This window comes from Chitinophaga sp. W3I9 (assembly GCF_050434025.1).
GTDB lineage: Bacteria > Bacteroidota > Bacteroidia > Chitinophagales > Chitinophagaceae > Chitinophaga.
In genome coordinates this window covers 253,186-310,476 of record NZ_JBNPWC010000001.1, presented here as the reverse complement: position 1 = coordinate 310,476, position 57,291 = coordinate 253,186, and the positions used below count along the sequence as shown (strand labels likewise).

Sequence of the window (57,291 nt, the reverse complement as noted above, 5' to 3'; positions counted from 1 at the left end):
CGGGAACTTTACCTGGTTCATCAGGGCGGTGGCCCTTTCAATGTCGCCGGCTTCCACGGCTTCCTGTACCATTCTCATGGGACCAAACATCACATGTGTTACCAAGCATACCAGTGCCAGCACCAGCACAATGGTGGCTTCCCACCAGCCAACAGTAAGGCCCAGCGCAATACCACCTGCCAGTAAAATAATACCGATCGGGAGGCGATATAGAATAAAAAAATTAAATGCTTTCATGAAAAAACAGTTCGTAAATCACTAATAGAGGGTGCAAAGATAAATAAAAAAAACACCTCATGGGTTTTCATTTCCGGCGTTTCAGATTCGCCATGGCGATGGCGCTTAATATGATGGCCACCCCCAGTATCTGCAGGGGCGATACGGATTCATGGAGGAAAATGGTGGCGGCCAGCATGGCCACGGGCAACTCGGCAGCGCTGAGAATGGCGCCCAGCGATACCCCCGTTTGCGGCATCCCCTTCGAAAAAAGGAAGGGAGGCAGCACGGTACCAAAAAGTGAAAGGGGAATGCCCCAGATCCACAGGCTGGTGCCGGTAAACCGGCCGTTAAACAGGTACACAGGGGGGAAGATCAGGCTGATGAGTACAAATGCGCCGGTAACGATCCAGGCGCTTTTCAGCACTGGTCCCAGCGATGCCGCTACCCGGCCGCTTACTACTATAAATACCGTGTAACACATGGCCGCCAGCAAACCGAAGCCAATACCTTTCCAGCTCAGCGCGGTTTCAGCGTGGTTAAATACGCCTCCTGCCAGGAGAGTGCCGCCAAGAATAAAAAATACCGCCAGCCATTGTACCGGAGAAGGCCGCTTCTTATAAATGATCCATTCCGCCAGCATACTCATCCAGGTGAACTGCATCAGTAATATGATAGCGATGCTCGCCGGAATATATTGTACACTCTGATAATAAGTAATGCTTACCAATCCTGTGGAACTGCCCAGGATAAAGCAGGTACGGGCATCTCTGTTAGCTAAGCCCACTGTTTTTTTGCCGGAAAATGCCTGGATGATCCATAACGCGAGCATCCCGAAGCCCGCCTGCACGCTGCATAATTCGCCTAGTGTATATCCTTGCTGATAGCCTGATTTAACGATCGTTGATAATATCCCAAAGCTGCATGCGCCAAGCAGCACAAGCAGTATGCCTTTCCACATAAGAATTGTTTTAGTGCTGCGAATGTATGCGAATTTAGCGGGGCCATCGCCTCCGCTAAATGAGGCTATTTCTTTTTTTCAAGATTCGGTAACAAACCGGTCAGGAGCCCTATTAAAGGAAGATAGGCGCAAACCTGGTATACGTAGGAAATACTGGTGGCATCTGCCAGGCGGCCCAGCAGGGCGGAGCCTACGCCGGCCATACCAAAAGCGAGACCAAAAAATAATCCTGCAATCATGCCCACTTTACCTGGTACCAGTTCCTGTGCATAAACAAGGATGGCAGAGAAAGCGGAAGAGAGTATAACGCCAATGAATACACTAAGTACTGCTGTCCAGAACAGGGTGGCATGTGGCAGCAATAATGAAAATGGCGCCACACCCAGGATGGAGATCCAGATCACATATTTACGCCCGATCCGGTCGCCAACAGGGCCGCCGATAAAGGTGCCTGCCGCTACGGCAAACAGGAAGATGAACAGGTACACCTGCGAAGCCTGCGTGGAAATATGGAAGCGGTCCATCAGGTAAAAAGTATAGTAGCTGGTCATACTGGCCATGTAAAAGTATTTGGAGAAGATCAGCACCAGCAGGATGCCCAGTGAAAATATCACAGTGGAATTGGATAGTTTCGGCCTGTTCAGGTCCAGTGCAGCTTTTTTCGGTTTAATACGATGTGTATTGGAAAGATACCATTTGCTGATGTTCAGCATTACCACAATCGCGAGCAAGGCGGCTATGGAAAACCAGATGACATGAAACTGGCCGAAAGGAACAATCACCATTGCTGCGAGTAGCGGTCCAAGCGAACTACCGGCGTTACCGCCCACCTGGAACAGCGATTGCGCCATGCCGTGTTTCCCGCCGGAGGCCATATGCGCCAGCCGGGAGGCTTCGGGGTGAAACACCGCAGAGCCAACGCCTACCAGTCCTACTGATACCAGCACCATCGGGAAGCTGTGCGACAAGGATAAACATACCAGTCCAAGCAGGGAGAAACTCATGCCAATGGCCAGGGAATAGGGCTGTGGCTTTTTATCGGTGTACAGGCCTACCAGCGGCTGCAGCAGTGATGCCGACATCTGGAAGGTGAGGGTAATAAGCCCTACCTGTGTAAAATTTAATTTCAATGAATTTTTGAGTACCGGGTACATCGCAGGAATGAGCGATTGCAGGGTGTCATTCAGGAAGTGGGTAAAACTTAACGCCAATAGGATCGACAGCACCGTTTGTTGTGCTGCCTGTTGAGCGGCCGCCTGGGGCTGTTCTGGTAATGTTGTTTCCATTTCTGTTCTTTTAAGATCAGATCATCTGATGTTTGAGGGGAAAAAATTATTTATTCTGGTCACTGATTTTCGTTGCCCAAACCAGCGCCTTTTTTGGATCTTTATCTATAATGCTTTGCAACAGTGCATCGTGATAATGCTGCGTGTCAACAAAGGAATCCGTGTTGGCATACCGCAGCAGGAACGACTTTTTCAGGTGCTCTGCCACTGTTTTGTACAGGTCCCGCATAATTTCATTTTTACCTGCTTCCGCTATAGCGTTATGAAAGTTGATATCCGCCTGGATACAAAGTTCCAGCTGGTTGCCGGATGCATATTCAAAACGTTTTTTCAGGAAGCCTTTCATCTTTTCAATATCCTTGTTGTTGCGGTGTAGGGCGGCTTTTTCCGCAATCTTTACTTCCAGCAGGAAGCGCACTTCATTCAGGTCTTTGAAATCGGCCCGCTGCAGCCGCTGCGATAGCGCTTCTCCCGTGCCTGATTGTGATAACACAAAGGTACCCAACCCCTGTTGTACCCGCACCAGCCCCCGGTGCGCCAGTATTTTTACTGCTTCCCGGATGCTGGAACGCCCTACGGAAAACTGTAACATCAGCTCAGGTTCTGTAGGCAACTGTTGCCCCACGGTGTATTTACCGGAAGCGATCAGTTCCTGCAGGTGGTCCGCTACCTCTTCAGCCAGGCTGAGTCGTTTTAAAGGAGAAGTATTTGTATTCATCATATCATCTGATGTTTGCAAAGGTAATAGAACTTTTTACTTTTTTCAATTTTTTTGGGAGAAGAGAAGATGGATGGCATGATGAATTGAGCAGCTATTACTTCCCGGATACTTCTTGGTTACTTCTCGGATACTTCTCAGTTACTTAGGAGTAGCGTATGTATCGTACTCCCCCTATAGTCCCCCTATACTCCCCTTATAGTCCCTATACACTCCCCATACACTCCCACCCCGGCTAAGTCCTGAAAAAGGTTTACACGCCTGCCCGTTAATCCTGGTTAAAGTTTACCCTACTTTCATTCATCATTTTCTGCTTTGCAAACTGTGGCAATAAGTTTATTTTGCCCGGATTGCTTATAAACATTATCTGCTATATGAGAAAATTAATACTGTCATTATCCTTATTCATCACCTTCCATGCCTATGCGCAGGATGCGCTGAAGTACCAGACTCCCCCAAAGAGTATACTGGAACTGGCGATGGCAGCTCCTTCGCCATCAACAGACTTTAGCAGCAAAGGAGATGTGATGCTGATCATGGAACGAACCAGTTACCCAACTATTGAAGAATTATCGCAACCGGAATACAAGCTGGCAGGAACACGTATTAACCCTGCTAACTTCGGGCCAAGCCGCGCAGGTTACATTACAGCTATCCGTATTAAAAATATTAAGGGCAACAGCGAATACGCCGTCACCGGCCTGCCTGCCAATGCGCGTATTGGCAATATCAGCTGGTCGCCATCGCAGAAAAGTATTGCCTTCACCATTACAGACAACAACCGCATTACCTTATGGAAAGCGGATGTTGCTACCGGTGCCGCCAAACAGCAAAGTACACGTGCCCTCAACGACATTGCAGGCCCGGCATTTACCTGGATCGATGATAACCGCATCCTGGCACTGGCAGTACCCGCCGCTATTGGCAAAGCACCGGAAAAACCCCTTGCGCCCGCAGGCCCCACCGTACAACAAACTTCCGGTAAAGCAGCGCCGGCAGCCACTTACCAGGACATGCTGAAAAATCCATACGACGAACAGCTGTTCGATTATTACTTTCAATCCGAACCGGTGATTATAGGCGCCGGCGGCGAACAGGTAATCGGTAAACCCGCTATTTACATCACCGCCGCTCCATCGCCGGATAATCAATACCTGCTGATGGAAAGCCTGCACCGCCCATATTCTTACCTGGTAGGCGCCCACCGTTTCCCCACGGAAGTGGAAATATGGAAAATGAATGGCGAACTGGTAAAGAAACTCGCCAGCAACCCGCTGGATGAGGTACGGCCCCCAAAGGTTTTGATGCTACCAGCAATTACCCCCGTTTCTTCTCCTGGCGTAACGACGCACCAGCCATTATCTGGTGGGTACAGGCCCTCGATGGCGGCGATCCTAAAAAGGAAGTGCCTTTCCGCGATGTGGTAAATACCCTGGCTGCCCCGTTCAGCGCAGCACCACAGGAACTGGTGAAAACCGTGAACCGCTTCGCGGGTATCAGCTGGGCAAACGACCAGCTGGCACTGGTGTATGACGCCAACAGCACGCAACAGAAAATAAAGGTAAGCCGCATAAACCCTGCAAGCCCTTCGCAGGCGCCGGTTACGCTGATTGATCGTTCTGAAAACGACCGGTATAACGATCCGGGCACACCTGTAACAATAAAGAACCAATACAACAGGGCTGTTTTATACGTGTCGCCTTCACATGAATTGCTGATGACGGCGCCAGGGGCTTCCCCTGAAGGAGACCGCCCATTCCTGTCTTCCTTTAATTTAAATAACAGCAAACAAAATATCCTGTGGCGCTCCGCTGCACCTTATTACGAACAGGTGGCCGATGTGATTGACCCTGCCAAACTCGTGGTAGTGATAGCACGCGAATCAGTTTCATCTCCAGTAAACTACTACCTGCAAAACCTGAAAAAGAAATCATCCGTGGCGCTTACTGCATTTCCGCATCCACAGCCACAACTGAAAGGCGTGCAGAAACAACTGCTGAAATACAAACGCAAAGATGGGGTGGACCTCACCGCTATGTTATACCTGCCGGAAGGTTACGACCCTGCCAAAGATGGCCGCCTGCCGGTGCTGATGTGGGCTTATCCACGTGAATACAAATCTGCCAGCGATGCCGCCCAGGTACGTGGTTCTGCCTACAGGTTTACCCGCGTAAACTATGGCTCACCTATTTTTTGGGTAACCCGCGGTTTTGCGGTAATGGATGCTACCGAAATGCCTATTGTGGGTGAAGGAGATAAAGAACCAAATGATACTTTTATCGATCAGCTGGTGATGAATGCGGAAGCCGCCGTGAACAAGATCACGGAAATAGGCGTGGGTGATAAGGACCGTATATCAGTAGGTGGCCATTCTTACGGCGCCTTTATGACATCTAACCTGCTCGCACATACGAACCTGTTTAAAGCAGGGATTTCCCGCAGCGGCGCCTATAACCGTACATTAACGCCATTCGGATTCCAGAACGAACAACGCACCTACTGGCAGGCGCCGGAGGTGTATTATAAAATGTCGCCTTTCTCTTATGCAGATAAGCTGAAAACGCCCATCCTCCTGATTCACGGGGAAGCCGATAATAACTCCGGCACATTCCCTATCCAAAGCGAGCGACTGTACAACGCCATTAAAGGCAATGGCGGTACTGCGCGCCTGGTATTCCTGCCACAGGAAAGCCACGGCTATGCTGCTAAAGAAAGTATCCTGCATATGCTGTGGGAAATGGACGAATGGCTGATGAAATATGTAAAATAATAAAGACAGCCCCGTAATTTCTGTGATGATCCGCCCGGATCATCACAGAAATTATTACAATAAGTAAAAAGTACCATTAAAGCCCCTAATACCACAACCCCCGTTCTTACTTCCTTTGTACCTTTGTTGCATCATGTCAAAGGCACTCATTCCAACATACGATATCTGTTCCCTGGCTATGGGAAAGCCGGCATCTGAGGATATACTGGTGGCCAGGTTTTCTGAGTACCTGGCGGCACACCGGGATATTCATTTTCCTCACCGGCATTCATTTTATCACCTGGCATTTTTTACTGCCGGGGGTGGAAGCCATACGATCGACTTTGAAAAATTCCCGGTAAAGCCCGGACAATTATATTTTATGGTGCCCGGCCAGGTACACAGCTGGTTCTTTTCCGGCGGGATAGAAGGTTACGTAATGAATGTATCTGCCGGTTTTTTTAATGCCTTCCTGCAGGATGCTGACTACGTGGAACGGTTCCCTTTTTTCAGCGGGGTAAGTGCAGAAGGAGTAGTACAGCTGCCTAAAGCCGCTATTCCCGTTGTAACCGCGCAGTTTGAAGGCATGCTCAAAGAAATGAAAGGTGATCAGGCTTATAGCCAGGATATGCTGCGGTTGCAGGTACTGGGAATGTTTATAGCCGTAAGCCGCGCCAGCAGGCAGGGGGAAACCCGGCAGGAATTGCCGCATAATTATGTGCTGCTGCGCAATTTCCGCAAGCTGGTGGAACAGCATTATATGCAGTTGCGGTTGCCGAAAGAATATGCCGCCCTCCTGTATGTAACACCTAATTATCTCAATGCCTTTTGCCGGCATATGCTGGGGAAATCGGCGGGGGAAATTATCCGCGACCGCATACTGCTGGAAGCAAAAAGGTTATTGATCAATGCCGATATGAGTATTGCCACTATTGCCTACCAGCTCAATTTTGCGGACAATTCTTACTTCACGAAGTTTTTTAAAAAATACGCAGGAACAACACCGGAAGAGTTCCGGAAACATATTTCCTGATAAATCTTTCATTATATGTGTGCAGATAAAAACAATGTAAAACCCAGCCTGCTGAAAAGCCTGCTGGGAAACAAGTGCGCCCGTTGCAGAAGGGGATCTATCTATACTACCCCAAATCCCTACGACCTTAAAAACTGCTTAAAGATGCCCGATGTTTGCCCGGTATGCGGTCAGCCGGTGGAAGTGGAAGTTGGCTTTTACTACGGTACCGGCTATGTGAGCTATGCACTGTCCATTGCGGTGTGCGTGGCCAGCCTCATTGCCTGGTGGCTGTTCATCGGCTTCTCCATTTACGATAACCGGATTTTCTGGTGGCTTGGGGTAAACGCCCTGTTGCTGCTAATCCTGCAACCCCTGCTGATGCGATGGTCCCGTACCATCTGGATGGCCTTTTTTGTATACTACGATGAAAACTGGCACCAGGGCCCTCCGCAGGGAACGGGCCGGTCAAACGCAACTTTTAAGAACGCTATATAACAGGCCGGTAAACCAGGCAAAGAAACCGATAGGACGGAGATGGTAATTTACGGATCTATGGAGAGAACAAACGGACGAGTTATCCGTTATTATCTTTCTATGGGTCCGTTTTTCGTTTATTAATACCATCATAATTCGTTATCTTGTATTACTATTTGGCCCCTTATTCCAGTTGTAGCCTTTACTAACATCAATGATTATACGATGATGTTTTTCAGACAGCCCGGAAGATTTCTATTCATTTTTATTTTTTTGTTGTCAGTGACGCCCAGGCTGAACGCACAGGATAGCACCGTGCAGCAGCTCCCCGCACAGTGGACTTTACAACAGTGTTTCGACTATGCGCTGAAAAACAATATCCAGTTAAACAGCCTGCGCCTGAGCAAAATGAGCAGTGACCAGGATCTGCTGCTGTCGCGTGCGGCCAAGCTGCCTAATCTTACGGGGTCCGTTTCCCAGGATCTTAATGGCGGCAAATCTGTTACCGCTACCGGCAATTCTTCTTACCGGGTAAATACCACCGGTAATTATGGCGTTAATTCCAACGTTACCCTTTTCCAGGGCGGATATCTTAATAATGATATTAAGCAGAAGAACCTGCTCACGCAGATGGCAGGACTGAATATTGCCCAGCAGGTAAATGATATCACGGTACTGATTACACAAGCCTATCTGAATATCCTGCTGGCAAAGGAAAACATTGTATATGTGCAGGACGTGGTAGCCACCTCTGAAGCGCAGGTGAAGCAGGGACAACAACAATATGATGTGGGCAGCATTGCCCTGATAGGACTGGTGCAGTTAAAGGCGCAGCTGTCGAACGACCGTTACCTGCTGGTAACCGCCGAAAACCAGCACAGGCAGAACAAGCTGGTGCTGAAACAACTGTTGCAACTGCCCAGCAGCTATGATTTTGAAATCCAGGAGCCGGATACACTGATCACCAACACGCGGCTGTATGCCTTACAGGAAGTACAGGACTCTGCACTGGCCAACAGGCCGGAAATTAAAAGCAGTGAACTCGGCATCCAGGTATCGGACCTGGACCTGGCAAAGGCGAGGGCCGGGTATTTGCCCACGCTTACAGCCGGAGGCGCATTAGGATCTTCTTATGTTAGCGGAGGAGCCAACAGCGCTTATTTCAAGCAAATGGATAATAATTTTTATCAGCAGATAGGGCTCACTTTATCTGTTCCCATCTTCACCCGGCGGGTCGTGAAAACCAATGTGGAAAAAGCAAAAATAGAGGTGGATCAGTCGAAGCTGGTGTTGCAGGATACCAAAACAAATCTTACCCAAACGATAGAACAGTCATATATAGATGTGCTCAATGCGCAGTCGCAGTACGATGCTGCGGTGGAGCAGTTAAAATATTCACAGGAAGGTTACCGGATTGCCAGCGAACAATTAAAAGTGGGCGCTGCCAATATCGTGGTTTTTCTTCAGCAGAAGAATTTATATATACAGGCATTACAATCTTATATACAGGCGAAATACAATGCTGCTCTGAACATCAGAATATATGATTTTTACAGGGGCATACCGGTAAAACTATAAATGTAATTGAGGTATGAGAAAATATAAAGGTGTTATCATAACGGTGGTGATCGTACTGCTGCTGGTGGCGATCTGGTTTTTCTTTATCAGGAAGAAAAAAGAACCGGTCAGGTTTGATACCGCCAAACCGGAATACGGGCACATAGCCACTACCGTAACCGCTACCGGTACTATACAGCCGGTAGATACAGTGGCGGTGGGTACCCAGGTGTCCGGCACGCTCAAATATTTATACGTGGACTTTAACACCCAGGTAAAAAAAGGACAACTGCTGGCGGAACTGGATAAAGATCTTTTCCAGGCACAGGTAGATCAGCTGCGGGCCAATGTACAGGTAGCGCAAACCAACCTGGAATACCAAAAGAATAATTTCCAGCGGCAGGAATTGTTGTATAAAACCGGCGCCATCAGCAAAGCCGACTACGATATTGCCGCCAACCAGATAGGGCAGGCCAAAGCAAACGTGGCCAGCGTAACCGCCCAGCTGAATTCGGCATTAAAGAATTTCTCTTTTACAGAAATTCATTCACCGATCGACGGGGTGGTACTGAACCGGAATGTAAGCGTAGGACAAACCGTGGCCGCCAGTTTTAATACGCCTACCTTATTTGTAATTGCCAAAGATATTACCAAGATGCAGGTGGAAGCCAGTGTAGACGAAGCAGATATCGGCAATGTAAAAGACTCACTTCGTGTAACCTTCACCGTAGATGCTTACCTGGAAGATATTTTTGCAGGGAGCGTCCAGGAAATCAGGCTGCAGCCCTCGGTGTCTTCCAATGTGGTTACCTACAATACCATTATTAATGCGCCGAATGATAACAGGAAGCTGAAACCGGGAATGACCGCCAATGTTACGATTTATACCGCGGAGAAAGATTCCGCGCTGCTGTTGCCGGTAAAGGCGCTTAAGTTTATTCCCGACTCTGTACAGCTAAAGGATTATGTGATACAAAGCGCAGTGAGGAGAACCCGTAACCCCGCTCAAACAAAGGATACTACGGGTGGTAAGTTTAAAAGCACCACGCGTATAGGTTCCTCCAATTATGTATGGATATTACGCGGTGATACGCTGGTGCAAAAACATGTAAGAACAGGGTTAAACGATAATACGCATATTGAAGTACTCTCAGGGCTAAACGAAAATGATATTGTAGTGACAGGCGTCAGCGCCGGGGGAGCCGTAGCGGCGGCTGGAGGAAGCACCAGTCCGTTTTTACCAAAAATGGGAGGGCGAAGACGATGAGCAGCAGCAAAATATTGGAGCTACAGCAGATCAAGCGTGAGTTTGTGATGGGGACTGAAACCGTACGCGCATTGAAAGGCGTGTCTTTTGATGTGTTTGCAGGCGAATTTGTGACGATTATGGGAAGCAGCGGTTCGGGGAAAACCACGTTGCTGAATATTCTCGGCTGCCTCGATAAACCTACGTCGGGGAGTTACCTGCTGGATGGCGTGAATGTGAGTAACCTGTCGCGCAATGAACTGGCCCGGTTACGGAATCATAAAATTGGATTTGTGTTCCAGGCATACAACCTGTTACCGCGTACCTCTGCATTGGAAAATGTGGAGCTGCCGTTGTTTTACAACCCCGAGTTATCTGTGCAGGAGCGGCGTAACAGGGCGCTGGGGGCGCTCCAGGCGGTGAAACTGGCCGACAGGGAAGATCATACGCCCAGCCAGCTTTCCGGCGGGCAGCAACAAAGGGTAGCCATTGCCAGGGCGTTGGTCAATCAGCCGGTCATGATCCTGGCAGATGAGGCCACCGGCAACCTGGATACCCGTACTTCTTACGAAATTATGGCCCTGATGCAGGACCTTAACCAGGAAGGCAAAACGATTGTATTTGTTACACATGAACCGGATATAGCGGCCTTCAGCAGCAGAACGGTGATGTTGCGGGATGGAAAAGTGGTGAAAGACAGCAAGAATGAAAACATACGCTCGGCGAAGGAAGCACTGGCATCATTGCCTCCGGCCGAAGATTATTAATTCAGCGAAAGCATGAGTGCAGTCAATCTCATAATGATAGCGTTAAAGGCATTGCAGCGCAATAAGCTGCGGGCATTCCTCACGATGCTGGGAATCATCATCGGTGTGGCCGCTGTTATTGCGATGGTGGCCATCGGGCAGGGCTCGAAAGAAAGTATCCAGTCGCAGTTGAGCAGCATGGGCTCTAACATGATCACCATTTTGCCAAGCAGCAACGTAGCCGGTGGGGTGAGGATAGGAGGAGAAAGCTTTCAGTCGCTTACTATCACAGACGTATTAGCGATACAAAAGAATGCGGAATATGTAAGCGCGGTGTCGCCGGTGGCGTCTACCAAAGGGCAGGCTATTTACGGGGCGCTGAACTGGCCTACGTCCCTGCAGGGCGTGGCCCCTTCTTATTTTGATATCCGCAAGCTCACGGTGAATGATGGCATCAGCTTTTCCGATGCAGATGTGGCTACTGCTGCGAAGGTGTGCGTATTAGGCCAAACGGTGATCAAGAACCTGTTTCCCAGTGGAGAAAGCCCTGTAGGAAAAGTAATCCGCCTGGGTTCCATTCCATTGCAGGTAATAGGCACACTGGCGCCGAAAGGACAGAGCTCTTTCGGGCAGGACCAGGATGATATCATCCTGACGCCTTACACCACTGTGCAAAAACGTATCCTGGCGACCATTTATTTCCAGAGTATTTATGCTTCCGCGGTAAGCGAAGGCGCTTCAGAGCAGGCTACCAACGAAATTATAGATATACTCAGAACAACACACCGTTTGCGTCCTGCCGATGAAAATAATTTCCAGGTGAGGACCATGGAGGAACTGATAAAAACGCTGAGTTCCACTACCAGCCTGCTTACTATCCTGTTGACCGCTATTGCCGGTATTTCACTGGTGATTGGGGGCATTGGTATCATGAACATCATGTATGTATCAGTAACGGAACGCACCCGGGAAATAGGGCTGCGCATGTCTATCGGCGCACGGGGCATTGACATTTTATTGCAATTCCTGGTGGAGGCAATTATTATCAGCGTAACGGGTGGTTTAATAGGGGTGGTGTTGGGGATTACTTCTGCCAAGGTAATTACGCTCACGCTTGGCTGGCCTACGCTGGTGTCGGAGTCTTCTATTATACTTTCCTTTGTGGTATGCGCCTTTACGGGGGTGTTTTTTGGCTACTATCCGGCACAGGCGGCCTCCCGGCTGGATCCTATTGAAGCATTGCGTTACGAGTAATTATTTACGCGTTACAGTCGTACGGCACCGCAATGCCTTCTGCGATCCATTTTATAAAAGCGCTTTCCCTTTCAAATTGTAGCAGGTTAAGTTGATGCCCGGTGATATCTTCCAGTGAGAAACCATCGGCATGAGTTTCAATGGCCTGGCGGGTGGCTATTTCCTGTTCGGTGCTGTAGTGTCCCAGCAGTTTTTTAAGTTCAAAAACCACGCTGTCGGAGGTATCGTTGGCGTGAATAACGGCTACTACAAACTCGTATTCACCAAATTGCTGCAGCGCTGCAATGGTCCTGGTATTTACCTTGTAACAGGTGCCTGGTTTCAGTTGCATAAGTGGGTATTTAATGGCAATATGAATATACATAACAAATATCGGGCTTGTTGTCATGGAATTATCTTCCATTACTGTTTTTTGTGGCAATAAAAAAGCCGGCAGGTTTCCCTGGCCGGCTTACTTTATGGCAGTGTAGATTTAGTCTTTTTTCTTATCATGTATCTGTGATTTCTTCAGATACACTTTCTTACCTTTTCCATCTACAATGTATTTCCTGTCTTTTCTGTCAATATAAACGGTTTCCCCGTTGGGGCCTTCCTTGCCTTTAAAGGTTTTATCTGTAATGGTGGAGGCTCCTTTAACAGCGATAGAGGCTGTTTTATTTCCCACTTTTTTTGCAGTGCTGTCGATTCCCTGTGCAAATGCATGCTGACCGGCCAGTGTTACTGCTACACCGATGGCCGCAGCTATCAGAAGTTTTGGAGTTTTCATGTTATTACTTTTTTATTTTTAAAAATGATTGCCTGACGCTGGTTATTATTCAACAATAGTGCCACTTGGTTTGTTATTGTAATACAGTTTTTTATAAATGTGTTTTTTACCGCATTGCTGGTACATACCGGGGAATTTCCCGTGGCGGGATCATTTAAATTTCGTATATTCATTTACGGTAAACCCTCTGCCTGTGAAGTAGTCGAAGGTCTGTATCTATCTGTTCCTACACCTCACGGGGAGAATTAAAGTAACGCGTAGCTATTATCTAAACGATAGTTGATTTCTCCTTATTAGTTGATGCTAAAAAATGACTGTTATCCGTAACAGCGGGAGAATTATTTGCACAAAAAAACACCCTCCAGACTGCCCGTGGTCCGGAAGGTGTTGCCCGTGTTGAATTGTAATTTAATTGCCCCAGAAAATATTTTCCTGTTGGATATCTTCCGCATATATTTTCGCTGCCACAATTTTACCATCTTTCACCGTATATACGTCTACGTTATCTGTATGCAGTTCCGCTCCCGGCCGAGATGCTTTCCAGGTAAGTACTACAGATGCCTGGTCGCCGTGTACTGCAATGGTTTTGATGGCAGCGAGTGACATGGTATTCTGTGATACCTCAAACATACCGCTTACCATCTGGAATACTTCCCCGCTGGATTTTTTAATACCGGAGAAGCGGTTGTTGCCCGGTTGTTCCCAGTGTATTTCGGGATGTAGCAGTGCGCCTAATTTTTCAAGATTTACCTGTTGCACGGCGTTTACAAAATCGGTTACTACCTGTAGGGTTTGTTGTTCCATTTTATTTTTTTTATTGTTGATGAATTGATAATGCAAAGCTAGTCCCCGGCGGCTCTTTATCATTTACCTTTACACGACAATTACTTACCAATTAGCGACATAATGATTTTTGTAAACACCGGACGAAATACCTTTGCTATATGAAACAGCTGGTATTGAGTATTATCGCGTATGCTGTACAGCGGGATGTAGATGCTGCACAGCTTTGTAAGCTGGCGGGTATTGACCTGGCGGCATTGAAAAGGAGTCATGCAGTGCCGGTAACTGTACAACAGCTGCAGGATTTGTGGCTGAATGCGGGCCGGTTAACCAACGATCCGTTGTTCGGGTTGCACTTTGGCGAGTCCCTGCAACCTGCTGCCCTGGGGGTGGTGGGAGAAATAATCCGGAGCAGCGCTACCGTTGGGGAGGCCTTAACTCACGCTGCAGCGCTAACGCACCTGGTAACGGACGAGTGCCGGATGGAAGTAACGCGTACCGCTAAAAACTTTACGGTGCGGCTGCTGCCGGCGGTTGATTATGGCGCAGCGCCACCCTATGCTTTCCGGCAATTGATAGATCTTTTATTGATGATGGTGATTCATGAACTGGATGGCCTGCTGCTGGAAAAAATAGTCCCGCAGGCAGCGCGGCTGGCCTACACGGTTCCGGACCCTGCTGAATATGAGCGTGTTTTTCGTTGTAAGCCGTCGAAACGGGCAGGAGAGTATGCATTGGTATTTGACAGCAGGTATTGGGATGAGCCACTGTTAACGGCTAATTATGAGCTTCAGAACCTGTTGTTGCAGAAGGTAAGCAGTTTACCCCAAACAGCAGGTCAGCACAAAACTTTACAAAACAGGATCTATAATTACCTGCTGGCGAATTCATACCTAGGCGTGTCGTCGCTGAACGACATGGCGGCCAATTTCAATATGAGTCCCCGGAGTTTGCAGCGTAAGCTGAAAGAGGAGGGTGTAAAATACCAGGATATTGCAGATGCGGTGCGGCATTCACTGGCGGTGTATTATATTTCGTCCGGTAATTACCCTTTGAAAGATGTTTCCTGGATGCTTGGTTATAATGAGTTAAGTGCTTTTACAAGGGCTTTTAAGCGGTGGACGGGCAGTTCGCCGGTACAATATCATCAATCGTTGTAGTTCAGGAAGGTGTCTTTGTGCACGATTCCCCATTTCTTCACAAAAATATATTCTCCCTTTTCGAGGGCAGTGAGATAATCCTGCAGCCATTCTTCAAAAGAACCGGCTACAATGGCGCGGTGACTGTCGTCATGCCAGAACGTGATCACTTGTCCGTACTTGCCTTCCGGTGCGGGGTCCAGGTCGATACACAGGTGGTTACCAAAGCCGTCGCCGGTAAAAGGGACCCATAAAGGATTCCACCAATCATTTTTTATGCCGGTATCAGGTGTGGAGAGCACGGGTTCATCGTGATAATTGAAAGTTCCGGCATCCAGCAGGTCTTTCCAGTGATGCCATTGGGTGGTGATGTCTTCCACGCTTAACAACTGATCTGCATCTACGAGCCCGGCCCTGGCTTTCTGCTGTCCGTTGTGAATGGCATAAAATGCTTTAAAAGAGGCCGGCATGGCCGTTCCTATTAGTTTTTCAAGAGATTCCACCGCCTCAAAAGTAACGCCGGGATGGAGGATGTTAAGCAGTCTGGGGGCGTGCTGCTGCATCCAGTTCTCCCATCTTAGCCAATATTGCTGCATATGGTATGGGTTTTAACGACTATAAAGATGTGAAATTTAATCAATAAATTTATTCATTCCCACTGCATGTTTTTTATAAGCTAATTATCAATAATTTTGTAGCTCTTGAAAAGAGTACAACATCATTAAAAGTAAATAACTCCTTTATGGCACAGCTACCTAAATTTCTGATTGCAGACGATCCTGTAACAGATCCGGAAAATGAATATATTTTTCATACCGAGAAACCCCGCTTCTTTGCCAAACGGGTAGAAGAAGATGAAGAAACTGCCTACATCGATATCATTCATGAAATCGATAATGTAGAGGAATTCTATAAAAGCGCTCCGGAAAAGAAACAGGAACTGCTAGAACAGCTGGAAGACTGGTACTACTCTTACATGGAGTGGCTGGAAGATGATGGAGAAGAAGAAGAGGACGAAGAATAGTAACAGGAAAAGGTATTGTAAAAAGGCGTCCGCATACTGCGGGCGCTTTTTTATGCCCGTCAGTTAGCGTGCAGCTGCAGTTCTTTCCGGTAAGCAGAAGGATTTACACCTTTATATTTTTTAAACATCCTGTTCAGGTGACTTTCATCTGTAAAGCCCAGTTCATCCGCAATTTCCCCTACCCGCATACTGCTGTACTGCAGCCGTGTTTCCACCAGCTTCAGTTTGTACTGGGTAATGTATTGCTGGAGGCTGTCGCCATTGTTACGCTTAAAATATTCACTCAGATAAGTGGGCGAGATATTAAAGTGGGCTGCAATCTGCTCTGCCCGCAGCTTTTCAGGCGTATAAATATTTTCGTGTATATAGTGCAATATATTCATGGAAGCATCCTGTTTCGCAGGATGTTTGGGCTGTTCCGGCATTTGCAGCAGTATATTCCGTGCAATCACCATGATCATGGTATTTACAATTTGCTGGGCCATTTCCCGGTGATAGGGCTGCTGGTTTACCAGCTCGCGGATCAGCGCCTCTACCAATGCTTTTACCAGCGGTTTATCATTTTTATTTTTTAAGATACATCCCGGCATATGGTTGTGATTCTGAAAAATAAATTCCAGTTGCTGTATCCAGTCTTTATGCTGATTTTGAAGGTAGATGTTATTAAAGCGGATAAAGAAGAATTTAGTAGATTCCTGCACGTCAAATGAGTGGCAGTCCTGCGGCATTACCAGGAACAGTTTCCCCGGGCTGTATGGCAGCTGGTTCTTATTCACACACTGCATCCCACTGCCTTCCACAATATACACCAGTTCAAAAAAGTTATGTTTATGCGGATCTATCGGGCATTCTGTACATTCCCGGTATTCTATCTCAAAAGGCTGATATAAATTCTCTTGTAGCATACCTGCAAAAGTACAGAATGATCCTAAAAAAGTACAAATTATTTCCCGGGTTCCGACTGATCTTTGTGTCACAAAAAATCAAACAAATGGAAAACAACCCTATCGTATTTCTGTTGCTCCGGCTGGCGGTAGCTGCCAGCATGTTCGGTCACGGCCTGGTAAGGCTCCCTAAATTAAATGGCTTCAGCGCCTGGATGGTAAAAAGCTTTGAAAAATCCATGTTGCCCGACTTGCTGGTAGTGCCTTTCAGCTATGCTTTGCCTATCGCCGAATTTATAATCGGGCTGCTGCTCCTGCTGGGGTTATTTACCCGTGCTTCCCTTATTGGCGGGGGTATAGTAATGGTGATCCTGATATTTGGCACTGCTATGATAGAAAACTGGGAAGCATTGCCCTCCCAACTGATCCATGCCGCCTTCTTCGCCGTACTGCTGGCTTTTATCCAATACAACACCATTGCAGTTGATCATCTCATTAAAAAATAATGGCTACAAGAAAAGAATTCCTGAAAACAGCCGGCCTCGCAGGTTTAGCCGGTATGGTACTGCCCGGAACGGTATTGGCACAGGCAAAAGCCATACCCACGGCCAAATCCGGCGCAGGATGGGCAGATGGCTCGCGCCTCGTAGTATCAGTATCTATGCAGTTTGAAGCCGGCGGCCAGCCAGACAGACCCGAAAGCCCTTTTCCTCAGAATATGCTCAAAGGCTATAAAGACCTTCCTGCCACTACATGGTACGAGTATGGCTTCAAGGAAGGCATTCCCCGCATGCTGGATAACTGGGACAAACACGGCATAAAAGTAACCTCCCATATGGTTGGCAGCGCGGTGGAAAAGCATCCGGCCCTTGCGAAAGAGATTGTGCAGCGCGGGCATGAGGCAGCCGCACATGGCCGCGACTGGTCGTCGCAATACATGCTGCCCTATGAAGAAGAAAAACAGTTTATCAGCGATGGCGTGGAAGCAGTAAGAAAGGCCACCGGCGTAACGCCGGTAGGCTACAACGCCAACTGGCTGCGCCGGGGCGATAATACCCTCAATATCCTGCAGGAACTGGGCTTCCTGTATCATATCGATGACCTGAGCCGTGATGAACCCTTTATCACTGAAGTGAACGGCAGCGACTTTGTAGTAGTACCATATACCTTACGTTGTAATGATATCCAGCTGGTAGCAGGCCAGTGGTTTTCTACCGATCAGTTCCTGCAACAGATAAAGATGGAATTCGATCAGTTGTACGAAGAATCTGCCCGGCGCAAACGCATGATGTCTATCAGTTTTCACGACAGGATAGGCGGTACCCCGCAAATGGTAAAAGCTACCAGCGAGTTGTTTGCCTATATGAAAAAGCACGCCGGCGTGACGTTTAAAAGGAAAGATGATATTGCCAAGATGGCACTGGCGGACAAGAATACGATCAGGGAGTAGCAAGGTGTGAAATTAAATAAAAGACAGGCGGGTGATGCCTGTCTTTTTATTTAATTTCACATAAAGCAACCTAACATCGAATGCCAGAAAAGAAAGCACGCCAGGAGGAAAGGATTATATTCAATACCCTGCTGGATCAGTATATTTACCAGGGTTTACCGGTGGACAGCATCGACGCCAAAACCGCCTTTACCATTCATAACCTGAAGGACATCCATTTTGAGCTGCCTTATACTTCCATCGTATACCGGACTAATTTCTTTTCTTTTGTTTTTGTGAAAGATGCTGTGGGCAGGTACACCACCGATGATGAAACTTTTAACACGTGTCCCGGAACTATTTATTTCACTAATCCGGGTCATTTCAAATCTTTTGAATGGCAGGAAATTAACGATGTACACCTGATTACACTCAGTGAATCTTTTCTGAAGGAAAATGTACACCAGAAGATTTTTGAGGAATTTCCTTTTCTCCTGGCGGAAACCGTACCGCCCAGGACATTGCAGCCGGAAGTGTTTGCGGAGTTTGAACAATTATATCTGCAGATAGAAAAGGAGTATTTTTCCTCGTCTACGTACAGAACGCGGATGATAGGGAACCTGTTTGTGGTGCTGCTGCTGAAGATCAAAGAATATTTCTGGGAAGATTATAACCCTATATATGAAGGCAACCGCAGCTCACAGATTGTAAAACAGTTTAAGAGAACCCTGGAGCAGCACTACCGCGACCTGGTAAGCGGGAAGGCAGATAAGGTATTCAGGGTACAGGATTATGCCGATGCACAGCACCTGCATCCCAATTACCTGAGCAATGTGATTAAAAGTAAAACCGGAAAGCCCATAGGCACCTGGATTACAGAGAAAACGATCACCGAAGCCCGTACATTGCTGCAACATTCCCCTGCGTCTATCAAACAAATCGCCGCTCAACTGGGCTTTACAGAATCCACTCATTTCAGTAATTATTTTAAGAAGCAAACCGGTATTTCTCCCGTTTCATACAGAAAGCAACATGCATCTTAGATATTTGTAACTATTAGTGTAATTCTTATACTTTTCAGGGCAACGGTTGGCTCATCTTTGTGTTATCAAAATAAAACACAAAAATATGAGCACGCTAAAAGATAAGATCATCCTGGTTACCGGTTCTTCAAGAGGTATTGGCGCTACAATGGCCCGCCAACTGGCGGCCGCAGGCGCAAAAGTAATCGTTAACTATGCCGGTAGTAAAGATGCCGCGCAGCAGGTAGTGGAACACATCAGGCAACAGGGTGGCGATGCCATCGCACTGCAGGCAGATGTAAGCAAAAGCGACGAGGTAAAAGCCCTGTTTGACGCCGCTATCGCGTATTATGGCCGTATCGATGTACTGGTGAATAACGCCGGCATCATGATCACCAAACTGATTAAAGATACCACCGATGAAGATTTTACCCGTCAGTTTGACATTAATGTAAGAGGCACCTTCAATACCATGAGGGAGGCCGCTACCCGCCTGGCCGACAAAGGCAGTATCATTAACTTCTCCACTTCTGTAAACCGTATTATGCTGCCTGCATATGGCACCTATGTGGCCACCAAAGCAGCAGTGGAACAGCTCACCCGCGTGTTCTCCAAAGAAGTAGGCGCCAGGGGTATCAATGTAAACTCCGTTTCTCCCGGCCCTACCAATACCGAATTATTTACGAATGGTAAATCAGAAGAAGTGATTGCGCGACTGGCTTCCCTTTCCGCCTTTAACCGTATTGGCGAACCGGATGATATTGCACAGGTAGTAGTATTCCTCGCAGGTGACGACGCCAAATGGATCAACGCCCAGAATATTGGTGTAAATGGCGGTATGGCCTGAGGATAAAGTGTCCTTCTTTCTAAAAAAGTATTAAACATAATATCATGAACAGCTTAAAAAATAAAGTAGCGCTGATTACAGGATCAGCCAGGGGATTAGGTAAAGCCATTGCAGAACGGTATGCCGCTTTAGGTGCGGATGTAGTGGTTAACTACTCAAAAGACAAAGCGTCTGCAGATGAAGTGGTAAGCAACATTACCGCTATGGGCGCCCGCGTAATTGCTGTACAGGCAGATGTGAGCAAAGTAGCTGATCTGGAAAAACTGTTTGCAACAGCAAAAGAGGCTTTTGGTAAGATAGATATCGTGGTGGCCAATGCAGGTATTGAAATGGTGGAAGTGCCGGTAACAGAGTTTACAGAAGAGCAGTTTGATAAAGTATTTTCCATCAACACAAAAGGAACTTACTTTACCATGCAGCAGGCAGCAAAACATGTTGAAAATAATGGCCGTATCATTTATATCGCATCCAGTACTACCTCCTTCCCGGTACCCGGTATGGCCGTTTATGGCGGAAGTAAAACCACTCCGAGATACCTGGTAGATATTTTGTCGAAAGAAATAGGACATAAAGGAATTACCGTAAATTCGATTATCCCTTTTGCGGTAGATCATTCCGGCATTTTTGCCGACCCGGCGGCTTATCCTGCACTAAGAAAACAATTACTGGATAGTTGTCCGATGGGAAGACTCGCAGAAGTGGAAGACGTAGCTAACCTGGCTGAGTTTTTTGCCAGCGATTTATCCTCTTTTGTTTCCGGTCAGCACCTGTTGGTGAACGGAGGCGCCACCAACTAAAATCTATTATTATGGTACTTAAAGTACTCAATGCCGTCCTGATCATTTTTACTGTATTCATGGGCCTGAAACAAGGCCTGGCAATGATTGGCCAGAGGCCGGAAATGATTACAATGTTCAGCCGGTGGCACTTTAGTAAAACAGCCATCATCGTCAATGGAGTGGTAACGGTGTTGAGTGCTTTAATGATCCTGTTTCCCAGAACATTTTTGTTGGGTAACTTCCTCATGGCCGCAACGATCCTGATGATTATCTGCTTTTCTTTGTATGGCCGTGATGTGAAAGGTGCTGCTATCGAGGTGCCTTTCTTCCTCCTGAATCTTGTTATCATTTATTTGCAGCATCCGCTCGCAAAATGAAGATGTTGTTATTAGCCATTATCGGCTTTCTGCCACCAGTACTCTTTGCGCAGCAAAAAAGTCGTACCATGAATACAGATAAACTCACGCATGCCACGGTGAAACAGGCGATCAACGCCCTGCAAACAAACGACAGTAAAACATGGTTTGCCTTATTTGCTGATAAAGCAGAACTGTTTGACGATGGAAATAAAATGGATTTTAAATCCTTCTGGCAGAAAGCCATTGGACATGAACGCTTTACAAGTATCGATAAAGTAGAGAATAACGGAATGGATGTGTATGGCCTGTTTCACAGCGATCAATGGGGAGATTTTAAAACTTATTTTAAGTTTCATATCGATAAGGACGGGAGAATTAACCGGCTGGATATTGGGCAAGCGAATTATTAATCGGATAGAAATACTTCAAAGAGTTTATCATACTGTTTATCACCAGCCGTTTTCTTTAGAATAGTAATTTTTGTGCATAGAAAGGAATTGTGATAATCGAATGCGGAGAGATCTGTTTTGCGGAGCTTATTATGCGGTACTTCTTTTACTATAGTCATGTGTGGTGTCATCTTTGGTGTTTTCCGCTTAAGCGCTTTAAACAAGGATTTATGGACATCAATTATTGGCTGGGGATTACCGATCTGTAAAACCAGTGAGTCGGAAGTGTATCCATGTGGAAAAATGTTGCATCCATTCAACTGAACTTCAAAGGAAGATAAAGCTGATACGGCATTTTTGACGAGGTTGATGATCGAGGTGTCATTCTCTTCTGATGTTAATTTCAGCAGGGAGATATGTGCTTTTGAATATTGTCCGTGTTTTACCTCCGGGAGCAGATCATAAACTTTATTCTCCAGGAATTTGACATGATCCATTATGTTACGGGGTGGCGAAATAATAACTGCGTAGGATACCATCGTGGTAGGAACGACATTCAGCGGAAATAAGGTCAGTTGATCGGGGTTATGGCGACGTGGCATAACTTAATAACAAAATAGGTGCGGGTTTGGTTTGGCAAGCATTGGAGTTTGCTATTGAGAGCAAAATAAATGAAAAGTCGTCAGTTTAAAATTAACTCCAGTTTCTTCCTGTTAAGGACAAAAATGAGCCCTTCTTTAATAGAAATGAGTTTTTCATCCCTGAAATCACCCAGTGTACGGATCAATGATTCCTTAGCTACACCCGTCAGGGCTGCGAGACTATCCCTGCTCATATCAATACTGTAATTGGCATTTTCAGAAGAATTATATTTCTTATATAAGGATAATAAAGCGGTAGAAACTTTTTTTCTAAGAGAGTTATATGCGATCCCCAGTAATTGTTCTTCCTTTTCTGTAACGTTTCGGGAAAGCAATTGTATGAACTTGTGCAGGATGCCTAAATTATTAAAAAGAAGGGATTCAAAGTCTTCCCGGGTAATGATCACCAGCTCCGCATCTTCCAGCACTTCTGCGTTTTCATTATAAACCCGCTGTTCCAGTAAGGCAGTATATCCCAGGAAATCACCTTCATTATATAAACCGATCACCAGTTCTTTTCCTTCGTCATTTCGTTTGTAGGTGCGGATTTTCCCCTTCATGATATAATAAAGGGAAGAGGGACGATGACCTTCCAGGTACACCTCCTGTTTCTTTTTATACTTCTGCACATTACTATCCTCTTTTATGGATTCCTGGCTGTCTTTATTGGCAGCTGTTTGAATAAGCGTATTCAGGCCTTTGGGGGTAGGAGGTAATTCCTTGCTGATCTGTTCCGCTTTTTTCAACCGGCAGGCTACGGCTTTTAGAAGCTCTGTAGTATTAAAGGGTTTAGTGATGTAATCATCTCCTCCCATTTCCATCCCTTTCCGGATTTCCGGCTTTTCTGACTTCGCGGAAAGGAAAATGAAAGGTGTATTCCTTAAGCGTTTATTTTTATGAAGCATGTGCAATACCCCATATCCGTCCAGTACCGGCATCATAATATCGCAGATGATCAGGTCTGGTAATTGCGCAATGGCCATTTCCATGCCTTCCTTTCCGTTCTCTGCGGTAAGGGTGGAATAACTGGCCAGTTCAAGTATCTCCGCGATATTTTCACGGATTTCAATATTATCTTCTATAATTAATATCTTTTTCACGTAGAAACCAATTTAAAGATGGATAGTGATCGTAAATTCAGTTCCTTTATTTATTTCACTTCTGCAGCTGATAGTGCCATTCATGATCTCAGCGTATTTCCTTACAATATGCAAACCCAAACCGGTACCCTGTATATTAGATACATTACTTCCCCTGAAGAACCGCTCAAACAAATGTTGCATATCTGATGTGGGGATGCCCATGCCATTGTCGCTGACAGATATCACCAGCAGTTTTTTTGAGATAGTTGTTTGTATAACGACCTCTCCATCCGCAGGAGAGAATTTAATAGCATTGGATACCAGGTTCAGCATAATGTGTTTTAACAGGGAAGGGTCCGTTAGTACAAAAACATTACCCGTGTGACGGTATACGATCTTTTGATTCTTTTTCCTGAGGCCGTCCATTTCACTTATAATGGTATCGATGTGCTTTTCTATGTTGAACCTGATTTTCTTCCCGCTTGTTTTCCCTTCCTCGATCTTCCCTACGGAAAGGAAGTCGTTGAGAATGCCTGTCAGCAGATTTGCGGAGGAGATGATCCGCTGGATATGTTTTTCCCGTTTGGGCTGTTCAGCCAGCTCTTCATACTTACTGGTCAGGTAGGCGGAAGACAGGATTGTACTGAGCGGTGTTCTGAATTCATGAGAAGCGAGGGAAACAAAACGGGACTTCAACTCGTTCAGCTCTATTTCTTTTTCAAGCGCTACATTCAGAAAATTATTCACCCGTTGTAATTCTACGTCCTTTGCTTTTGCTTCTTTGATCTGTTCTCCCAGTTGCCGGACTGTTTCCGTTAAGGATTCTGTTCGCTCTTCCACCTTCTTTTCCAGATCAGTATTTAATTGTTTCAATGCGTTTTCTGCATCCTTTCTGTCGGAAATAAAACCTGACAAAAGCAATAGCAAATTGTCCATCTTCCGTTTTGTAAGTACCCAGGCTCACTTCTACAGGAACCTCACTTCCATCTTTCCTGACAGCAAAAAGATCTCGTCCGGCACCCATTGGCCGGCTGCGTGGATTTACACTGTATACTTCCCTGTGTTGTTCATGATGCGACCTGAAACGGTGAGGTATCAGCTTCTCTACTTTCTGGCCAACAATCTCTGCATTAAGATATCCAAATTCCTTTAGGATGAAAGGATTAGCCATCAGGATACAACCACCGCCGTCTGCTATAATGATACCCATAGTGGCATAATTAAAGAGCACATCGAAATCAATATTGTGGCTATGGTACATATATGCAGATAATGTCTTATGAGGGTTAACGTTATTATATACCGCTTATTCCTGCACTTTAAGCGTAAGTCATGATCTACGGTATAGATGTAATATAGGCTATTTATGTTGTCTTCGGTGTTAACCGATGATCAGGATCATTTTAAAATGGATCATGATCATTGCGCAGGGTTTTGCATACACCTACTTTTGATGTGAAAGAAAGGAGGAATAAGAATAACCTATACCAGTCCTATCCTTATACTTGTATACCTTATTTATTTTGTCGTATCCTATAAGAAAACCAAAAAACCAAAAAACCGAAGAACCACGTAAAACACAGGAGGTAACCATGCGAGACTAGAATGCTTATTTCCTATTGATCAAGAACATCTACTTAAAATTTCATTCATGAAAAGAACACTTTTTTTATGCGTGGCAGTGGTTACGCTCACAGGCCTTACCACTCGTGCATCTGCACAGGAAACGGCTTCCGCCACCGCCACTGCTACTATTGTAACACCTATCAGCATCACCAAAGATGTTGATATGAATTTCGGCAACGTCGCCGTTCAATCTACCGCTGGCGGTACGGTTGTATTATCCCCGGCAGGATCGCGTACAGCAACCGGTGGGGTAACACTGCCCTCAACCAGTGGAACTATAAGTGCCGCTTCATTTACAGTGACTGGCACAGGCAGTTATCATTACACGATCACGTTACCTGTTTCTGCCGTCACTATTGCGAGTGGTGCTAATACCATGACGGTAACTACATTTACAAGTACACCGTCCGGAGCCGGCGGCGTGCTTACAGCAGGAGAACAAACCCTTAACGTAGGCGCCACATTAAATATAGCAGCGGCTCAACCCTCTGGTGTATACGTATCTGCCACACCTTTTGATGTGACCGTAAATTATAATTAGTTATTCTTTCCGGATGCGATGCGCGTGCATCGTATCCGTTTTTTAGCAGATTTTCACTAAACATATCCAATGAAACAGTACCTGATCATGCTATGCATGATTTTTTTTTCTATAAATGCTACAGCGCAGGGCAATCTGTTAATAGCACCTGCCAGAGTGGTATTCGAAGGTCAGAGCAGAATGCAGGAATTGAATCTGGCTAATACCGGAAAGGATACGGCGAGGTACCTGATCTCTTTCATCGAGATCAAAATGAACGAAGACGGCACGTTTAAGCAGATCAGCCAACCGGATTCCGGACAGCAATTTGCCAGTGGTAACCTGCGTTATTTTCCACGAAGTGTAATACTTGCTCCCAATGAGGCCCAAACAATTAAGATACAACTTGTAAAAACCGGTCAGCTTGCCCCCGGAGAATACCGCTCTCATATATACTTCAGGGCGGAATCGATGGAGAAACCATTGGCGGACAGGAGTGCTTTAAAAGATTCATTTGGTCTGTCCGTAAAATTAATCCCGGTTTTTGGGATTAGCATCCCGGTTATTATTCGTGTGGGTGATACCAGGGCTGCGGCAAATATTTCCGGGCTGACGCTTACTCCTGAAAACCGCCTTAGCATGACATTTAACCGTACGGGTAATGCTTCTATATACGGTGGCATAACAGTAATACATATTTCAGAGAAAGGGAAAGTAAGCGAGGTTGGCGTGGTTAACGGCCTGGCAGTTTATACACCTAATCTCTCCCGTCAGTTTAATATAAATCTGGATGACAAGCAGGGTGTGGATTATCACAAGGGAATGCTCCGGGTGGTTTACACTACAAAGAAAGGCACTGTATCCACGCAACTGGCAAAGGCAGAATTGCAATTGAAATAGTCAGGATCTAAAACCATTCCTATGATGATAAGACCGCTATACATCCTGTTTGTATTCATGTTAACCGGGGTGAAGGGATATACCCAAACAGTGATCGTAACAGATGATGCTGCCTATACAACAGGACAGGCAACCGCAGTGCTGGATATTAAATCAACTACAAAAGGTTTACTGGCTCCAAGAATGACGCAGGTGCAAAGATTGGCTATTACCTCACCTGCAGACGGCCTGCTGGTTTACCAGACAGATAATACCAAAGGGTTTTACTACTATTCTGTAAGTGCCTGGATAAATCTCTCCGGTGGTACCGGTACCGGCTGGTCATTGAACGGCAATACGGTAACAACTGCAAAGAGCCTGGGTACCATCGATAATATTGATCTGCCGTTTATAACGAATAACACAGAAAAAATGCGGATCACTGCCAACGGATCTTTAGGATTGGGAATAGCTATTCCGCTTGGAGGCATTCATAAAGTAACAGATAATTCAGAGTCCGGAAATGATTACCTGTTTGATGATTATGGCACCACCACCACCGCCGGATTACATATGCGGAAGGCAAGGGGTACCCTGGCTGCACCACTCAATCTTCTGAAGGGAGATCTAATGGGCTCGTTGCGTTTTTCGGCGCGTATAAATTCAGCTTTTTCTCTTAATACCGGTTCGGGGATAAACGCCTTTTACATGGGTTCCGGCATCAACGACCTATCGGATTTGCGGCTTTTTACCAGTAATACGGAAAGGATGCGTATCAGCGAAACAGGTGGCGTTGGTATAGGGACGAGTACATTTGATCTTGTCAATCCGGAAAAACTCCTGGTAGATATGGGCGTTACTACTTCTGTTAATGCCTTTTACGCCAAAGGCAGTATCAATAGTTACATGCAGATGAATATCCAGAATCTTTCTCCGGGAACCCAAAGCAGTTCTGACTATGTGGCTACTGCGGATAATGGAACGGAAACCACCAACTTCATCGACCTGGGTATTAATGGTTCAGGATACCTGTATCAAACCGGTAATCCCATTGAAACCGGTAAGGCTAATGATGGTTACATTATTTCTTCAGGGAATGATCTATACATGGTTAATAATAATGCAACAAAAGATATTATTTTCCTGGTAGGAGGAACGGCGCCAGCTAATGAAGCGATGCGGATAATGGCCGGAGAATTGGTAGGTATTGCTACCATTGCGCCAACGGCCAAATTGGATGTAGCAGGGAATTTTAAGCTGGGTGCAGCAGGTAGTGTGCTGAATAACATATCCAGAAAATCCGTAACCATTACAGATATTACCTCTCCCATCACTTACTCCGCCAGTGTAACTAAAACCGTAACCGTTACGGGCGCAGTACTAAATAGTACTGTTATTGTAAATCCGCGCACCTCATTGCCGGATGGTGTTGCTATTTCGTGGTCGAGGATAAGTGCAACAAACACCATGCTGATCAACTTTACTAACTCGGGCGCAGGTATTAGCGGAATCCAATTCCTGGGTACTGTAATCTTTGATATAACGCTTATACAATAAGATCTATGCGACTGGAGCTTTACTATATTTTATTCCTGTTCCTACCTGTAATGGCCTACAGCCAGGGAATTATAATTGCGTCGAATACCTATGTTATTGCCGGTGATGGCAGCATCGTGCTAAGAGCTAATTGGGCAAACAATGGTACGTTTGTTCATAACAATGGAGTAATAGTTTTCGCAGGAACAACGCAGGTCATTGCAGGAACATCGGCGACTACCTTTAATAATATAACTATCGCAACGGGCAGTACAACTACTATCAGCTCAACCGGGCATTCCCTGAAGGCCATTCTTTTAAGCAACGGCACCCTTCAGGCAAATGGAAATCTGACCTTATTATCTACTGCTGCACAAACAGCCTTGATTGATGGCAGTGGAACCGGAGAGGTGCTGGGAAACATCGACATGCAACGATACCTGTCATCTGGTTTCGGATACAGATATTTCAGCTCACCATTTCAGGCAGCTACCGTCAATGAGTTTTCGGATGATGTAAATCTTAACGCGACCTTCCCTGCATTTTACCGCTATGATGAAAACCTGCCTTCTTCCGGCTGGGTGCGTTATACCAATACTTCCAATACGCTCACACCTATGCAGGGATACGCCGCTAACATGGGCGCATCTTCCACAGCTAAAACGGCGGATATTACAGGAGTGGTGAATAACCATACAATTACCTCGGCTACGTTATACAATCATAATCAACCCTACACCCTGGGCTTTAACCTGGCAGGTAATCCGTATCCGTCACCTATAGACTGGAATACGGCATCAGGATGGAGCCGCACTAATATTGACAACGCGTTATACTACTTTAATACGGGCGCTGGTAATCAATATACGGGAACCTACAGTTCTTATATCAATGGCGTTTCCAGTGATGGAATTGCCGGTCATGTTATTGCTGCCATGCAGGGATTTTTTGTGCATGTTTCCATAGGGACATTTCCTGTTGCTGCAACGTTGTCAGTTAATAATAACGCACGCCTTAATAACCTGCTGCCTGATTTTCACCGGCTTATTCCGCTAACATCTCCATTGCTGAGGTTAACAGCAGGATTCAAGGATGATGTAACAGCAGCAGATCCTATGGTTGTTTATTTTGATGATAATGCCACGAAGGCTTTTGATACAGAAATGGATGCCCTCAAGCTGATGAATACAGATGGGGAAGTACCAAGTTTATATGTGATTAGTCCGGATGCCGCGCGGCTTTCTATTTGTTCCTGGCCTGGTATGAAAGACAGTGCAGATGTAATACAGCTGGGTCTTAAAACCGAACGGGCCGGATGGATCACCTTTAATGCATCTGACCTGGAACGTATTCCCTACGGACAGCACATATACCTCTATGACTCAAAAACCGGTATAAGACAGGATCTGGAAGAACATCCCGGTTACCGTCTTTACCTGAATGCCGGCGGATATGAGAACCGGTTTTTCCTGGTGTTCCGTGTGAAAGACCCGGATATTTTACCAGAAGCGCCCACGGCTATTTTCAATGCTTATACGGCTGGCGGCAAATTGCTTGCGCATATTGGAGAGATGCGGGGAGAAGTATGTGATGTGATGATCACGAATATGCTGGGGCAGGTAATATTACGGAAGCAGCTTTATGGTAATGGCTATCATGACCTGGGTTCAGAGTTTAGGAATGGCGTGTACATTGTTACCTTTTTTGTCCAGCAACAGAAGTTTTCAAAAAAAATATTGATCAGCAATTAATTAAGAGATCTATGATCCTGTGTAATAAATTAACCGTGAGTGTAATGATCCTGCTGTTTTTCACCTGGCAGGTAATGCAGGCGCAGCAACAGCCTCCACGCCCAATCGCTATTTATGTGAACCCTTTACAGGGACTTGTTTTTGGTGCTTTTTATCAGGGTATTTCAGGTGGTACGGTGATTATATATCCGGATGGTTCCCGGTCTGTTACAGGCAGTGTTGTACAGGCTGGCCTGGGTTTTCCTTTTTCGCCTGGCATTATTGAAGTGGATGCTAACGCCGGTACGCTTATCACTATTATGAACGGACCAGACGTTATGCTCACCGGAAGTAACGGGGGATCTATGATGTTACACATCGGTACCGCGAGTACAGGATCGCCTTTCATTGCCACAGCTATATCACCCGGCCGTACACAGGTAAGGATAGGAGGTACGCTTACAATTGGGAGTCCCCTGGCTAATCCACCTGGCGCATATAGTGGTTTATTTTCGATCACCTTTATACAGGAATAACAGGAGTGCTATCCCGTATCACTATTTTCATTTTGCTACAAACTATTGGTATGACCTCCCCTGCTTTTGCCAGGCAGGAGGTATCTCCGTATTATGAAACATCTATTTTCTTTATGGTGCAAGGCATAGGTGGAATAGAACTGCCGGCCCTGATAGTTGATGATATTGCCTATCTGTCTGTTTCTGATGTATTCAGTTTCTTACAGATCAGGAACACGTTATCCGGGAGCGCAGATACTGTATCCGGCACCTTTATTACGGAACAGGCTATTTATCTCATTGATAAAACCCATAATTGTATCCAGTATGAGGGAAAAACATTTGTACTGCAAGAAAATGAACTGATCAGCACACCTGTTGGTCTTTATTTGAGTACAGAACTTTTCGGACGTGTATTTGGATTGAATTGTAAGTTCAACTTCCGCAACCTGTCCGTTAGTATGGATACAAAACATGAGTTGCCGGTTATCCGGGAAATGCGGCAGCAGCAGATGCATCAGAATATCAATCGTCTGAAAGGCCAGGTAAAAGCGGATACTGTGATTGGCAGGGATTATCCGCTCTTTCAATTGGGTATGGCAGACTGGTCTGTTGTTACCACGCAGAGAGGAAAGGGTGGAAATGACACAAGGGCAAGCCTGTCCCTGGGAGGTACGCTTGCGGGAGGCGAAACGAATGTAGCCCTCAATTACAACAACTATGGCGCACAACAATCCGTTATGCATGATAGCAGCGATTACAGGTTCAGGCCTTTTGAGAGAAGGCAGCAATATTACCGCTGGCGTTTTGTAAATAATGATCACAAAGGCCTGCGGCAGGTGATAGCCGGGAAAATATTTGCGCAATCCACTGCTTCTGTTTACGATCCGGTGGTAGGTGTACAGGTTACCAATACACCTACTACAAACAGGCGTACTTTTGGTTTCTATACCCTGAGTAATTTTACAGAACCCAACTGGACTGTTGAATTATATGTGAACAATGAACTGGTAGATTATGCGAAAGCAGATGCGTCCGGGTTTTTTACTTTCCAGGTACCATTGGTATATGGAACAACAATTGTAAAACTTCGTTTTTACGGTCCATGGGGCGAGGAGCGGTTCCGTGAGGAGAATATCAGTGTGCCTTTCAATTTTCTGCCGCATGGTGAATTTGAATATACCGCCAGCGCGGGTGTGGTGGAAGATAGTGTGAACAGCCGGTTGGGCCGTGTAAGTTTTAACTATGGCGCTACACGCCTTATTACCATTGGCGGCGGTGTTGAATATCTTTCTTCTGTTACCACCGGGGAAACCATGCCTTTTGTGAGTGCTTCCATGCGCCTGGCTTCCAACCTGCTATTCTCGGGAGATTATACTTATGGTGTAAGGGCACAGGGGATGATGACCTGGCGCCTGCCTGCCAATCTCCTTATAGAAGCAAACTACACACGGTATAAAAAAGGGCAGAAGGCTATTATTTTCAATTACCTGGAAGAACGCAAGCTGGCAGTGTCCCGCACTTTTGTTGGTCGCAAACTTGCCGTATTTTCCAGGCTTACCCTCAACCAGTTCATATTACCCGGAGCCAAATACACTGCTGCTGAATGGCTGATGTCTGGTGCAATACTGGGTGTAGGAGCTAATTTTACCACCTATGCAGTGTTAGCTGGCCAATCAGATCCATATCTGTACAGTAACCTTGCCCTGTCTTTCCGGTTACCAAAGCAACTGATGATCACGCCGCAGGTGCAGTATGAGTATATGCAGAAAAAGATTATTGGCACTCGCTGTGAACTGGGGAAGTATTTTTTCAGAAATGGCTACCTGAATATGTCGTATGAGCGGAACTATAGAAGCAACTTCAGTAATGTGAGTATTGGTATCCGCTATGATTTTTCTTTCTCTCAGGTAGGCTTTTCCGCTTCGCGTAGTAATGCGACCAGTACGTTTGTGCAATCCGCAAGAGGAAGTTTGATACTGGGTGACTTTATGGATCTAACCAGCCGGACCAGTGTTGGTACAGGCGGCATTGTTATCCAGCCTTTTCTGGATCTGAACGGCAATGGCCACCGTGACAAAGGAGAACCTAAAGTTGCAGGACTGCAGATAATGGTGAACGGCGGCCGTATCATACATAACAAACGGGATACTACTATCCGTATACTGGAACTGGAACCGTACTCGAATTATTTAATTGATATGCGCCGCAGCAGTTTTGATAATATAGCATGGCGGTTAAAACATCCTACGGTCAGCGTGATAATAGATCCCAATCGTGTAAAACCCGTGGAGGTGCCTGTAGTGGTGGTCGGAGAAGTGTCGGGTGAGGTATACCTGAATGGGAAAGGCCTGGGGCGCATCGTAGTATGTATCTACAGTGAAGATGGCAGTCTGGCCGCCCGCCTGCTGTCAGAAAGCGATGGTTTCTTCAGCTTTAATGGACTTGCTCCCGGAAACTATATAGCCCGGATAGAACATGCACAATTACTTACCCTGGGGATGACCGCATCGCCTGCATTTATTCCCTTCTATATTACAGGAAATGAAGAGGGAGATGTGGTGGATACACTGGAATTCCGTCTGCAAACAAAATGACTATACTCATGAAAAGAGAATACGCTGCTAACATTATTGCTGCATTGTTGATTGTTTTATTTGTTTACGCAGGATTGATAAAATTATTGGATTATCAGGTATTCAGGAATCAGCTCAGCAGCTTTCCATTAATAAGTGGTTATGCTGCCGGTATGGCCTGGCAGCTGCCTGTATTGGAACTGGTGCTGTCTTATTTCCTGCTCTGGCCAAGGTCCCGCCTGATAGCCTTATATACTGCTTTTCTACTACTCCTGTCTATAAGTGTTTATATCGTAATGATGCTAACCGGAGATTACGTTATTCCCTGTGCCTGTAGTGGTGTGATAAACTTTATGTCATGGATATGGCATTTGTGGTTAAATATCATATTCATGCTTTTGGCCATAACGGGCATCTGGGCCTCAAAAAGAAGAAGGGGGGCTTATTTCACAGCGTGATTTTACCAGGCGTTTTTATTATTCAAAAAAAAATATATCCTCATGAAAAAGTACCGTTTAGGCCTGTTGGCTATTGGAATTTCTGTTATTTGTGTATTTGTTACTAAAGCAAATACCCGGCCCTTAGTGGATTACTACAAGTTTTATGTTGATGCGAATGGTAACCCCGTAACATATGCCGGAACAGGTGAAGATCCCCGTTTATCCGGATGTAAATTTGGCAATACCCTTTGTGGTAAAGTTTACAACATAAATGATGTGGTAGAGACTTCGCCCGGCGTTTATGAAGTGATTGCCGGCCATGAAGGCAACCAGGTGTATACCTACTACAGATCTTAGGTTAGACATGAGACTGGCTATAATGGCTGGTCTCATTGTTTTTGTCCGGTACACCATTAGGGTACAGCCCTGAAATGTACCACCTTGTAGCCTCAACAGGGATCGAACCTGTATCTAAAGTTTAGGAAACTTCTATTCTATCCATTGAACTATGAGGCCATCACTTTTTACCCCAATCCTGGGATCGGGTGGCAAAAGTAAGGGTTTTAAATTAATATTTAAAGACTTTCTATATCTACTTTTCCACCGGCAGGGGCATAGATACTATCGATTTCTTTTTTGAATTTCTCCAGGATTACCTTCCGTTTTGCCTTGAGGGTGGGGGTGAGTTCGCCGCCATCTACCGTCCATTCACGGGGGAGAAGGATATATTTTTTCACCTGTTCAATATGGCTGAAAAACTGGTTGTATTTGTCTACCGCCTGTTTGTACAGGTCCTGTACATCCGGGTTTTTCACGAGTTCTTCGTTGGAGGTAGCGGTGATACCGCGTTTCTGCGCCCAGTTGCGGAGATTACTGAAGGAAGGTATGATCAGTGCTGCCGTGAATTTACGGTCTTCCCCGACGATCATGATCTGTTCAATGTAGGGCGACTCCTTAAACTTGTTTTCGATGGGCTGTGGCGCCACGAATTTGCCGCCGGAGGTTTTAAAGAGTTCTTTTTTCCGGTCGGTTATCTTCAGGAACTTGTTGTCGATCATTACGCCGATATCGCCGGTATGGAACCAACCATCTTTGATGGCATCGGCAGTGAGATCTGGGCGTTTATAGTAACCAATGGTTACATTGGGGCCTTTACAGAGGATCTCGCCATCTTCCGCAAGTTTTACCTCCACACCGCTGATGACGGGACCTACGGTGCCAAACATGCGGTCTTCCACGTTGATGCGGTTTACGCTGATTACCGGGGAGGTTTCCGTAAGGCCGTAGCCTTCCATGATGGGAATGCCGCCGGCGGTGAATATCTTCAACAAACGGACCTGGCAGGCTGCTGCACCATTTACAATGCACTCGATATTGCCACCCAGGGCTGCGCGCCATTTACTGAAGACCAGCTTATTAGCCAGTTTGAGCTGCAGGTTATACCAGGCGCCCTGGTCTTTATTGATTTCATACCGTTTACCGATGTCTACTGCCCAAAAGAACAAGGCCCTTTTAATGCCTTTGAGTTCCAGGCCGGTAGTCATGATCTTTTCGTACACTTTTTCCAGCAGGCGGGGAACGGTGGTAAAGATGGTAGGCTTCACCTCTTTCAGGTTATCACCGATGGTTTCCATGGTCTCTGCGTAGTAAACCGGTACGCCGGCGCGGAGATACAGGTAGGTCACCATTCTTTCAAATATATGGTTCAATGGCAGAAAGCTAAGGGCTTTTGCCTCTTTGTTAACGGGGAGGTAAGGCTGGCAGGCCAGTACGTTGCTCATAATGTTGTGATGACTGAGCATTACGCCTTTTGGTGTGCCGGTGGTTCCGGAAGTGTAAATGATGGTGACCAGTTCTTCCGGGGAAATATTCTTTTTTACTTCCTCTATCTTTTCAAAATCGGCGGGGTCGGCCAGTGCGGGAACTTCCGTCCAGTGACGGGCGCCTTCTACTTTATTGAAGGTGAATATTTCGCGGATGGAGGGAAATTTATCCCTCATGGCGGTTATCTTATCCAGCAGGTCTTTGTCGCTCACAAAGAGGATGCGTGCTTCCGCATCATTCAGCACGTAGGCGAGCTCCGTTTCGCTGATAGTGGGGTAAATGGGGGTGAGCGCGGCGCCCAGTTGCTGACATGCCAGGTCGGTAATGATCCATTCCGGTCTGTTGGGTGAAATGATGGCTATTTTATCTTTCTCCTCATTTTGCTTGATTCCCGGTCTGATACCCAGTTTGAGCAGGCCGGAGCTGAATCTGAGAGTGAGGTCCGCTATTTCTTTTGTGCTGTACTTTTTCCATTGCCCGTTTTCTTTCCCGGCCAGCATATCCTCTTTGGGAAAGTTGGCTAATTGGTAAGAAATCACATCGAATAGTCGTTGCGGTTGGTCCATGCTGCTGTAATTTTGTTTTGGCTCAAATATCAGATACGTGTGTGCTGTTGTTCTTTCAGTTTTTCATATTCCCCTAACGCATCACCGAAAGGATCTTTGTGGTATGCGTTGAAATACTGGAAAGCCAATGCAATGCCCCATCCTAATGCGGGCCATACCGGCCAGGGAGTACCGCTTGTTTTGTCACTGTCTGTCAGGAACCATACTGCCCATAATCCCAGGTTAATCACGAGATAGATGATCAGGTGGGACTTAAATCCTGCCCTGGCTTTTGCGATGCGCCAAAGTCGGTTATCTCTTTCTTGATTTGTTTCCATGGAAGTCAGTTTTAGGTACCAGAGGTTGTACTAAATTTAAAATATTTTATTGGCTTCACGCAGAAAAAAACGAAAAAAGCGGGCTTAACGGGTAGCCTTTATATCGAAGGAGATATTTACCTGTGAATTGATGAGTTTGTCTTGTAATGATTTGTCGGCGCGATAGCTGATACCCCATTCGGTACGGTCGATGTTAAAATTGGCTATTGCGATGATGGTGTTGTCTTTAAGCGTTATCCTGGCAGGGAAGGATATATTTTTGGTAACAGCTTTCAGCGTCAGGTTTCCTTTGACAATATGGGTAGCGTTTCTAAGGGTGAGTTCATCGCCATCAGTGGGATGGAATGCCGTTACCTCGGTTATTTCAAAGGTGGCGGCGGGATATTTTTTTACGTCGAAGAACATCTCTCCTTTCAATTCGTTTTCCAGCTTGCGTTTCATGGCGGAATCGGCTGCGAGGTCTACATCCTGGAGGGATTTCATATCAATAATGAACTGGCCGCCGGTGATAAGGCTGTCTTTTACATACAGTGCGCCACCGGCCAGTTTCAATGCGCCGTAATGTTTACCGGTAGGTTTTGTACCGATCCATCGCACCACACTTAAGGCGGTATCCGGAAGATAAGCGTTACCGGTGCCGGTTTGCACGGTCTGCGCATCGGTGATCCGGGCTTTATCAGCTTTGGGCGCCTGTTCGCATGCCACGATGCCGCAGGTAATAACGAATACTATACATAAGAGTTTCTTCATAATTACTGGTATGCTTTAAAACAAGCGCCCTGTTTAAGCGGGCGCTTGTCAGAAAATTTCGCTATTCCGCCAGTTCCCGGTTGCCTACCCACACAAACCTTTTCACAATAAATTCCTGGTTGGTAAAGCTGGCATTACCTGCCGGATTACCGCCCGTAACATGGAAATCGGAAAACGCAGCATGCTGGTTTATCCAGATAAATCCTGTAAGGTTAAAAGATACAGGTGTGAAAACGCTGTTCATTTCTGCTGCTATTTTTTCTTTGGCAGATGGATCTGTGGTATAAGCCCCGCAGGTAATGGCGCCGTATTTCGATGCCATTTGTTTGGCCAGTTGTATACTATGTGCCGTGTCCCTGGTTTTGATGATCAGGATCACCGGTCCGAAAAGTTCTTTTTCATAGATGGCTGTATCCACGCTGGTTACTTCCAGGATGGTGGGAGCGCATACCCTGGCATTGGAGAATTCTTCATTCACTACCGGGGTGCCTTCGAGGATCACTTTCCCTCCGAGGTGACGGGCTTCCTGTGCGCGGGAGAGGGTGCTGTCGTTTTGTATAGCGCCGAGCGTACCTGCGCCCATTTTCGGATGGTTTACGAGGCCTACTACCGCTTCCTTGAACTTTTGCACTACCTCATTGAAAGATACCTGGCCATTGGCTGTTTTGACGCCCTGTTCGGGAATGAAAAAGTTTTGTGGCGCAGTACACATCTGCCCGGAATATAAGCTAACAGAAAAGGCGAGGTTCTGAATCACCGCATCGAGGTCGGTTACGCTGTCGAGGATCACCGAATTAACGCCTGCTTTTTCCGTAAATACCGTTTTGCCCGGGAGTGATTCCACATAGTTACCAAATGCACTGCCGCCGGTATAATCGATCAGTTTTACGTCGGGGTGTCCGCAAAGTTCTTTTGCAATGAGGTGGTCTGAGCTGTCGGCAGCCAGCTGGCAGAGGTTGGGATCATAGCCGTTGTCCTGAAGTGATTGCTGGATGGCGCTTACGGCAATGGCGATCGGCAGCACTGCTTTCGGATGCGGTTTCACAATCACGGGGTTGCCGGTGATGAGGTCGGCATAAACGCCGGGGAGTGTGTTCCATACCGGGAAGGTGGAGCAGCCAATCACAACACCGGGACCTTTGGGTACCGGTTTAAAAGTTTTGTACAGTTTGATACTGGCTTTACCCATTGGCTTCTCCCAGGTTAATGATGGCGGGTACCGCTGCAGTTCGTGATAGCCCGTGGCCACTGCTTCGAGGGCGCGGTCGTTGGCATGCGGACCGGAAGCCTGGAAGCTCATCATAAAGCTCTGGCCGGTAGTATGCATGGTAGCGTTGGCGATATCAAAAAAGTAGTCTTTTATTCTTTCCAGGGTTTCGGTGAGCATACCTGCTCTTTCGGATACCGGTACTTTCGCCCAGCTTTTGCCGGCTTCTGTGGCTTTCTTTATCAGGTCGCCAACAGGAAAAACGGGATAGGTAACTCCCAGTACCTCGCGGGTGTAGGGTGATACTTCCTCTCCGGCCCAGCTGGTTTCGCCGGTTTGCAGTAACTGTTTGAAAGGTTTTCCCAGTAATTGCTGATAGCTCTGTACGCCTTTGGCATGGGCTTCTTCCCCGTAAGCTTTGGGATGCTCCGGGTATTGCGAATAGAAAGTTCGTTCGTGGTTCGCCTTTACAGCATTGTCGATAATGTTTTGGTGTTTGTTAACGAGCATATTCAGATTTTGAGATTTACAATTTACGGATTTAGTCATTCAGTTGCTACAGCAACTAATTGACTAAACCCGTAAATCAAAAATTATCTAAATACTAATACCCGGAATTGATCAGCGTAAACCTTCCATCATTGTAATATTCATCAGGTTTCGGCTTTAATGGATTGCTGCGCTGAAATTTCAGGAAAGCATCATAATCGGTTTTATGTAATCCCACCCACGCTTTGTAGCTGGCCTGGTTGGCCGACGGGCCAAACAGCCATTGGTTATACGATTCAAACATTCCTTCCCGTAGCAGCCTGCGCTGATAATCGAAAAGGGCGTACGGATATTTCATACCGTAAAAGTTGTACCAATCCAGTAAAAAGCGGGTACGCACCATAATTAACACATCCGGATCTATTCCTCCGGTTACTACACTGATTTGCTTGCCCATACAGGCTTTATATGCTTCTACGAATTCGTTGCTGCTTTTCCTGCCCTTCTTATCCTCTGGTATGGCGCTTTCAAACAGCGAAGGGTCATTGAATAATTTTTTATAAGATTCCAGTACAATATTCCTGATTTCAGCCGTGCGTGTGGTGAAACTTTCCATATTCATGAAGGTTTCGCCGTAGAGGATGCACCACAGCGGATTATTGCTGAAGTCGTATGTTTTGGTGGCGTTGTAATAGTTGCCGGGAAAACCGGGGTCCTGTTCAATGCCTTTGATCCAGCTCCGGAGGGCGCCGTCATACATTTTGAAGTTCATCAGCAGGGTACCGTTATCATTGTATAACTCGCCGCTGTTGGGGAACTTTTTGATGGCCCGCTCAAACATGCGTTGTGCCGTTTTCCACTCTTCCCTTCCCACATAAATATTGCCTGCAATCTGAAATACCTGTACGTCTGCTTCCCTGCTGCCAAGTAAAGGTTCAATAATGCTTTTTGCCTTTACAAGGTCTCCCTTCAGATAATAGGTAAATCCCAGCTGTTTCTTTAATTCAAAATTATCCGGTTCCAGCTGCAATGCCTGGTTTAATACCAGTATGGCATTGGAATAATCTCCTCCGCGGATAAAGCCTGTGGCTGTATTATACAGCTCTTTGGCGTCTTGTGCAATTGCAACCTGTGAAAATAAAACTCCCGCAACAAAAAGTGCTTTCAATAAAGAAGACCGTATGTTCATCCCTGTCTGTCGTTTGCTGTAAAAGTAAGGAAAATGGGGTAATGTCCCACAGATCAATCTATGGGAAGGGAGATAGAAGGGATATCTTTGTTATATTATTTTATTACTTTATTTGTTGATAGAAAACTGGTTTGTAATATAATTAAGCAGATGATGGCAATAACACCACTCGCACCCACCCAAACAGGCGAATTTAGCACCTGCGGTACAGATGTATCAAATTGATCCCGCAGGGTAAATACCAGCAGGGCGGGTATGAGGCCGCATAATACCTGCATGTAAAGGGTATTGCCGAGGTTGCCCGTTCTCATATATATCCACGACAACATCAGGGAAAAAGAGACGATAATCCGGTTCCACTTTCTTTTTCCGGTTGTAGCTGTAAATCAGGACCACCAGCAACAGGCTGCAATAAATGGGTATTGTGATTAAGCTGCTTAGCACTTTGTCGTTTGTAATGCCCGGGTAGGCACTGGCGGCGGCAATATAAAAAGCGAGGAATATTACCAGGCTATACACGGGTATCAGCCAGGCGTGGCCGAGTGTGGGATAAAACTTTTTCTTTTCTGCCAGTAAGGGATCATCATCAAAAATAGAGCGGGTATCATCAGTTGTTTTCATGGATGCGGGTATAAAGGGAGACAATGAAATAACGGGCTTTCCCGGCAGATGGATATCGCCGGGAAAGCGTATAGTATGTTTAAATAATATGCGTGATCAGTCCGTCGCGCAGCTTCGGCTCAAACCAGGTACTCTTCGGGGGCATTACGTTTCCGCTGTCGGCAATGTCAAACAGCTGCTGGATGGTGACGGGGTAAAGGGCAAATGCTACTTTCATTTCGCCGCTGTCTACCCGTTTTACCAGTTCGTTCAACCCGCGGATGCCGCCAACAAAGTCGATGCGTTTATCGGTGCGCTGGTCTTTGATGCCCAGCAGTTTATCCAGTATGTTATTGGAAAGAATGGTTACATCGAGGATGCCTATGGGATCGGTGGTATAGGTGCCTTCTTTTGCCACCAGGCGGTACCACCGGCCATCGAGGTACATGCTGAATTCATGCAGCATGGAGGGTTGCTGGGGCAGGTGCCCGATTTCTTCCACGGTGAAGTCGTAGTCCAGACGGGAGAGGAGCGCTTCCTTACTCAGGCCGTTAAGGTCTTTCACCACGCGGTTATAATCCAGGATGGCCAATTGGCTGGCCGGGAAAATGGTGGTGAGGAAATAGTTGACGGGATTGTCTACCGAGGTGATCTTTCCTTCTTTCTCAAACGCGGCCTGTACGAGGCTGGCGGAGGCGGCGCGGTGATGGCCGTCGGCGATGTAGGTGCAGGGCACCTTTTCGGCGAACAGGGTAGTGATGTCCTGGATGGCAGCGGGGGTGTTGATTACCCATACGGTGTGCCGGATACCATCTTCGGCGGTGAAATCATACACTGGTTGGTTGTGTTCCTGCCAGTGGTCTACCAGGGCGTTTACTTCCGGTACGTCGTTGTAAGCGAGGAATACGTTGCCGGTTTGCGCTTTGGTGGTTTTAATATGATTAATGCGGTCCAGTTCTTTATCGGGCCGGGTAAATTCGTGTTTTTTAATGATGCCGTTGTTATAGTCTGATATGGCGGAAACGCATACCAGTCCGGTTTGAGCGCGGCCGTTCATCACCAGTTTGTAGATATAATAGGCGGCCTGTGGTTCCAGGACGAGGGTGCCTTCCTGTACCATGCGGTGCAGGTTTTCCGCTGCCTTATCATATACGGGCTGACTGTGGGTGTCTGTTCCGTCGGGCAGATCTATTTCAGATTTTGAAACATGATAATATGAGTAAGGGTTACCGGATGCCGCTGCTTTGGCTTCTTCCGAGCTGAGTACGTCGTACGGCCTTGCAGCTACTTTTGCTGCGAGATCTGCTGTAGGCCTTAATCCGTTAAAGGGTCTGATAATAGCCATGATGTAGATATGTGTGAGTGGTAAATGTAATAATAAAAAAAATACGGATTACCGCTAACGAATTACGGAGTTGCAGATAGCTGATCTACCTGCAACTCCGTAATACAATAAGGATATTTTCTTATGCCTTTTTCAGGGAGAAGTATTTCATGGCTTCCACCATTACTTCTACGCTTTCATATGGCAATGCGTTATACATAGATACGCGGAATCCGCCGGAGAGACGGTGTCCTTTGATACCAACGATATCTTCTTTCTTACAGAATTTGAGGAATTCTTCTTCCATTTCCGGTTTATCCATGATGAAGCAGGCGTTCATTTTACTACGGTCTTCTTTCACAACAGTACCGCGGAACAGCGGGTTGTGGTCGATTTCATCGTAAAGGAGTGCTGCTTTTTTATCATTGATCTTTTCAATGGCAGGAATGCCGCCCTGTTCTTTGAGCCAGCGGAGTGTGAGCATGGAAATGTACACAGCGAATACGGGAGGGGTGTTTAGCATAGAACCATTTTCTATGTGGTTCCTGTAATCCAGTATGGCTGGTATTTTGCGCGTTACCTTGCCCAACATGCTTTTGCGTACAGCTACCATGGTAGCGCCTGCGGCGCCCATATTTTTTTGTACGCCGGCATATATCAGCGAGTACTTGTTAAAGTCCATGCTGCGGCTCATGATGTCACTGCTCATATCTGCTACCAGGGGTACATCGGTAACAGGTGTCATTTGCCACTGTGTACCATAGATGGTATTGTTAGTGGTAATGTGCAGATAACTTGCCTTTTGGGGGATGGTGAACTGTTTGGGAATGTGATTGTAGTTGCTTTCTTTGGAGCTCGCCACAACGTCGGCGAAGCCAAACAATTTTGCTTCTTTGATGGCCTTGTTGGACCATACTCCGGTATCCACATATGCGGCAGATTCGCTGCTTTCCAGCAGGTTCATTGGCACCTGCATAAACTGCGTGGTGGCTCCGCCATGTAAAAAGAGTACTTCAAAGTCATCATCAAGCTGCATCAGTTCCCTCACCAGGTTGCGCGCCTCGTCCATCACCGCTATAAACGGTTGCGTTCTGTGGCCAATTTCCAGTATAGACATCCCTGACCCTTCAAAGTCAATCAGAGCTTTACTGGCCTTGTACAATACCTCGTTGGGTAATACAGAAGGACCTGCGTTAAAATTATGCACCTTCATGTTGCGATTCAGATTAAATTCATTTTTTGATCTTTCCACTTTGTTTTGGTTTTTCTAAGGAAACGGAAAAAAAACGGCACGGGTGTTTTAAAACCAGTAAGGCGCGTGGTGTAGGACAGGCTAAAAGATGGTATGGGCAAAGATAAAATTTCTTTTCTAATTATTAAGTATTACCATAAATATTTTAACCGGCTCATTCCTCCCTCACCGGTAGCTTACCTTCCAGCCATTGACGTTGTAGCTGTTCCATCTCCTGTACCTCCTCGGGGGTAAGGGTAGTATGGGTGAGCTCCTGTAAAGAGGGCTGTCCTGCATTTACCCAGGCGGTATACCAGGCTGCTGCCACGGCTGCTATCGCATTTTTCATCCTTCGTTCCACCATGTCGCCCATCGAAAGTGCGTATGCTTTCGTATAGTCTTCTGCGTAAGTACGAATTAATACCCCATTCCGGTTTTCATAACCGTAACGCCTGCCGGGCGGAAATTTTTCACTAAGCCGCTTTTCGTAGGCCAGTACTGTATCTGCGGCCATTCCGCTTATCCTGATAATGTCCCATATATATTTACGGGGTTCGGATATATACACGGCTTTCCCGGCCCAGTAATCGAACGTTTTATCTGCCAGTAATTCAGGGATGCGGGATTCCCACAAGCCATGAATACCCTGCTGGCCGGTAAACTGGCCGTTATGATTGGAACAGGCATGCAGGGGCACGTGTGCATCTGCCATATAATGTCCCAGTTCGGCAGACAGCCGGAGGATGCGCTGCTGGTCCTTTTCCCTGAATGCGGCGGTGAGCATGGCCAGCATCTTTTCAAGATGCCAGGGCAGAATGCCGTTGCGGTTCAGGGAATCTGCCGTGTATCTGGCGACTGCATCTGCCCAGTTACGGGGAATCTGCGCGTAGGGCGGCTTGTCGAACAGGTCGATATCAATGTAATGCCTGGCGCCTTCTGCAGCAACAGCGTAGCGCCGCTTGTCCGGATCTGTCGCATGTGCCGTAATGTACTCCAGTTGCGGCTTATAGAGGACCATCATTTCCGGCGGCAGGCAAAATACCGCCAGCCGGTTAATCCGCTGATGCGCAAAAAATCCCCATGCACAAACATCTGTACAGGAAAATATGATTACAGTAAATAATACGGGAATCCGTAGCCAGGTGTGGGTTAACATGTCACTATATTTTTGGGAAGACGAATATAGCGAAAAAAAGTATGCTGATATTTTATCTCCAGGGATAATAAAATATCAGCATTGTTACAGCAACGGAAAATGTAAGCATGCTTTAACCACGAGGTATTTACGCTTCATCTATGAAGCATCCCCGGATCAGATATGGGTAACGCCACCACTTACGGCAAACTTCATGGCTTCGCCGGCAGAAACGTTGGTCAGCGGTTTAACCCGCTCTTTTGGCACCATAAACACCTTACCGGTAATGGCATACGCATGGGGTACGTATACTGCCATGTATCCTTCGAGGCCCAGGTTGCTGACATCCGTCTGCGTAATGAATCCCATCTCCCACACATCCACCCCGTATACCTGCACCAGCACCGGGTGATCGAATTTTTTCTTTTCACCTACAAACGCATCAAAAACATCCTTAATAGAGGTGTAAATATATTTGATAAAAGGCGTGCGCTCCAGCAGGTGGTCAAACAAATCAAAGATCCGCCCGATAATAAAGGAGGAGCTGAGGTAACCTACCCCGATGATCAGCAGCAGCACCAATGCAAACCCTACTCCTTTGTACCTCAGAAAACCAAAAGAAGCGCCTTCCGGAATCAGCTCTTTCGGAATAAGATTATCAATAGTAATAAAGGCCCAGTACAAGGTAAGCGCAGTAATACCAATGGGCGCCAGAATGAGCAATCCCTGAAAGAAGTAACGCAGCAATCGTGATGCAAATACTTTTAATCTAAGCTTTGGCGACATGGTTTGTGATTAGGGCTGCAAATTAGACAATAAAGCGCAAAGCAGGAAGCAGGGATGGTTAATTGAATGTTGCCACATGTAAAAAAATAGTACTGGAAACTTTGGAAGTTTGTAAAGTTTCCATAGTTTTGTCCAGCATAACAACAGGGTTAATGCGATAAAATCTATGGAAGTACAGGAACGCATTATGGACACGGCTTTTGGCCTTTTTCGTCAATTTGGTACCCGCTCCATCACGATGGATGACATCGCTGTGAGAATGGGGATTTCGAAGAAAACGCTTTACGCCCACTTCACCGATAAGGACGATATGGTTTGCCAAACCATCGGCCGGTTCATAAATATCGTTACCGAAGACTGTATCGAAGACCGGAAAAAATCGAAAGACGCCATTGACGAGTTATTCCTCGTAATGGACATGCTGGACCGCCGCCTGCGCAATATGAACCCTGTCATTATCCTGGACCTGCAGAAATTTCACTCGAAAGCCTACCAGTTGTTCCTCGATTACCGGAACAACACCCTGGCTACCATGATCCGTGAAAATATGGAAAGAGGCATCAGTGAAAAAGTATACCGGCCCGATATCGACATTAAAATACTGACCCAATACAGGATATACGCCTGCATGATCTGTTTTCAACCGGAAGTGTTCCCTGGCGCCAATGATATGAACAAAGTGCAGAAAGTGTTGCTGGAGAATTTTTTATATGGGGTGGCTTCTGTAAAAGGATACCGGCTTATTGAAGAATATAAACAACTATCGCAAAATAAATAACACTATGCTATCAATCAAAAGGCTCACCAGTATGGCTTTTATGGTGTGGCTGCTGTCCCTGGTGACCATCGCCGGCGCCCAGCAGCAGGTTACGCCTGAACCCATCCGTTTGTCTGCCAAAGAAGCGGTAGACTACGCACTGGCTAATCAGAGCACCGTTAAAACCGCCAAACTGGACGAACTCATCCAGCTGGCCAAGAACAAGGAGGTTAGCGGCCTGGCACTGCCCAATGTCGCTGGTACCGGCTCTTACCAGTACAACCCGATCACTCAGAAACAGATGTTTAACATGAGGAACTTTGGATTGCCAAAAGATTCCTTTACGGCAGTTTCCTTCCAGCTACCGCATAACCTGGTTGGGGAAGTGAAACTTACACAGGTACTCTTCGATCCCAGCGTACTCGTAGCTTTACAGGCACGTAAAACACTGGAAGACCTGGTATCACAGGGCGTGGAAAAGGCGGAAATAGACGTGAAATCCACCGTGTACAAAGCCTATTACAATGTACTGTCTGCCAACAAAGCATTGACCATCCTTTCCGAAAACATCCGTTCCCTGGAAAAGATCCTCAACGAAACCAAACAGATCTACAAAAACGGTCTTGCGGAAAAACTGGATGTAGACCGCCTGGTAGTGCAATATACCAACCTGCAAACGGAGCAAACCAAACTCCGTAACCTGATTGAACTGGGTACTGCTTCACTGAAATACCAGATGGGCATGCCACTGAAACAGGCTATAACGTTAACGGATACACTTTCTACAGAAAGGATTGCAGCAGATGTGCTGGATATGGATAAATTCGACTACTCACAGCGGATTGAATACCAGTTGCTGCAAACGCAAAAGAAAGCAAATGAATATGATCTGAAAAGATATAAGCTGAAAGGTCTACCCTCCCTGCAACTATTCGGTTCTACCGGCGCATTAAGGGGAAGTGATAAATTTGATTACCTCCAGAACCAGATGTGGTACGGTTATGTAAACACAGGACTGAACCTCTCTGTTCCCATCTTTAGTGGTATGCAGCGCAAACGGCAGGTAGACCAGGCGTGGCTGGCAGTAAAGAAAAGTGAAGTGGCCATCGAAAATGCGAAGCTGGGCATCGACCTGGAAAGAGAGCAATCCTATTCTACTTTCCGCAACAACGTACTCACGCTGGAAGCACAGGAGAAAAACATGGAACTGGCACAGGACGTATATAACACCACCCAGATCAAATACAGGGAGGGCGTAGGTTCCAGCCTGGAAATGACCACTGCTGAAAACGATTTGCTCACTGCACAGAATAATTATTTCACTGCATTGTTTAACGCTATTGTTGCTAAGGTAGACCTGCTGAAATCGTACGGCAAACTATAAGCTTCATTATTTCAATCACTATTTACTACTAACTATATGATCAAAAAATATTCTTTCCTGATCCCTTTTGTCGCCCTGATGCTCGCATCCTGCGGTGGTGGTGGAAATAAAGCTGAACAGCTGGAGAAGCTGAAACAGGAGAAAGTAAAATATAACGAAGACATCGACAAAAAAATAGCAGCGCTGGAAAAGGAAGCAGGTGTGAAAGATACGACGCAGCAGAAAATGAAAGATGTTACCGTAACTGCTATCACGGATACCATATTTGAACATTATATAGATGTGCAGGGAAGTGTGGACGCCCGCGAAAACGTAAACGTTTCCGCCCGCGTACCGGGAGTAATTACCAACATTTTTGTAAGAGAAGGACAGGCAGTAAAACAGGGACAAACACTGGCCCAGGTGGATGACCAGGTGCTGAGAGCCAACATGGCGGAACTCCGTACCCAGATGGACCTGGCTAACACCCTGTTTGAAAAACAGAAAAACCTGTGGTCACAGAAAATAGGTTCCGAAGTACAATATCTCAACGCCAAAAACCAGAAGGAAAGCCTGGAAAGGAAGATGGCCACCCTGCAGGATCAGCAGTCGCAAACCCGCATCATTGCACCTATCAGCGGTACCGTAGATGCAGTAATCGCCAAGGTGGGAGACAATGCAGCCCCGGGCGCACCAGCCTTCCGCGTGGTAAACGCCAACAACCTGAAGGTAACTGCCAACGTAGCGGAAGCTTACGCCGGTTTGCTGAAATCAGGAGATGCAGTGATCTTATCTTTCCCTGATATTAACCGCGAAATACGCAGCACTATCGGGTTTGCATCCAGGACCATTGATCCGCTGAGCCGCACCATCAAAATTGAAGTGCCGCTGAAACCGGATGCCGGTCTGCGTCCTAACATGATCGCCCGCATCAGGATCGTGGATTATGTCGCTAAGAACGCAGTGGTAGTTCCGGTAAGCGTGATCCAGTATACCTCCGGAAAGCCTTATGTAATGGTCGCGCAAAATGCCAACGGTAAAATGGTGGCACAACGCAAAACAATAGATATGGGCCGCACCTACAATGATAAGGCTGAAATAAAGAGTGGTTTGACAACAGGTGATAAAGTTATCACCACCGGTTTTCAGGGGTTGAACGATAACGACCTGATTAAATTATAAAGCTGATTCAAACAGCTAAAACCAAGTGTATGCAAGACAATCTCCATAAAGAATTTAAGCCTACCAGCTGGTCCATTGATAATAAGGTAAGCGTATACGTGGCTACCATTATCATTGCATTGGCAGGTATACTTTCCTATATTAACCTGCCGAAGGAACAGTTTCCCGAGGTAGTGTTCCCGCAGTTCTATATCAACACCGTCAATGCTGGTACTTCCCCGGAAGATATGGAAACAACGGTGACCAAACCGATAGAAAAACAACTGAACGGCATCTCTGGCGTAAAGAAGATCAAGAGTACTTCCATGCAGGATTTCTCTGCGATCACCATTGAGTTCAATGCCAATGAAGATATTGAAGCTGCGCGTCAGCAGGTGCGGGAAAAAGTAGACGATGCAAAGAAAGATCTGCCAAAGGACCTGACCCAGGAACCGCAGATTGTGAAGATAGATGTGTCGCAGATTCCTATCATGAACGTAAACCTTTCCGGCGACTTTGACCTGCAAACACTGAAAAAGTATGCGGATGATATGAAAGACCGGATTGAGGCGCTGAATGAAATTACCCGTGTGGACCTGGTAGGTGAACTGGAACGCGAAATCCAGATCAACGTGGACAAATACAAAATGGATGCGGCCAAGATCAGCTTTGAAGATATCATCGGCGCCATCCAGGGAGAAAACATCACCATCTCCGGTGGTCTTGTTGCGATGGACGGTCAGAAACGTAGCCTGAGCGTAAAAGGAGAATATAAAGATCCGGGAAGAATAGGTAACATCATTGTACGCGGCCAGTCTGGTGCAACAGTATACCTGAAAGATATTGCCAACGTGGTAGATGGTTTCCTGGAACAGGAAAGCTATGCGCGGCTTGGCGGAAAGAACGTAATCACGCTCAACGTTATTAAGCAAAGTGGTAAAAACCTGATCGATGCATCCGATAAGATCCAGGCGATTACAAAGGACATGAAGGAAAACTACTTCCCTAAAAACCTGGAAGTAACTATCACGGCAGACCAGTCGAAATCTACCCGCGTAACCCTGCACGACCTGATCAACACCATTATTATCGGCTTCCTGCTGGTAACTGTTATCCTGATGTTTTTCATGGGAGCGGTTAATGCGATCTTCGTGGCATTATCGGTGCCAATTTCCATGTTTATCGCATTTTTACTGATGCCGATGTACGGGTTTACGTTAAACATGATGGTGCTGTTCTCCTTCCTGCTGGCATTGGGTATTGTAGTGGATGATGCCATTGTGGTGATAGAAAACGTACACCGTATTTATAACCAGCGAAAGGACCTGGGCATTGTGAAGGCAGCTAAAATAGCTGCGGGAGAAGTGTTCCTGCCGGTATTCTCCGGTACCCTTACAGTGCTGGCGCCGTTTGTGCCGCTGCTGTTCTGGCCTGGTGTGATCGGTAAGTTCATGTTCTATCTGCCGGTTACGCTGATCACAACACTCGGCGCATCGCTGGTGGTGGCGTATATCATTAACCCGGTGTTTGCGGTGGATTTCATGGACAGGCACGAAGGTGAAAACCATCCGAAGCCTAAGTTTGATAAGAAATTTACGATCCTTTCCGGTGTGTTTGCCTTGCTGGCGCTCGTAGGTTATGCCAATGGCAGCATAGGGGTGGGCAATTTTGTGGTATTCCTTTACCTGTTGATCGTATTGGAACGTTTCTGGTTAGGTGGCGTGGCTCGCCGCTTCCAGCATGGATTCTGGCCGAAAGTACAGGACCGTTACAAACGCATATTGCAGTGGTGTTTGCTGGGATGGCGCCCGGTATGGATCGTGGTGGCTACGTTTGGGCTACTGATCTTCAGTATTATGCTAACGGCTATACGAAATCCGAAAGTGGTGTTCTTCCCGCAGGCAGATCCCAACTTCATCTATACTTACATAGAATTACCCAATGGTACCGACCAGAAGTATACCGATTCTATCACTAACCTGGTGGAAAAACGTATCACCAGGGTAGTGGGTGAAAAGAACCCGATAGTGGAATCTATTATTTCCAATGTGGCCAAAGGCGCCGGCGATCCTTCGCAGATGGATCTCAGCACGCAGCCGCAGAAGGGTAAGGTAACGGTCGCCTTTGTGGAATTTGGTGCGAGGGATGGGCAGTCGACCGTACAATATCTCGATAAAATCCGTAATGCCGTTAAAGGTATCCCGGGAACCAATATCACGGTAGAGCAGGAGCAGGGTGGTCCGCCAACCGGTAAGCCTATCAATATTGAAATCAGCGGCGATAATTTTGATGAGCTGACCAGCAGTTCGTTCAGACTTAAACGTTATCTCGATTCCCTGCAGATTGCGGGTGTAGAGGAACTGAAGAGCGATTTCGAGGACAATAAGCCGGAGATAGTAGTAGATATAGACCGGGAGCGGGCTAATGCGGAAGGTATTTCTACCGGCCAGATCGGTGGAGCTCTTCGTACAGCGCTATTCGGAGCTGAAGCCTCCAAGATCCGTGATGCAAAAGATGAGTATAAGATTATGGTAAGATTAAATGAGGATCAGCGGAACAATATTAATAACCTGATGAACCTCAACCTGGTATACCGCGATATGAATATGGGCGGAGCAATACGCCAGGTGCCGTTATCGGCGGTAGCGGATATTCATTATTCCAACACTTTTGCAGGTATTAAGCGTATAGACCAGAAACGTGTAATTACGCTGTATTCCAACATCTTAACAGGTGCGAATGCGAATGAAGTGGTACAGCATATTGAATCATCGCTGAAGGACTTTACCCATCCGAACTCCGTGACTATTAAAATGACCGGTGAGCAGGAAGACCAGCAGGAAACCATGAACTTCCTGATGATGGCGATGCTTGGAGCATTTGGGTTGATCCTGATGATTATGGTGACCCAGTTCAACTCTATCGGCCGCCCGATGATCATCTTTATGGAGATCCTGTTTAGTATCATCGGTGTGTTCCTGGGCTTCTCCATCTTTAAAATGGATATTTCCATTGTAATGACGGGTGTGGGTATTATGGCCCTGGCAGGTATTGTGGTGCGTAATGGTATCGTACTGGTAGAGTTTACGGACCTGTTGATCCAGCAGAAGATGCCGGTATATGAAGCGGTGGTGGAAGCGGGTCGTACCCGTATGACGCCGGTAATATTAACCGCAATTGCTGCTATTTTGGGTCTGATTCCGCTGGCAGTGGGCTTTAACATCGACTTTGCCGCGCTGTTCAGTGAGTTCAAACCGCATATATTCTTTGGTGGGGATAACGTGGCCTTCTGGGGGCCGCTGGCCTGGACAATGGTATACGGGTTGATTTTCGCGACTTTCCTGACCCTGGTACTGGTGCCGGTGATGTACGCCATGAACAAGCGTTCCATTGATGTGCTGGACCGGTTCAATATGCCACGGTGGCTGAAGTACGTGCCTTTCCTGGTGCTGATTATCAAAGCGGTGTTCATGAAGCGGGATGAAGTGAGGAAGCTGCATGATCCAAAGTACCTGTCGCCCAAGCCATATGACTTTTTCCCGGAGCCGGAGGCTACTGAAGAGCCGGTGCTGGGGAAGAAGAAAGTGGATGGTATCTCCGTTAATTAAGTTTTTTTTCAATACAGTGTAACAGTTGTAGGTTAACAGTCTCCGTCCCGATTCTTCGGGACGGATTTTTTTTGTATATTACAGCCGGAACGACTTTTTTTCTTTCATTAACAAATTTTAACATTTGGAATGAGTGGCATTTGAAAAGCCTTTATTACTTTTGACCCCTCAGACAGTTGTTGACACGTTACTAGCCATATACAGCCTTAGCCTTATATGCCATATGATAAAATAAGAGATAATATAAATAAAGACGCCTGTTTTGAACAGTTCAGTTAGGCCATTAGCCTGTAATAATCAGTAAGTAGAGAAATAAGATAATCAGCACAGCTTTCTTGACAATAGCAGCACCGCCATTAAAAGATAACTAAGGCGCAGACAAGATTGGAAGACCATGGAGTATGTAGCATCATTAGCATTTGCTAAAGAGAAGGACCAACAGGATACCTTAAATAAATTCAGAGCACAGTTTTATTTTCCACAACGTAACGGGAAGGATGCTATTTATTTATGTGGCAACTCACTGGGATTACAGCCAAAGAATGTGAAAGCGGCGATAGAGCAGGAGTTGGCGGATTGGCAACAATGTGCAGTAGAGGGGTATTGGGCGGCTAAGAATCCATGGTTATATTATCAGCAGTATTGCAGTAAGCCTTTAACAGCGATATTGGGTGCGAGTCAGCAGGAGTTGACGGTGATGAATACGCTGACGGTGAATCTGCATTTAATGATGCTTAGTTTTTACCGGCCAAACAAACAGCGGTTTAAAGTGTTAATGGAGGCAGGGGCTTTTCCGAGCGACCAGTACGCAGTTGAAACCCAGGTAAAGTTCCATGGTTACGATCCGGAAAGTGCAATCATAGAAGTTTCCCCGCGACCCGGAGAACATTTGATAAGATTAGAAGATATTTTAGAGATTATTAACACAGAAAGTGATAGCTTAGCATTGGTTTTGTTTGGAGGTATAAATTATTATACCGCGACAGTTTTTTGATATACCCGCTATAACGGCAGCTGCGCATAAGGCCGGCGCTTATGCAGGTTTCGACCTGGCACACGTAGCAGGAAATATACCGGTAGAATTGCACAATTGGGAAGTAGATTTTGCCGTTTGGTGCTCATATAAGTACCTGAATGGTGGACCCGGCGCAGTAGGAGGCGCATTTGTACATGAGAAACACGCCAGCGACCGTAATTTTCTTAGACTGGGCGGCTGGTGGGGCAATGAAGAGAGTGCACGTTTTAAAATGGAAAAAGGGTTTGTGCCTAAAAAAGAAGCTGAAGGATGGCAACAGAGCACCGCTCAGGTGTTTAACATGGTTAGCCTGAAAGCATCCCTGGAATTATTTGAAGCGGCCGGTATCGGCGCTTTACGTAGCAAAAGTGAAGGAATGACCAATTATCTTGAATTTCTTTTGCAACAGTTAAAAGGCATAAATTTCCAGATTATAACACCGAAAAATTGTAATGAACGTGGCGCTCAGTTATCTTTGTTGTTCCTAGACAAAGGTAAAGAGATACATCAACGGATGACCGATGCCGGTATAATCGTTGACTGGAGAGAGCCCGGAGTTATCAGGGTATCACCGGCACCCTTATATAACTCCTATCAGGACGTATTTCATTTTTATGAAATCATAGCTAATATTGCTTCAAACGCTTAATTAAGTAAGATGACTTTTGAGAGAAACGAACGCCCCCGCAGGCCTTATTCTTCTGATACCAACAAAGAGAATGATCCCAATAAGGAGAAAGGCGATGACAAACCCAATTTAAATAACGAGCGGGAAGGCGGCAAACCCGACTACAACAGTGGTGGCTCAGAAGGGCGCACTGGTTACAATCGAGAAGGCGGATATCGTCCGCGCACAGACTACAATCGTGATGGCGGCACAGGTGGCGGCTACAACCGTGAAGGCGGTAGTGGTGGTTACAACCGTGATGGCGGTAGTGGTGGCTACAACCGAGATGGTGGTGGCGGCAATTACAACCGTGATGGCGCAGGTGGCGGCTACAACGGTGGTGGTGGATACGATCGCGGCGGAAGCGGCGGTGGTGGCTACAACCGCGGTGGTGGTGGTTACAGCGGCGGCAGTGGCGGCGGTGGATACGATCGCGGCGGCGGTGGCGGAGGCTACAACCGTGGTGGTGGTGGCTACGGCGGCGGCAGTGGCGGTGGTGGATACGATCGCGGCGGAAGCGGCGGTGGTGGATACGACCGTGGCGGCAGTGGCGGCGGTGGTTATAATCGCGGCGGTGGCGGCGGAGGATACGATCGCGGCGGAAGCGGCGGTGGTGGATACGATCGTGGCGGCGGCGGTGGTGGTTACAATCGCGGCGGTGGCGGCGGTGGTTACGACCGTGGCGGTGGCGGCGGTGGTTACAATCGCGGCGGTGGCGGCGGTGGATACGATCGCGGCGGCGGTGGCGGTGGATACAATCGCGGCGGTGGCGGCGGTGGTGGATACCGTGGCGGCGGCGCTCCAAGACAAGGTGGAAGACCTCAACGTTTCGAACCAAAACCAGATAACAAAATATACTTTATCGCACTGCTGCCAACTGCAGAAGTAGGTAAAGAAATTATAAAGATCAAACAGGAATTTGCAGAACAATACGGTCCTATGTACGCACTGAAAGTGCTGCCGCATATTACCCTGCAGGTACCTTTCACTGCTGATCCGGCATTGGAAAAAGCTTTCTGTGATGAACTGACGGAATTTGCCAAAACTCAGGCTCCTTTCGAAGTTTCCCTGAAAGGCTTCGGTACTTTCCCGAATAAACAGAACCGTGTACTGTTCATCAACGTGGAAAAAAGTGAAACCATGTCTGCTATGCACCGTCAGCTGATCAACTTCCTGCGTAAGGAATTTGGATTCAGCACCATGCTGGCACGTACAGGATTTACGCCTCACGTTACCGTGGCTTTTAAAGACCTGGAAGATGATCAGTTCAACAAAGCATGGCCTGAATATGAAAACAAGGACTACGAGGCTACTTTTAAAGTAAACAACCTCTACTTCCTCCGTCACAACGGTAAATCATGGGAAGTGCTGCAGAAATGCAAATTAGGTGGCGCCTGATAAATGCACCATCTTTAAAATAATAAAAGGCCCCCGCACCTGCAGGGGCCTTTTCATTTTAAACACAGACAGTATAACAGTGTAGGTTAAACGAAGTTCATATCATTACTGCTTCACTATCTTACCGGAACCCTTTACCTCCGCCACTACCTTCGCTTCACCGGTATAAAAAATGTTTCCGCTGCCATAGATCCTGGCATCCAGGTTCTTCCTTACATACACGCGATGCTCACCGGAACCACGGATGGTAATACTGGCATGCTGCACTTCCAGGTTCATGGCGGCGATATTGCCGCTGCCGTTAATATCGCTGTTTAGGGAGCCCGCAAATCCACGCATGTTAATATTGCCCGAGCCGTTGATAGTTGTGTTAAGCGTAGCGGCATCCAGTATAAGCGCGGCATTGGCGCTGCCATTGAGTTCGTACTTAAATAAGGAAGTATGTATGGTATCCTGATTATCTAAGGATCCCGAACCATCGAACTTTATTCGTTGAAAGAGAGGATTGTGTACATATATTTTCATAGGCTGATGATGCCGGATGTTAACCTGGTTTTTTACCCGGATAAATAAGGTATTGCTGCGCATTCCCGTTTCTATCACACCCATAATATTATCTTCTGCTTTTATTTCCACCTTCGCGTTGTTTTCCTGTAACAGGTGTACCTCAAATGGTCCTGATATTTCCACATCCGTGAAATGACCTGTGGTACGGACTTCCGTTACTACGTTGCCAGAGCCGGAAATGTTTTCTTTGGTACAGCCGGATAAGATAATACTAAAGATGGCAATCATCAGCAGCAACCATCCAATACTCAAACTTGTATACGTTATAATAAACTGCTTTTTCATAAACATCATTTTAAAAAAGGGGTACTTTAAGAAATGACGTTTAGAGAAAGGCTTACCCCTATGAGGGGAGAAAAGATAATATTTTCCGGGAGAGGGTATAAATGAAAGAAGCCGGCCGTACAGACGTACGGAACCGGCTTTTTGATTAACCCCTATGAAAACAAACTATTGCTCTTGTTTAATGTGCTAATTTAATTTCTCCTAAATCAGTGGATTTTCCATCATCCACTTTAACATCTGTAACAGTTGCAGGCTTATATGGCGCTTTCGCTCCTATTATAACGGTATATGCACCAGCTTTCGCATTCTGAAAATTAAATGCGCCATCTGTAACAGGCGATGTCAACGTATCTGTTCCCTGAATGGCCCAGGCTTCGGTAGCTCCTTCAGCCGGTGTTACTTTACCTGCTATGGTTCCACCATCAACGCCCTTAAATGCGAAGGCTCCAAACGCTACAGCTGCAAGTGCTAACATGCTTACTTTTATCTTCTTCATAGCTTACAATTTTAAACGGTTTAACAATAAAGGTTACATGGTAAGTAAAGGTGTTAGCATTTTTTTACTACTGTTTTAAGATGTAAAAGAACTTGTTGTTATAGCCCGATTTTGCAATTACGATGCCATAATATTTTGAAGTGATGCCATTTAACATATCTTTTGGAAGACATTAACAAAAACAATGGCCGGTATATTTAAAAAGAAAAGGCCGCCACATTCGCTGTGGCGGCCTTTTTAAGGTGCTTATATCTGTAACTTATCTTCTGTTTAATTTGCTCATGAGGCGCAGTATTTCCAGGTATAACCATACCAGGGTTACCATTAAACCAAACGAAGCATACCACTCAAAATATTTGGGTGCACCCTGCAACGCGCCCTGTTCAATCATATCAAAATCCATGATCAGGTTCAGGGCTGCAATAGCTACCACCACCAGGGAAAATATGATACCGAAAGTACCACTGCTGTGAATCAGCGGCATTTCAATGTTAAACATGCGCAGTACAATGGCAATCAGGTAAAAGATACCGATACCCAGCGTAGCAGTCATCACGATGGATTTAAAACGCTCAGTTGCCCGGATCACCCCTGTGCGATAGAGGATCAGCATGGCAATGAAAGTACCAAAGGTTAAACCTACTGATTGCATTACAATGCCCGGCCATTTGGCCTCAAACATAGCGGAAATAGCTCCGAGAAATAAACCTTCTGCTATAGCATATGCTGGGGCGAGGTAAGCCGACCATTCTTTTTTGAAGATAATTACCAGTGCCAGTATAAATCCACCGATGGCGCCACCAAAGGCCAATGGCATTACCATGCCGCTATTCCTGTAAAATTCTCCCCATGAAAAAATCGCTGCCGCCATTAACATCAGGAGCATAAAAGACATTTTGTTAACGGTGCCACGGATGGTCATGGTCTCCCCTGCGATGTGAGGCGCTTTATCAAATATACTTTGCTTCAGTACAGGGTTGTTCGATTCAAAGAGTGCCATAAAGTATAGTTTAATTTTATGGGTTAAAAATACGATTTGATTTGATATCAGGCGTAGTTATACTGCTGAAAAAGGGCAAAATTAGCATTTCTATAACCATAACTTCCCGTTATCAGCCATAACTATAAGTAATGGGAATGCTTTATTCAGGTAAGGATAGTCTACCAAAGTTGTGTACTTTTGTGATCGGATCGGGAATAATATTGCAGGGCAGTGGGTTCCTACCTCCCGATTACCTAAATTTACATCTTTAAAAAGAATATCTTAAAAGAATAAATAGATGCCTAATACTTCGATTCAACAGCTGGAGGATGTAGTGATAAAATTTGCGGGCGACAGTGGAGACGGGATGCAGTTAACCGGTACCC

The 57,291-nt window shown here is 46.4% G+C and carries 59 protein-coding genes and 1 tRNA gene (2 of these 60 cut by a window edge); 33 read left to right on the top strand and 27 right to left on the bottom strand.

Features of this window, described 5'->3' with window-relative positions:
• The 4 genes from QFZ51_RS01375 to QFZ51_RS01360 form a co-directional block, all read right to left on the bottom strand.
• On the bottom strand, positions 1 to 237 hold the 5' end (the start) of the coding sequence (locus QFZ51_RS01375; RefSeq protein WP_370908523.1) for a tetratricopeptide repeat protein. Its footprint begins 414 nt before the window's first position; only the first 237 of its 651 coding nucleotides appear in the window; it begins with the start codon at positions 235 to 237; its stop codon lies beyond the left edge, outside the window.
• 67 nt (positions 238 to 304) lie between these two features.
• Complete coding sequence (locus QFZ51_RS01370) at positions 305 to 1,177, bottom strand: EamA family transporter (protein ID WP_429042431.1); 873 nt, start codon at positions 1,175 to 1,177, stop codon at positions 305 to 307.
• Between the two features lie 65 nt (positions 1,178 to 1,242).
• Positions 1,243 to 2,463 (bottom strand): MFS transporter, encoded by a 1,221-nt coding sequence (locus QFZ51_RS01365; RefSeq protein WP_429042428.1) that lies wholly within the window; start codon positions 2,461 to 2,463, stop codon positions 1,243 to 1,245.
• Positions 2,464 to 2,509: 46 nt separating this feature from the next.
• Positions 2,510 to 3,184, bottom strand: a complete 675-nt coding sequence (locus QFZ51_RS01360) for a FadR/GntR family transcriptional regulator (RefSeq protein ID WP_429042426.1) — start codon at positions 3,182 to 3,184, stop codon at positions 2,510 to 2,512.
• 371 nt (positions 3,185 to 3,555) lie between these two features.
• Here QFZ51_RS01360 and QFZ51_RS01355 point away from each other — a divergent pair, with 371 nt between their 5' ends.
• The 8 genes from QFZ51_RS01355 to QFZ51_RS01320 all read left to right on the top strand — a co-directional run bounded on the left by QFZ51_RS01355 (position 3,556) and on the right by QFZ51_RS01320 (position 12,222).
• Complete coding sequence (locus QFZ51_RS01355) at positions 3,556 to 4,608, top strand: hypothetical protein (RefSeq protein ID WP_429042423.1); 1,053 nt, start codon at positions 3,556 to 3,558, stop codon at positions 4,606 to 4,608.
• A complete protein-coding gene (locus QFZ51_RS01350) occupies positions 4,587 to 5,951 on the top strand; it encodes an alpha/beta hydrolase family protein (protein WP_429042420.1) in 1,365 nt (454 codons plus the stop codon). The genes QFZ51_RS01355 and QFZ51_RS01350 overlap by 22 nt, the downstream gene beginning before the upstream one ends.
• 133 nt (positions 5,952 to 6,084) lie before the next feature.
• Positions 6,085 to 6,963: a helix-turn-helix domain-containing protein gene (locus QFZ51_RS01345; RefSeq protein ID WP_429042417.1), complete on the top strand. Its 879-nt coding sequence runs from the start codon at positions 6,085 to 6,087 to the stop codon at positions 6,961 to 6,963.
• A 15-nt stretch (positions 6,964 to 6,978) separates the two neighbouring features.
• Positions 6,979 to 7,440, top strand: coding sequence for a DUF983 domain-containing protein (locus QFZ51_RS01340; protein WP_429042414.1), 462 nt, complete (start codon positions 6,979 to 6,981; stop codon positions 7,438 to 7,440).
• 261 nt (positions 7,441 to 7,701) lie between these two features.
• Complete coding sequence (locus QFZ51_RS01335; RefSeq protein WP_429042413.1) at positions 7,702 to 8,997, top strand: TolC family protein; 1,296 nt, start codon at positions 7,702 to 7,704, stop codon at positions 8,995 to 8,997.
• Positions 8,998 to 9,010: 13 nt separating this feature from the next.
• Positions 9,011 to 10,243, top strand: a complete 1,233-nt coding sequence (locus tag QFZ51_RS01330; protein WP_429042410.1) for an efflux RND transporter periplasmic adaptor subunit — start codon at positions 9,011 to 9,013, stop codon at positions 10,241 to 10,243.
• Complete coding sequence (locus tag QFZ51_RS01325; RefSeq protein ID WP_370908514.1) at positions 10,240 to 10,989, top strand: ABC transporter ATP-binding protein; 750 nt, start codon at positions 10,240 to 10,242, stop codon at positions 10,987 to 10,989. Before QFZ51_RS01330 ends, QFZ51_RS01325 begins: the two co-directional genes overlap by 4 nt.
• Positions 10,990 to 11,001: 12 nt before the next feature.
• Complete coding sequence (locus QFZ51_RS01320; RefSeq protein WP_429042406.1) at positions 11,002 to 12,222, top strand: ABC transporter permease; 1,221 nt, start codon at positions 11,002 to 11,004, stop codon at positions 12,220 to 12,222.
• A 4-nt stretch (positions 12,223 to 12,226) separates the two neighbouring features.
• Here QFZ51_RS01320 and QFZ51_RS01315 read toward each other — a convergent pair whose 3' ends face one another.
• From QFZ51_RS01315 to QFZ51_RS01305, 3 genes are all read right to left on the bottom strand, one after another.
• A complete protein-coding gene (locus QFZ51_RS01315; protein ID WP_429042403.1) occupies positions 12,227 to 12,553 on the bottom strand; it encodes a hypothetical protein in 327 nt (108 codons plus the stop codon).
• A gap of 141 nt (positions 12,554 to 12,694) precedes the next feature.
• The gene (locus QFZ51_RS01310; RefSeq protein WP_370908511.1) at positions 12,695 to 12,988 is read right to left on the bottom strand and encodes a hypothetical protein; all 294 of its coding nucleotides are present in this window, start codon (positions 12,986 to 12,988) and stop codon (positions 12,695 to 12,697) included.
• A 408-nt stretch (positions 12,989 to 13,396) separates the two neighbouring features.
• Positions 13,397 to 13,792: a nuclear transport factor 2 family protein gene (locus QFZ51_RS01305; RefSeq protein ID WP_429042401.1), complete on the bottom strand. Its 396-nt coding sequence runs from the start codon at positions 13,790 to 13,792 to the stop codon at positions 13,397 to 13,399.
• Between the two features lie 140 nt (positions 13,793 to 13,932).
• On the opposite strand from QFZ51_RS01305, the gene QFZ51_RS01300 reads away from it, so the two are divergent.
• Positions 13,933 to 14,931: an AraC family transcriptional regulator gene (locus QFZ51_RS01300; RefSeq protein WP_429042398.1), complete on the top strand. Its 999-nt coding sequence runs from the start codon at positions 13,933 to 13,935 to the stop codon at positions 14,929 to 14,931.
• Here the strand turns inward: QFZ51_RS01300 and QFZ51_RS01295 are convergent.
• Complete coding sequence (locus QFZ51_RS01295; RefSeq protein ID WP_429042394.1) at positions 14,919 to 15,506, bottom strand: SMI1/KNR4 family protein; 588 nt, start codon at positions 15,504 to 15,506, stop codon at positions 14,919 to 14,921. The genes QFZ51_RS01300 and QFZ51_RS01295 overlap by 13 nt on opposite strands.
• 146 nt (positions 15,507 to 15,652) lie before the next feature.
• Here QFZ51_RS01295 and QFZ51_RS01290 point away from each other — a divergent pair, with 146 nt between their 5' ends.
• Positions 15,653 to 15,934, top strand: a complete 282-nt coding sequence (locus tag QFZ51_RS01290; RefSeq protein WP_325639671.1) for a hypothetical protein — start codon at positions 15,653 to 15,655, stop codon at positions 15,932 to 15,934.
• A 59-nt stretch (positions 15,935 to 15,993) separates the two neighbouring features.
• Here QFZ51_RS01290 and QFZ51_RS01285 read toward each other — a convergent pair whose 3' ends face one another.
• On the bottom strand, positions 15,994 to 16,839 hold the full coding sequence (locus tag QFZ51_RS01285) for an AraC family transcriptional regulator (protein WP_429042391.1): 846 nt from the start codon (positions 16,837 to 16,839) through the stop codon (positions 15,994 to 15,996).
• 86 nt (positions 16,840 to 16,925) lie between these two features.
• Between QFZ51_RS01285 and QFZ51_RS01280 the strand changes: the two genes are divergently transcribed.
• From QFZ51_RS01280 to QFZ51_RS01250, 7 genes are all read left to right on the top strand, one after another.
• Complete coding sequence (locus QFZ51_RS01280) at positions 16,926 to 17,324, top strand: DoxX family membrane protein (protein WP_429042390.1); 399 nt, start codon at positions 16,926 to 16,928, stop codon at positions 17,322 to 17,324.
• The gene (locus tag QFZ51_RS01275; protein WP_429042388.1) at positions 17,324 to 18,268 is read left to right on the top strand and encodes a polysaccharide deacetylase family protein; all 945 of its coding nucleotides are present in this window, start codon (positions 17,324 to 17,326) and stop codon (positions 18,266 to 18,268) included. The genes QFZ51_RS01280 and QFZ51_RS01275 overlap by 1 nt, the downstream gene beginning before the upstream one ends.
• A gap of 80 nt (positions 18,269 to 18,348) precedes the next feature.
• A complete protein-coding gene (locus QFZ51_RS01270; RefSeq protein WP_429042386.1) occupies positions 18,349 to 19,290 on the top strand; it encodes a helix-turn-helix domain-containing protein in 942 nt (313 codons plus the stop codon).
• Between the two features lie 85 nt (positions 19,291 to 19,375).
• Positions 19,376 to 20,116, top strand: coding sequence for an SDR family oxidoreductase (locus tag QFZ51_RS01265; RefSeq protein WP_429042383.1), 741 nt, complete (start codon positions 19,376 to 19,378; stop codon positions 20,114 to 20,116).
• 44 nt (positions 20,117 to 20,160) lie between these two features.
• A complete protein-coding gene (locus QFZ51_RS01260) occupies positions 20,161 to 20,913 on the top strand; it encodes an SDR family oxidoreductase (RefSeq protein WP_429042380.1) in 753 nt (250 codons plus the stop codon).
• Positions 20,914 to 20,924: 11 nt separating this feature from the next.
• Complete coding sequence (locus QFZ51_RS01255) at positions 20,925 to 21,272, top strand: hypothetical protein (RefSeq protein ID WP_429042378.1); 348 nt, start codon at positions 20,925 to 20,927, stop codon at positions 21,270 to 21,272.
• Positions 21,273 to 21,340: 68 nt separating this feature from the next.
• Positions 21,341 to 21,664: a hypothetical protein gene (locus QFZ51_RS01250; RefSeq protein WP_429042376.1), complete on the top strand. Its 324-nt coding sequence runs from the start codon at positions 21,341 to 21,343 to the stop codon at positions 21,662 to 21,664.
• Here the strand turns inward: QFZ51_RS01250 and QFZ51_RS01245 are convergent.
• From QFZ51_RS01245 to QFZ51_RS01230, 4 genes are all read right to left on the bottom strand, one after another.
• On the bottom strand, positions 21,661 to 22,245 hold the full coding sequence (locus QFZ51_RS01245; protein ID WP_429042374.1) for a 2'-5' RNA ligase family protein: 585 nt from the start codon (positions 22,243 to 22,245) through the stop codon (positions 21,661 to 21,663). The genes QFZ51_RS01250 and QFZ51_RS01245 overlap by 4 nt on opposite strands.
• An 80-nt stretch (positions 22,246 to 22,325) precedes the next feature.
• Positions 22,326 to 23,384, bottom strand: coding sequence for a response regulator (locus tag QFZ51_RS01240; RefSeq protein WP_429042372.1), 1,059 nt, complete (start codon positions 23,382 to 23,384; stop codon positions 22,326 to 22,328).
• A 12-nt stretch (positions 23,385 to 23,396) separates the two neighbouring features.
• Entirely contained in the window at positions 23,397 to 24,239 is an 843-nt protein-coding gene (locus tag QFZ51_RS01235) for a sensor histidine kinase (protein WP_429042370.1), read from the bottom strand.
• Complete coding sequence (locus QFZ51_RS01230) at positions 24,220 to 24,627, bottom strand: PAS domain S-box protein (RefSeq protein WP_429042368.1); 408 nt, start codon at positions 24,625 to 24,627, stop codon at positions 24,220 to 24,222. The genes QFZ51_RS01235 and QFZ51_RS01230 overlap by 20 nt, the downstream gene beginning before the upstream one ends.
• A 390-nt stretch (positions 24,628 to 25,017) precedes the next feature.
• On the opposite strand from QFZ51_RS01230, the gene QFZ51_RS01225 reads away from it, so the two are divergent.
• From QFZ51_RS01225 to QFZ51_RS01190, 8 genes are all read left to right on the top strand, one after another.
• A complete protein-coding gene (locus QFZ51_RS01225; protein WP_429042366.1) occupies positions 25,018 to 25,533 on the top strand; it encodes a DUF4402 domain-containing protein in 516 nt (171 codons plus the stop codon).
• A gap of 69 nt (positions 25,534 to 25,602) precedes the next feature.
• Complete coding sequence (locus tag QFZ51_RS01220) at positions 25,603 to 26,412, top strand: hypothetical protein (RefSeq protein ID WP_429042364.1); 810 nt, start codon at positions 25,603 to 25,605, stop codon at positions 26,410 to 26,412.
• A 21-nt stretch (positions 26,413 to 26,433) separates the two neighbouring features.
• Positions 26,434 to 27,948, top strand: a complete 1,515-nt coding sequence (locus tag QFZ51_RS01215; protein ID WP_429042362.1) for a hypothetical protein — start codon at positions 26,434 to 26,436, stop codon at positions 27,946 to 27,948.
• 5 nt (positions 27,949 to 27,953) lie between these two features.
• The gene (locus QFZ51_RS01210) at positions 27,954 to 29,678 is read left to right on the top strand and encodes a T9SS type A sorting domain-containing protein (RefSeq protein ID WP_429042361.1); all 1,725 of its coding nucleotides are present in this window, start codon (positions 27,954 to 27,956) and stop codon (positions 29,676 to 29,678) included.
• Between the two features lie 11 nt (positions 29,679 to 29,689).
• The gene (locus tag QFZ51_RS01205; protein WP_429042359.1) at positions 29,690 to 30,193 is read left to right on the top strand and encodes a DUF4402 domain-containing protein; all 504 of its coding nucleotides are present in this window, start codon (positions 29,690 to 29,692) and stop codon (positions 30,191 to 30,193) included.
• Between the two features lie 50 nt (positions 30,194 to 30,243).
• A complete protein-coding gene (locus QFZ51_RS01200) occupies positions 30,244 to 32,769 on the top strand; it encodes a hypothetical protein (RefSeq protein WP_429042358.1) in 2,526 nt (841 codons plus the stop codon).
• A gap of 8 nt (positions 32,770 to 32,777) precedes the next feature.
• Positions 32,778 to 33,206 carry a MauE/DoxX family redox-associated membrane protein gene (locus QFZ51_RS01195; RefSeq protein WP_429042356.1) on the top strand — a complete coding sequence of 143 codons (429 nt, stop codon included), beginning with the start codon at positions 32,778 to 32,780 and terminating at the stop codon, positions 33,204 to 33,206.
• A gap of 42 nt (positions 33,207 to 33,248) precedes the next feature.
• The gene (locus QFZ51_RS01190; protein ID WP_429042354.1) at positions 33,249 to 33,545 is read left to right on the top strand and encodes a hypothetical protein; all 297 of its coding nucleotides are present in this window, start codon (positions 33,249 to 33,251) and stop codon (positions 33,543 to 33,545) included.
• Positions 33,546 to 33,632: 87 nt separating this feature from the next.
• On the opposite strand, the gene QFZ51_RS01185 is transcribed toward QFZ51_RS01190, so the two are convergent.
• The 11 genes from QFZ51_RS01185 to QFZ51_RS01135 form a co-directional block, all read right to left on the bottom strand.
• Positions 33,633 to 33,704: transfer RNA gene (locus QFZ51_RS01185), tRNA-Arg, on the bottom strand.
• A 59-nt stretch (positions 33,705 to 33,763) separates the two neighbouring features.
• Positions 33,764 to 35,578, bottom strand: a complete 1,815-nt coding sequence (locus tag QFZ51_RS01180) for an AMP-dependent synthetase/ligase (RefSeq protein WP_429042352.1) — start codon at positions 35,576 to 35,578, stop codon at positions 33,764 to 33,766.
• A gap of 29 nt (positions 35,579 to 35,607) precedes the next feature.
• A complete protein-coding gene (locus QFZ51_RS01175) occupies positions 35,608 to 35,895 on the bottom strand; it encodes a 2TM domain-containing protein (RefSeq protein ID WP_370908497.1) in 288 nt (95 codons plus the stop codon).
• Between the two features lie 84 nt (positions 35,896 to 35,979).
• Entirely contained in the window at positions 35,980 to 36,645 is a 666-nt protein-coding gene (locus QFZ51_RS01170; RefSeq protein WP_370908496.1) for a YceI family protein, read from the bottom strand.
• A 61-nt stretch (positions 36,646 to 36,706) separates the two neighbouring features.
• Entirely contained in the window at positions 36,707 to 38,362 is a 1,656-nt protein-coding gene (gene paaN / locus QFZ51_RS01165; protein ID WP_429042348.1) for a phenylacetic acid degradation protein PaaN, read from the bottom strand.
• A 94-nt stretch (positions 38,363 to 38,456) separates the two neighbouring features.
• Entirely contained in the window at positions 38,457 to 39,530 is a 1,074-nt protein-coding gene (locus QFZ51_RS01160) for a tetratricopeptide repeat protein (protein WP_429042347.1), read from the bottom strand.
• 216 nt (positions 39,531 to 39,746) lie between these two features.
• A complete protein-coding gene (locus QFZ51_RS01155; protein WP_429042345.1) occupies positions 39,747 to 40,151 on the bottom strand; it encodes a hypothetical protein in 405 nt (134 codons plus the stop codon).
• 79 nt (positions 40,152 to 40,230) lie between these two features.
• A complete protein-coding gene (locus QFZ51_RS01150) occupies positions 40,231 to 41,475 on the bottom strand; it encodes a DUF1015 domain-containing protein (protein WP_429042343.1) in 1,245 nt (414 codons plus the stop codon).
• Between the two features lie 121 nt (positions 41,476 to 41,596).
• Positions 41,597 to 42,706, bottom strand: a complete 1,110-nt coding sequence (serC, locus tag QFZ51_RS01145) for a 3-phosphoserine/phosphohydroxythreonine transaminase (RefSeq protein ID WP_429042341.1) — start codon at positions 42,704 to 42,706, stop codon at positions 41,597 to 41,599.
• Positions 42,707 to 42,860: 154 nt separating this feature from the next.
• Positions 42,861 to 43,841 (bottom strand): zinc dependent phospholipase C family protein, encoded by a 981-nt coding sequence (locus QFZ51_RS01140; RefSeq protein ID WP_429042339.1) that lies wholly within the window; start codon positions 43,839 to 43,841, stop codon positions 42,861 to 42,863.
• Positions 43,842 to 43,997: 156 nt separating this feature from the next.
• Complete coding sequence (locus QFZ51_RS01135; RefSeq protein WP_429042338.1) at positions 43,998 to 44,606, bottom strand: DUF502 domain-containing protein; 609 nt, start codon at positions 44,604 to 44,606, stop codon at positions 43,998 to 44,000.
• A 166-nt stretch (positions 44,607 to 44,772) separates the two neighbouring features.
• On the opposite strand from QFZ51_RS01135, the gene QFZ51_RS01130 reads away from it, so the two are divergent.
• The 7 genes from QFZ51_RS01130 (at position 44,773) to QFZ51_RS01100 (ending at position 54,575) form a co-directional block, all read left to right on the top strand.
• On the top strand, positions 44,773 to 45,384 hold the full coding sequence (locus QFZ51_RS01130; protein WP_370908488.1) for a TetR/AcrR family transcriptional regulator: 612 nt from the start codon (positions 44,773 to 44,775) through the stop codon (positions 45,382 to 45,384).
• Positions 45,385 to 45,388: 4 nt separating this feature from the next.
• Positions 45,389 to 46,747 carry a TolC family protein gene (locus tag QFZ51_RS01125; RefSeq protein WP_429042335.1) on the top strand — a complete coding sequence of 453 codons (1,359 nt, stop codon included), beginning with the start codon at positions 45,389 to 45,391 and terminating at the stop codon, positions 46,745 to 46,747.
• A gap of 36 nt (positions 46,748 to 46,783) precedes the next feature.
• Positions 46,784 to 47,908, top strand: a complete 1,125-nt coding sequence (locus QFZ51_RS01120; protein ID WP_429042332.1) for an efflux RND transporter periplasmic adaptor subunit — start codon at positions 46,784 to 46,786, stop codon at positions 47,906 to 47,908.
• Positions 47,909 to 47,937: 29 nt separating this feature from the next.
• Complete coding sequence (locus QFZ51_RS01115) at positions 47,938 to 51,495, top strand: efflux RND transporter permease subunit (protein ID WP_429042329.1); 3,558 nt, start codon at positions 47,938 to 47,940, stop codon at positions 51,493 to 51,495.
• Between the two features lie 394 nt (positions 51,496 to 51,889).
• A complete protein-coding gene (locus QFZ51_RS01110; RefSeq protein WP_429042328.1) occupies positions 51,890 to 52,489 on the top strand; it encodes a hypothetical protein in 600 nt (199 codons plus the stop codon).
• A complete protein-coding gene (locus QFZ51_RS01105) occupies positions 52,464 to 53,159 on the top strand; it encodes an aminotransferase class V-fold PLP-dependent enzyme (RefSeq protein WP_429051557.1) in 696 nt (231 codons plus the stop codon). Before QFZ51_RS01110 ends, QFZ51_RS01105 begins: the two co-directional genes overlap by 26 nt.
• Before the next feature lie 9 nt (positions 53,160 to 53,168).
• Positions 53,169 to 54,575: a 2'-5' RNA ligase family protein gene (locus tag QFZ51_RS01100; RefSeq protein ID WP_429042326.1), complete on the top strand. Its 1,407-nt coding sequence runs from the start codon at positions 53,169 to 53,171 to the stop codon at positions 54,573 to 54,575.
• Positions 54,576 to 54,680: 105 nt separating this feature from the next.
• Here QFZ51_RS01100 and QFZ51_RS01095 read toward each other — a convergent pair whose 3' ends face one another.
• The 3 genes from QFZ51_RS01095 to QFZ51_RS01085 form a co-directional block, all read right to left on the bottom strand.
• Positions 54,681 to 55,427, bottom strand: a complete 747-nt coding sequence (locus QFZ51_RS01095) for a head GIN domain-containing protein (RefSeq protein WP_429042324.1) — start codon at positions 55,425 to 55,427, stop codon at positions 54,681 to 54,683.
• 178 nt (positions 55,428 to 55,605) lie between these two features.
• Complete coding sequence (locus QFZ51_RS01090) at positions 55,606 to 55,923, bottom strand: carboxypeptidase-like regulatory domain-containing protein (protein ID WP_429042322.1); 318 nt, start codon at positions 55,921 to 55,923, stop codon at positions 55,606 to 55,608.
• 259 nt (positions 55,924 to 56,182) lie between these two features.
• Entirely contained in the window at positions 56,183 to 56,923 is a 741-nt protein-coding gene (locus QFZ51_RS01085; protein WP_429042320.1) for a Bax inhibitor-1/YccA family protein, read from the bottom strand.
• 280 nt (positions 56,924 to 57,203) lie between these two features.
• Between QFZ51_RS01085 and QFZ51_RS01080 the strand changes: the two genes are divergently transcribed.
• Positions 57,204 to 57,291, top strand: the start of a protein-coding gene (locus QFZ51_RS01080) for a 2-oxoacid:acceptor oxidoreductase subunit alpha (protein WP_370908479.1). Its footprint extends 1,763 nt past the window's final position; the window shows 88 of its 1,851 coding nt (coding positions 1-88); its start codon is at positions 57,204 to 57,206; its stop codon lies off the right edge, out of view.

Bases quoted from the DNA above. Each gene is read 5' to 3' on its own strand.
- QFZ51_RS01370 (WP_429042431.1), bottom strand. From the start codon at position 1,177: ATGTGGAAAGGCATACTGCTTGTGCTGCTTGGCGCATGCAGCTTTGGG.
- QFZ51_RS01365 (WP_429042428.1), bottom strand. From the start codon at position 2,463: ATGGAAACAACATTACCAGAACAGCCCCAGGCGGCCGCTCAACAGGCA.
- QFZ51_RS01360 (WP_429042426.1), bottom strand. From the start codon at position 3,184: ATGATGAATACAAATACTTCTCCTTTAAAACGACTCAGCCTGGCTGAA.
- QFZ51_RS01355 (WP_429042423.1), top strand. From the start codon at position 3,556: ATGAGAAAATTAATACTGTCATTATCCTTATTCATCACCTTCCATGCC.
- QFZ51_RS01345 (WP_429042417.1), top strand. From the start codon at position 6,085: ATGTCAAAGGCACTCATTCCAACATACGATATCTGTTCCCTGGCTATG.
- QFZ51_RS01340 (WP_429042414.1), top strand. From the start codon at position 6,979: ATGTGTGCAGATAAAAACAATGTAAAACCCAGCCTGCTGAAAAGCCTG.
- QFZ51_RS01330 (WP_429042410.1), top strand. From the start codon at position 9,011: ATGAGAAAATATAAAGGTGTTATCATAACGGTGGTGATCGTACTGCTG.
- QFZ51_RS01325 (WP_370908514.1), top strand. From the start codon at position 10,240: ATGAGCAGCAGCAAAATATTGGAGCTACAGCAGATCAAGCGTGAGTTT.
- QFZ51_RS01320 (WP_429042406.1), top strand. From the start codon at position 11,002: ATGAGTGCAGTCAATCTCATAATGATAGCGTTAAAGGCATTGCAGCGC.
- QFZ51_RS01315 (WP_429042403.1), bottom strand. From the start codon at position 12,553: ATGCAACTGAAACCAGGCACCTGTTACAAGGTAAATACCAGGACCATT.
- QFZ51_RS01310 (WP_370908511.1), bottom strand. From the start codon at position 12,988: ATGAAAACTCCAAAACTTCTGATAGCTGCGGCCATCGGTGTAGCAGTA.
- QFZ51_RS01305 (WP_429042401.1), bottom strand. From the start codon at position 13,792: ATGGAACAACAAACCCTACAGGTAGTAACCGATTTTGTAAACGCCGTG.
- QFZ51_RS01300 (WP_429042398.1), top strand. From the start codon at position 13,933: ATGAAACAGCTGGTATTGAGTATTATCGCGTATGCTGTACAGCGGGAT.
- QFZ51_RS01295 (WP_429042394.1), bottom strand. From the start codon at position 15,506: ATGCAGCAATATTGGCTAAGATGGGAGAACTGGATGCAGCAGCACGCC.
- QFZ51_RS01290 (WP_325639671.1), top strand. From the start codon at position 15,653: ATGGCACAGCTACCTAAATTTCTGATTGCAGACGATCCTGTAACAGAT.
- QFZ51_RS01285 (WP_429042391.1), bottom strand. From the start codon at position 16,839: ATGCTACAAGAGAATTTATATCAGCCTTTTGAGATAGAATACCGGGAA.
- QFZ51_RS01280 (WP_429042390.1), top strand. From the start codon at position 16,926: ATGGAAAACAACCCTATCGTATTTCTGTTGCTCCGGCTGGCGGTAGCT.
- QFZ51_RS01275 (WP_429042388.1), top strand. From the start codon at position 17,324: ATGGCTACAAGAAAAGAATTCCTGAAAACAGCCGGCCTCGCAGGTTTA.
- QFZ51_RS01270 (WP_429042386.1), top strand. From the start codon at position 18,349: ATGCCAGAAAAGAAAGCACGCCAGGAGGAAAGGATTATATTCAATACC.
- QFZ51_RS01265 (WP_429042383.1), top strand. From the start codon at position 19,376: ATGAGCACGCTAAAAGATAAGATCATCCTGGTTACCGGTTCTTCAAGA.
- QFZ51_RS01260 (WP_429042380.1), top strand. From the start codon at position 20,161: ATGAACAGCTTAAAAAATAAAGTAGCGCTGATTACAGGATCAGCCAGG.
- QFZ51_RS01255 (WP_429042378.1), top strand. From the start codon at position 20,925: ATGGTACTTAAAGTACTCAATGCCGTCCTGATCATTTTTACTGTATTC.
- QFZ51_RS01250 (WP_429042376.1), top strand. From the start codon at position 21,341: ATGAATACAGATAAACTCACGCATGCCACGGTGAAACAGGCGATCAAC.
- QFZ51_RS01245 (WP_429042374.1), bottom strand. From the start codon at position 22,245: ATGCCACGTCGCCATAACCCCGATCAACTGACCTTATTTCCGCTGAAT.
- QFZ51_RS01230 (WP_429042368.1), bottom strand. From the start codon at position 24,627: ATGTACCATAGCCACAATATTGATTTCGATGTGCTCTTTAATTATGCC.
- QFZ51_RS01225 (WP_429042366.1), top strand. From the start codon at position 25,018: ATGAAAAGAACACTTTTTTTATGCGTGGCAGTGGTTACGCTCACAGGC.
- QFZ51_RS01220 (WP_429042364.1), top strand. From the start codon at position 25,603: ATGAAACAGTACCTGATCATGCTATGCATGATTTTTTTTTCTATAAAT.
- QFZ51_RS01215 (WP_429042362.1), top strand. From the start codon at position 26,434: ATGATGATAAGACCGCTATACATCCTGTTTGTATTCATGTTAACCGGG.
- QFZ51_RS01210 (WP_429042361.1), top strand. From the start codon at position 27,954: ATGCGACTGGAGCTTTACTATATTTTATTCCTGTTCCTACCTGTAATG.
- QFZ51_RS01205 (WP_429042359.1), top strand. From the start codon at position 29,690: ATGATCCTGTGTAATAAATTAACCGTGAGTGTAATGATCCTGCTGTTT.
- QFZ51_RS01200 (WP_429042358.1), top strand. From the start codon at position 30,244: ATGACCTCCCCTGCTTTTGCCAGGCAGGAGGTATCTCCGTATTATGAA.
- QFZ51_RS01195 (WP_429042356.1), top strand. From the start codon at position 32,778: ATGAAAAGAGAATACGCTGCTAACATTATTGCTGCATTGTTGATTGTT.
- QFZ51_RS01190 (WP_429042354.1), top strand. From the start codon at position 33,249: ATGAAAAAGTACCGTTTAGGCCTGTTGGCTATTGGAATTTCTGTTATT.
- QFZ51_RS01180 (WP_429042352.1), bottom strand. From the start codon at position 35,578: ATGGACCAACCGCAACGACTATTCGATGTGATTTCTTACCAATTAGCC.
- QFZ51_RS01175 (WP_370908497.1), bottom strand. From the start codon at position 35,895: ATGGAAACAAATCAAGAAAGAGATAACCGACTTTGGCGCATCGCAAAA.
- QFZ51_RS01170 (WP_370908496.1), bottom strand. From the start codon at position 36,645: ATGAAGAAACTCTTATGTATAGTATTCGTTATTACCTGCGGCATCGTG.
- paaN (WP_429042348.1), bottom strand. From the start codon at position 38,362: ATGCTCGTTAACAAACACCAAAACATTATCGACAATGCTGTAAAGGCG.
- QFZ51_RS01160 (WP_429042347.1), bottom strand. From the start codon at position 39,530: ATGAACATACGGTCTTCTTTATTGAAAGCACTTTTTGTTGCGGGAGTT.
- QFZ51_RS01155 (WP_429042345.1), bottom strand. From the start codon at position 40,151: ATGAAAACAACTGATGATACCCGCTCTATTTTTGATGATGATCCCTTA.
- QFZ51_RS01150 (WP_429042343.1), bottom strand. From the start codon at position 41,475: ATGGCTATTATCAGACCCTTTAACGGATTAAGGCCTACAGCAGATCTC.
- QFZ51_RS01140 (WP_429042339.1), bottom strand. From the start codon at position 43,841: ATGTTAACCCACACCTGGCTACGGATTCCCGTATTATTTACTGTAATC.
- QFZ51_RS01135 (WP_429042338.1), bottom strand. From the start codon at position 44,606: ATGTCGCCAAAGCTTAGATTAAAAGTATTTGCATCACGATTGCTGCGT.
- QFZ51_RS01130 (WP_370908488.1), top strand. From the start codon at position 44,773: ATGGAAGTACAGGAACGCATTATGGACACGGCTTTTGGCCTTTTTCGT.
- QFZ51_RS01125 (WP_429042335.1), top strand. From the start codon at position 45,389: ATGCTATCAATCAAAAGGCTCACCAGTATGGCTTTTATGGTGTGGCTG.
- QFZ51_RS01120 (WP_429042332.1), top strand. From the start codon at position 46,784: ATGATCAAAAAATATTCTTTCCTGATCCCTTTTGTCGCCCTGATGCTC.
- QFZ51_RS01115 (WP_429042329.1), top strand. From the start codon at position 47,938: ATGCAAGACAATCTCCATAAAGAATTTAAGCCTACCAGCTGGTCCATT.
- QFZ51_RS01110 (WP_429042328.1), top strand. From the start codon at position 51,890: ATGGAGTATGTAGCATCATTAGCATTTGCTAAAGAGAAGGACCAACAG.
- QFZ51_RS01100 (WP_429042326.1), top strand. From the start codon at position 53,169: ATGACTTTTGAGAGAAACGAACGCCCCCGCAGGCCTTATTCTTCTGAT.
- QFZ51_RS01095 (WP_429042324.1), bottom strand. From the start codon at position 55,427: ATGAAAAAGCAGTTTATTATAACGTATACAAGTTTGAGTATTGGATGG.
- QFZ51_RS01090 (WP_429042322.1), bottom strand. From the start codon at position 55,923: ATGAAGAAGATAAAAGTAAGCATGTTAGCACTTGCAGCTGTAGCGTTT.
- QFZ51_RS01085 (WP_429042320.1), bottom strand. From the start codon at position 56,923: ATGGCACTCTTTGAATCGAACAACCCTGTACTGAAGCAAAGTATATTT.